This window comes from Bradyrhizobium sp. SPXBL-02, from assembly GCF_051853065.1.
Taxonomy (GTDB): Bacteria; Pseudomonadota; Alphaproteobacteria; order Rhizobiales; family Xanthobacteraceae; genus Bradyrhizobium.
Genome location: NZ_CP182474.1, coordinates 5,699,986 through 5,756,159, shown reverse-complemented (window position 1 = coordinate 5,756,159; position 56,174 = coordinate 5,699,986). Strand labels below are relative to the sequence as shown.

The 56,174-nt window shown below is 65.1% G+C and carries 52 protein-coding genes (1 of these 52 running past the window's edge); 26 read left to right on the top strand and 26 right to left on the bottom strand.

All coding sequences use genetic code 11. The annotated features are described in order from the left end of the window. A protein-coding gene (locus ACNJYD_RS26870; RefSeq protein ID WP_439363812.1) for an SDR family oxidoreductase crosses the window boundary here: on the bottom strand, positions 1-556 show its 5' portion. The gene continues 221 nt to the left of window position 1, outside the view; the window shows 556 of its 777 coding nt (coding positions 1-556); the start codon lies at positions 554-556; its stop codon lies off the left edge, out of view. 153 nt (positions 557-709) lie between these two features. On the opposite strand from ACNJYD_RS26870, the gene ACNJYD_RS26865 reads away from it, so the two are divergent. After that, positions 710-1,783: a tartrate dehydrogenase gene (locus tag ACNJYD_RS26865; RefSeq protein WP_172784053.1), complete on the top strand. Its 1,074-nt coding sequence runs from the start codon at positions 710-712 to the stop codon at positions 1,781-1,783. A gap of 199 nt (positions 1,784-1,982) precedes the next feature. Here the strand turns inward: ACNJYD_RS26865 and ACNJYD_RS26860 are convergent, their stop codons facing one another. The 5 genes from ACNJYD_RS26860 to ACNJYD_RS26840 all read right to left on the bottom strand — a co-directional run bounded on the left by ACNJYD_RS26860 (position 1,983) and on the right by ACNJYD_RS26840 (position 7,002). Then, a complete protein-coding gene (locus ACNJYD_RS26860) occupies positions 1,983-2,624 on the bottom strand; it encodes a suppressor of fused domain protein (RefSeq protein ID WP_439363811.1) in 642 nt (213 codons plus the stop codon). Between the two features lie 167 nt (positions 2,625-2,791). Next, entirely contained in the window at positions 2,792-3,865 is a 1,074-nt protein-coding gene (locus tag ACNJYD_RS26855) for a malate/lactate/ureidoglycolate dehydrogenase (protein WP_172784055.1), read from the bottom strand. An 11-nt stretch (positions 3,866-3,876) separates the two neighbouring features. After that, positions 3,877-4,788 carry an NAD(P)-dependent oxidoreductase gene (locus ACNJYD_RS26850; protein WP_212254868.1) on the bottom strand — a complete coding sequence of 304 codons (912 nt, stop codon included), beginning with the start codon at positions 4,786-4,788 and terminating at the stop codon, positions 3,877-3,879. Between the two features lie 12 nt (positions 4,789-4,800). Continuing rightward, on the bottom strand, positions 4,801-6,051 hold the full coding sequence (locus ACNJYD_RS26845) for a Zn-dependent hydrolase (RefSeq protein ID WP_212254869.1): 1,251 nt from the start codon (positions 6,049-6,051) through the stop codon (positions 4,801-4,803). A gap of 33 nt (positions 6,052-6,084) precedes the next feature. Next, complete coding sequence (locus tag ACNJYD_RS26840) at positions 6,085-7,002, bottom strand: LysR family transcriptional regulator (protein ID WP_172784058.1); 918 nt, start codon at positions 7,000-7,002, stop codon at positions 6,085-6,087. Between the two features lie 120 nt (positions 7,003-7,122). Here ACNJYD_RS26840 and ACNJYD_RS26835 point away from each other — a divergent pair, with 120 nt between their 5' ends. The 6 genes from ACNJYD_RS26835 to ACNJYD_RS26810 all read left to right on the top strand — a co-directional run bounded on the left by ACNJYD_RS26835 (position 7,123) and on the right by ACNJYD_RS26810 (position 12,584). Next, the gene (locus ACNJYD_RS26835) at positions 7,123-7,938 is read left to right on the top strand and encodes a putative hydro-lyase (RefSeq protein WP_212254870.1); all 816 of its coding nucleotides are present in this window, start codon (positions 7,123-7,125) and stop codon (positions 7,936-7,938) included. A gap of 94 nt (positions 7,939-8,032) precedes the next feature. After that, a complete protein-coding gene (locus ACNJYD_RS26830) occupies positions 8,033-9,277 on the top strand; it encodes an ABC transporter substrate-binding protein (RefSeq protein ID WP_212254871.1) in 1,245 nt (414 codons plus the stop codon). 77 nt (positions 9,278-9,354) lie between these two features. Next, positions 9,355-10,188, top strand: coding sequence for a branched-chain amino acid ABC transporter permease (locus tag ACNJYD_RS26825; protein WP_245266275.1), 834 nt, complete (start codon positions 9,355-9,357; stop codon positions 10,186-10,188). Next, on the top strand, positions 10,188-11,168 hold the full coding sequence (locus tag ACNJYD_RS26820) for a branched-chain amino acid ABC transporter permease (RefSeq protein ID WP_172784061.1): 981 nt from the start codon (positions 10,188-10,190) through the stop codon (positions 11,166-11,168). The genes ACNJYD_RS26825 and ACNJYD_RS26820 overlap by 1 nt, the downstream gene beginning before the upstream one ends. Then, positions 11,165-11,896, top strand: coding sequence for an ABC transporter ATP-binding protein (locus ACNJYD_RS26815; RefSeq protein ID WP_172784062.1), 732 nt, complete (start codon positions 11,165-11,167; stop codon positions 11,894-11,896). Before ACNJYD_RS26820 ends, ACNJYD_RS26815 begins: the two co-directional genes overlap by 4 nt. Next, positions 11,880-12,584, top strand: a complete 705-nt coding sequence (locus tag ACNJYD_RS26810; RefSeq protein ID WP_260382821.1) for an ABC transporter ATP-binding protein — start codon at positions 11,880-11,882, stop codon at positions 12,582-12,584. The genes ACNJYD_RS26815 and ACNJYD_RS26810 overlap by 17 nt, the downstream gene beginning before the upstream one ends. 16 nt (positions 12,585-12,600) lie before the next feature. On the opposite strand, the gene ACNJYD_RS26805 is transcribed toward ACNJYD_RS26810, so the two are convergent. Then, on the bottom strand, positions 12,601-12,999 hold the full coding sequence (locus tag ACNJYD_RS26805) for a hypothetical protein (RefSeq protein WP_172784064.1): 399 nt from the start codon (positions 12,997-12,999) through the stop codon (positions 12,601-12,603). A 265-nt stretch (positions 13,000-13,264) separates the two neighbouring features. Between ACNJYD_RS26805 and ACNJYD_RS26800 the strand changes: the two genes are divergently transcribed. Beyond that, positions 13,265-14,593 (top strand): IS1182 family transposase, encoded by a 1,329-nt coding sequence (locus ACNJYD_RS26800; RefSeq protein WP_212257604.1) that lies wholly within the window; start codon positions 13,265-13,267, stop codon positions 14,591-14,593. Between the two features lie 193 nt (positions 14,594-14,786). Here ACNJYD_RS26800 and otnC read toward each other — a convergent pair whose 3' ends face one another. Beyond that, entirely contained in the window at positions 14,787-15,473 is a 687-nt protein-coding gene (gene otnC / locus ACNJYD_RS26795; RefSeq protein WP_212259801.1) for a 3-oxo-tetronate 4-phosphate decarboxylase, read from the bottom strand. 107 nt (positions 15,474-15,580) lie between these two features. Here otnC and ltnD point away from each other — a divergent pair, with 107 nt between their 5' ends. The 4 genes from ltnD to ACNJYD_RS26775 all read left to right on the top strand — a co-directional run bounded on the left by ltnD (position 15,581) and on the right by ACNJYD_RS26775 (position 20,430). After that, positions 15,581-16,498: an L-threonate dehydrogenase gene (ltnD, locus tag ACNJYD_RS26790; RefSeq protein WP_212259799.1), complete on the top strand. Its 918-nt coding sequence runs from the start codon at positions 15,581-15,583 to the stop codon at positions 16,496-16,498. A gap of 11 nt (positions 16,499-16,509) precedes the next feature. After that, a complete protein-coding gene (otnI, locus tag ACNJYD_RS26785; protein WP_212259797.1) occupies positions 16,510-17,292 on the top strand; it encodes a 2-oxo-tetronate isomerase in 783 nt (260 codons plus the stop codon). Further along, complete coding sequence (otnK, locus tag ACNJYD_RS26780; protein WP_212259795.1) at positions 17,289-18,566, top strand: 3-oxo-tetronate kinase; 1,278 nt, start codon at positions 17,289-17,291, stop codon at positions 18,564-18,566. Before otnI ends, otnK begins: the two co-directional genes overlap by 4 nt. A 172-nt stretch (positions 18,567-18,738) precedes the next feature. Further along, positions 18,739-20,430, top strand: coding sequence for a methyl-accepting chemotaxis protein (locus tag ACNJYD_RS26775; protein WP_439363810.1), 1,692 nt, complete (start codon positions 18,739-18,741; stop codon positions 20,428-20,430). Between the two features lie 128 nt (positions 20,431-20,558). On the opposite strand, the gene ACNJYD_RS26770 is transcribed toward ACNJYD_RS26775, so the two are convergent. Together ACNJYD_RS26770 and ACNJYD_RS26765 are read right to left on the bottom strand one after the other, a co-directional pair. After that, positions 20,559-22,076, bottom strand: coding sequence for an acetyl-CoA acetyltransferase (locus ACNJYD_RS26770; RefSeq protein WP_439363809.1), 1,518 nt, complete (start codon positions 22,074-22,076; stop codon positions 20,559-20,561). Between the two features lie 115 nt (positions 22,077-22,191). Beyond that, on the bottom strand, positions 22,192-23,325 hold the full coding sequence (locus ACNJYD_RS26765; RefSeq protein ID WP_260382826.1) for a nitronate monooxygenase: 1,134 nt from the start codon (positions 23,323-23,325) through the stop codon (positions 22,192-22,194). 327 nt (positions 23,326-23,652) lie between these two features. Here ACNJYD_RS26765 and yghU point away from each other — a divergent pair, with 327 nt between their 5' ends. After that, positions 23,653-24,525: a glutathione-dependent disulfide-bond oxidoreductase gene (gene yghU / locus ACNJYD_RS26760; RefSeq protein WP_439363808.1), complete on the top strand. Its 873-nt coding sequence runs from the start codon at positions 23,653-23,655 to the stop codon at positions 24,523-24,525. Positions 24,526-24,691: 166 nt separating this feature from the next. Here yghU and ACNJYD_RS26755 read toward each other — a convergent pair whose 3' ends face one another. The 3 genes from ACNJYD_RS26755 to ACNJYD_RS26745 form a co-directional block, all read right to left on the bottom strand. Then, positions 24,692-25,969, bottom strand: coding sequence for an acyl-CoA dehydrogenase family protein (locus ACNJYD_RS26755; RefSeq protein ID WP_172784073.1), 1,278 nt, complete (start codon positions 25,967-25,969; stop codon positions 24,692-24,694). 297 nt (positions 25,970-26,266) lie between these two features. After that, entirely contained in the window at positions 26,267-26,647 is a 381-nt protein-coding gene (locus ACNJYD_RS26750) for a VOC family protein (RefSeq protein WP_172784074.1), read from the bottom strand. A gap of 132 nt (positions 26,648-26,779) precedes the next feature. Further along, the gene (locus ACNJYD_RS26745) at positions 26,780-27,559 is read right to left on the bottom strand and encodes an SDR family NAD(P)-dependent oxidoreductase (RefSeq protein ID WP_172784075.1); all 780 of its coding nucleotides are present in this window, start codon (positions 27,557-27,559) and stop codon (positions 26,780-26,782) included. Between ACNJYD_RS26745 and ACNJYD_RS26740 the strand changes: the two genes are divergently transcribed. Genes ACNJYD_RS26740 through ACNJYD_RS26725 form a run of 4 tightly spaced genes read left to right on the top strand, consistent with a single transcriptional unit; the run spans position 27,558 to position 29,879 of the window. Next, positions 27,558-27,716 carry a hypothetical protein gene (locus ACNJYD_RS26740; RefSeq protein WP_439363807.1) on the top strand — a complete coding sequence of 53 codons (159 nt, stop codon included), beginning with the start codon at positions 27,558-27,560 and terminating at the stop codon, positions 27,714-27,716. The genes ACNJYD_RS26745 and ACNJYD_RS26740 overlap by 2 nt on opposite strands. Positions 27,717-27,726: 10 nt before the next feature. Further along, entirely contained in the window at positions 27,727-28,515 is a 789-nt protein-coding gene (locus ACNJYD_RS26735; RefSeq protein WP_260382829.1) for an enoyl-CoA hydratase/isomerase, read from the top strand. Next, complete coding sequence (locus ACNJYD_RS26730; RefSeq protein WP_439363806.1) at positions 28,512-29,498, top strand: phosphotransferase family protein; 987 nt, start codon at positions 28,512-28,514, stop codon at positions 29,496-29,498. The genes ACNJYD_RS26735 and ACNJYD_RS26730 overlap by 4 nt, the downstream gene beginning before the upstream one ends. Positions 29,499-29,501: 3 nt before the next feature. Continuing rightward, positions 29,502-29,879, top strand: a complete 378-nt coding sequence (locus ACNJYD_RS26725; protein ID WP_439363805.1) for a DUF6285 domain-containing protein — start codon at positions 29,502-29,504, stop codon at positions 29,877-29,879. A 167-nt stretch (positions 29,880-30,046) separates the two neighbouring features. On the opposite strand, the gene ACNJYD_RS26720 is transcribed toward ACNJYD_RS26725, so the two are convergent. Next, positions 30,047-30,826 (bottom strand): enoyl-CoA hydratase-related protein, encoded by a 780-nt coding sequence (locus ACNJYD_RS26720; protein ID WP_439363804.1) that lies wholly within the window; start codon positions 30,824-30,826, stop codon positions 30,047-30,049. Between the two features lie 213 nt (positions 30,827-31,039). Between ACNJYD_RS26720 and ACNJYD_RS26715 the strand changes: the two genes are divergently transcribed. Continuing rightward, positions 31,040-32,314: an acyl-CoA dehydrogenase family protein gene (locus tag ACNJYD_RS26715; protein ID WP_439363803.1), complete on the top strand. Its 1,275-nt coding sequence runs from the start codon at positions 31,040-31,042 to the stop codon at positions 32,312-32,314. A gap of 179 nt (positions 32,315-32,493) precedes the next feature. Here the strand turns inward: ACNJYD_RS26715 and ACNJYD_RS26710 are convergent, their stop codons facing one another. Continuing rightward, positions 32,494-34,071: a fatty acid--CoA ligase gene (locus ACNJYD_RS26710; protein WP_439363802.1), complete on the bottom strand. Its 1,578-nt coding sequence runs from the start codon at positions 34,069-34,071 to the stop codon at positions 32,494-32,496. Positions 34,072-34,293: 222 nt separating this feature from the next. Beyond that, a complete protein-coding gene (locus tag ACNJYD_RS26705; RefSeq protein WP_439363801.1) occupies positions 34,294-35,166 on the bottom strand; it encodes an SDR family oxidoreductase in 873 nt (290 codons plus the stop codon). Between the two features lie 105 nt (positions 35,167-35,271). On the opposite strand from ACNJYD_RS26705, the gene ACNJYD_RS26700 reads away from it, so the two are divergent. The 4 genes from ACNJYD_RS26700 (at position 35,272) to ppc (ending at position 41,627) form a co-directional block, all read left to right on the top strand. Beyond that, positions 35,272-36,081 carry a crotonase/enoyl-CoA hydratase family protein gene (locus ACNJYD_RS26700; RefSeq protein ID WP_439363800.1) on the top strand — a complete coding sequence of 270 codons (810 nt, stop codon included), beginning with the start codon at positions 35,272-35,274 and terminating at the stop codon, positions 36,079-36,081. A 183-nt stretch (positions 36,082-36,264) separates the two neighbouring features. Beyond that, the gene (locus ACNJYD_RS26695) at positions 36,265-37,809 is read left to right on the top strand and encodes an acyl-CoA synthetase (RefSeq protein WP_439363799.1); all 1,545 of its coding nucleotides are present in this window, start codon (positions 36,265-36,267) and stop codon (positions 37,807-37,809) included. A 200-nt stretch (positions 37,810-38,009) separates the two neighbouring features. Then, on the top strand, positions 38,010-38,414 hold the full coding sequence (locus ACNJYD_RS26690; protein WP_172784086.1) for a YccF domain-containing protein: 405 nt from the start codon (positions 38,010-38,012) through the stop codon (positions 38,412-38,414). A 414-nt stretch (positions 38,415-38,828) separates the two neighbouring features. Continuing rightward, positions 38,829-41,627, top strand: coding sequence for a phosphoenolpyruvate carboxylase (ppc, locus tag ACNJYD_RS26685; protein ID WP_439363798.1), 2,799 nt, complete (start codon positions 38,829-38,831; stop codon positions 41,625-41,627). Positions 41,628-41,684: 57 nt separating this feature from the next. Here the strand turns inward: ppc and ACNJYD_RS26680 are convergent, their stop codons facing one another. The 4 genes from ACNJYD_RS26680 to ACNJYD_RS26665 all read right to left on the bottom strand — a co-directional run bounded on the left by ACNJYD_RS26680 (position 41,685) and on the right by ACNJYD_RS26665 (position 45,619). Next, entirely contained in the window at positions 41,685-42,863 is a 1,179-nt protein-coding gene (locus tag ACNJYD_RS26680; RefSeq protein ID WP_172784088.1) for an SMP-30/gluconolactonase/LRE family protein, read from the bottom strand. 118 nt (positions 42,864-42,981) lie between these two features. Continuing rightward, positions 42,982-43,896, bottom strand: a complete 915-nt coding sequence (locus ACNJYD_RS26675) for an SDR family NAD(P)-dependent oxidoreductase (RefSeq protein ID WP_109144458.1) — start codon at positions 43,894-43,896, stop codon at positions 42,982-42,984. A gap of 166 nt (positions 43,897-44,062) precedes the next feature. Continuing rightward, positions 44,063-45,202, bottom strand: a complete 1,140-nt coding sequence (locus ACNJYD_RS26670; protein ID WP_439363797.1) for a thiolase C-terminal domain-containing protein — start codon at positions 45,200-45,202, stop codon at positions 44,063-44,065. Between the two features lie 3 nt (positions 45,203-45,205). After that, a complete protein-coding gene (locus tag ACNJYD_RS26665; RefSeq protein WP_027558650.1) occupies positions 45,206-45,619 on the bottom strand; it encodes a Zn-ribbon domain-containing OB-fold protein in 414 nt (137 codons plus the stop codon). 187 nt (positions 45,620-45,806) lie between these two features. On the opposite strand from ACNJYD_RS26665, the gene ACNJYD_RS26660 reads away from it, so the two are divergent. From ACNJYD_RS26660 to alkB, 4 genes are all read left to right on the top strand, one after another. Next, entirely contained in the window at positions 45,807-47,156 is a 1,350-nt protein-coding gene (locus ACNJYD_RS26660) for an amidase (protein WP_439363796.1), read from the top strand. Further along, positions 47,149-47,835 carry a DUF2848 domain-containing protein gene (locus tag ACNJYD_RS26655; protein ID WP_172784091.1) on the top strand — a complete coding sequence of 229 codons (687 nt, stop codon included), beginning with the start codon at positions 47,149-47,151 and terminating at the stop codon, positions 47,833-47,835. Before ACNJYD_RS26660 ends, ACNJYD_RS26655 begins: the two co-directional genes overlap by 8 nt. Positions 47,836-48,117: 282 nt before the next feature. After that, complete coding sequence (locus ACNJYD_RS26650; RefSeq protein ID WP_439363795.1) at positions 48,118-48,864, top strand: 2OG-Fe(II) oxygenase; 747 nt, start codon at positions 48,118-48,120, stop codon at positions 48,862-48,864. Positions 48,865-48,873: 9 nt separating this feature from the next. Then, positions 48,874-49,527 (top strand): DNA oxidative demethylase AlkB, encoded by a 654-nt coding sequence (gene alkB / locus ACNJYD_RS26645; protein WP_439363794.1) that lies wholly within the window; start codon positions 48,874-48,876, stop codon positions 49,525-49,527. Between the two features lie 171 nt (positions 49,528-49,698). Here the strand turns inward: alkB and ACNJYD_RS26640 are convergent, their stop codons facing one another. The 6 genes from ACNJYD_RS26640 to hpaH form a co-directional block, all read right to left on the bottom strand. After that, the gene (locus ACNJYD_RS26640; RefSeq protein WP_439363793.1) at positions 49,699-51,327 is read right to left on the bottom strand and encodes a thiamine pyrophosphate-dependent enzyme; all 1,629 of its coding nucleotides are present in this window, start codon (positions 51,325-51,327) and stop codon (positions 49,699-49,701) included. Positions 51,328-51,353: 26 nt separating this feature from the next. After that, positions 51,354-52,223 carry a fumarylacetoacetate hydrolase family protein gene (locus tag ACNJYD_RS26635; RefSeq protein WP_439363792.1) on the bottom strand — a complete coding sequence of 290 codons (870 nt, stop codon included), beginning with the start codon at positions 52,221-52,223 and terminating at the stop codon, positions 51,354-51,356. After that, on the bottom strand, positions 52,223-53,206 hold the full coding sequence (gene hpaD, locus ACNJYD_RS26630; RefSeq protein ID WP_439363791.1) for a 3,4-dihydroxyphenylacetate 2,3-dioxygenase: 984 nt from the start codon (positions 53,204-53,206) through the stop codon (positions 52,223-52,225). Before hpaD ends, ACNJYD_RS26635 begins: the two co-directional genes overlap by 1 nt. A 125-nt stretch (positions 53,207-53,331) precedes the next feature. After that, complete coding sequence (hpaE, locus tag ACNJYD_RS26625; protein ID WP_439363790.1) at positions 53,332-54,870, bottom strand: 5-carboxymethyl-2-hydroxymuconate semialdehyde dehydrogenase; 1,539 nt, start codon at positions 54,868-54,870, stop codon at positions 53,332-53,334. Further along, positions 54,863-55,261: a 5-carboxymethyl-2-hydroxymuconate Delta-isomerase gene (locus tag ACNJYD_RS26620; RefSeq protein ID WP_439363789.1), complete on the bottom strand. Its 399-nt coding sequence runs from the start codon at positions 55,259-55,261 to the stop codon at positions 54,863-54,865. Before ACNJYD_RS26620 ends, hpaE begins: the two co-directional genes overlap by 8 nt. 28 nt (positions 55,262-55,289) lie before the next feature. After that, a complete protein-coding gene (gene hpaH, locus ACNJYD_RS26615; RefSeq protein WP_439363788.1) occupies positions 55,290-56,096 on the bottom strand; it encodes a 2-oxo-hept-4-ene-1,7-dioate hydratase in 807 nt (268 codons plus the stop codon). Positions 56,097-56,174: the final 78 nt, after the last annotated feature.

Genomic DNA, 56,174 nt, shown 5'->3' with positions numbered 1-56,174 from the left:
CGGGGCCGGGATTGATGCCGACGACGCGGATGTTGTCGGCGAGGCTCTTGCCGCCGAGCGCCCGCGTGAACGCCATCAGCGCCGCATTGCCGGCGCTGCCGCAGATGTAGTTGGCATCGAACTTTTCGCCGGCCGCGCCGATGTCGTTGACGATGACGCCGCCGCCCCTGGCTTTCATCTGCGCGTAGATGTGGCGCGTCAGGTTGATATAGCCGAACACCTTCAATTCCCAGGCGTGCCGCCAGGCCGCCTCGTCGATCTTGTCGATCGAGCCGCCGGGGATGTCGCCGGCATTGTTGACGAGCACGTCGATGTCGGCGGCTTCTTTCGCCAGCCGGGCCACGTCGTCCTCCTTGCGCAGATCGACGATGCTCGTTGCGGTGTCGATCTGGTGCGCGGCGCGCAAGCGGTCGGCCAGCGCCTTGAGCTGATCGCCGCTGCGCGCCGCGAGGAGGAGATGCGCGCCTTCCTCGGCGAAGGCCTCGGCAGCGGCTGCGCCAATGCCCTTGGACGCGCCGGTGATCAGGACGCGCTTGCCGCGCAGATGCAGATCCATGGGTGTACTCGTTCGTGGGAACAGGATCAAATCAGTAGGCGCTCGCCCGCGCCATGGTCAACATTGCAGTGCAGCGTTGCACTGCCGCCGCGTTTGGTCCATTGCAGTGCAGTCAGAAGGCGGCGACTGCCGGACCAACCAAGGACGTTCTCGATGAGCAAGAAACAATACCGGATCGCGGTCATTCCCGGCGACGGCATCGGCAAGGAGGTGATGCCGGAGGGCCTGCGCGTTTTGGAGGCGGCGGCGAAGAAGCACAACGTCTCGCTGCATTTCGACCATTTCGACTTCTCGTCCTGGGACTATTACGAAAAGCACGGCCAGATGATGCCGGATGACTGGAAGGAGAAGATCGGCAAGCACGATGCGATCTATTTCGGCGCGGTCGGTTGGCCGGCCAAGATCCCGGACCACGTCTCGCTGTGGGGCTCGCTGATCAAGTTCCGCCGCGAGTTCGACCAGTACGTCAACCTCCGCCCGGTGCGGCTGATGCCCGGCGTGCCGTCGCCGCTGGCGGGGCGCAAGCCCGGCGACATCGATTTCTGGGTGGTGCGCGAGAACACCGAGGGCGAATATTCCTCGGTCGGCGGCCGCATGTTCCCGGACACCGACCGCGAGTTCGTGACTCAGCAGACGGTGATGACCCGCACCGGCGTCGACCGCATCCTGAAATTCGCCTTCGAACTCGCGCAGTCGCGGCCCAAGAAGCACCTGACCTCGGCGACCAAGTCCAACGGCATCTCCATCACCATGCCCTATTGGGACGAGCGTGTGGAGGCGATGGCCAAGAAGTTTCCGGGCGTGAAGTGGGACAAGTACCACATCGACATCTTGACGGCGAACTTCGTGCTGCATCCGGACTGGTTCGACGTCGTGGTCGGCTCGAATTTGTTCGGTGACATCCTCTCCGATCTCGGCCCGGCCTGCACCGGCACGATCGGCATCGCGCCGTCCGGCAACATCAATCCCGAAGGCGATTTTCCCTCGGTGTTCGAGCCGGTGCACGGCTCGGCACCCGACATCGCAGGTCAGGGCATCGCCAACCCGATCGGCGCGATCTGGTCCGGCGCGATGATGTTCGAGCATCTCGGCGAGAAGGAAGCCGGCAAGTCGATCGTCGAGGCGATCGAGCGGACGCTCGCCGAACGCACGCTGCGCACCAAGGATCTCGGCGGCAATGCCGACACGACGGCGTGCGGCAAGGCGGTCGCCGAGATGGTGGACTGAGGCGGTCGATCTTTCCCTCTCCCCTTGTGGGAGAGGTTGGCTCGCCGCGCAGCGGCGAGACGGGTGAGGGGTCTGTCTCCGCGGAGACAGATCTATCATTCGCAGAATTGCTCGCCGAGAGAACCCCTCATCCGGCGCTTCGCGCCACCTTCTCCCGCAAGGGGGGAAGGGAAGGGCAGCAGTGCTTTTGGCTTAGGCCTCAAACATACGATTTCCGCGCCGGATCGAAGATCGGCGGGTAGTCGTTGTCATCGAGCAGGTCGAGAAACGGATCGAGTCCCCTGGCCTTGATCAGCGCGAGCTCCTGCTGCGAGATCAGGTTCACGGTCAAGATCTCCACGGGATCGCCCGCGATCTCCAGCGCCTCGGCGATCTCCTTGTCGGGGCCGATGATCGGTGTGAGAAGCAGGAACGTCTGGAAGTCTGTTCCTGCAACCGGCGGCCACGGAAGCGCGACGCGATGGCCGAAGCCGAACCAGGTCGTGTCGATGAACGGCAGATTGGCCAGCCAGCGCAGATTGGCCCAGACCTCCTCGGTCGGCTCGCGGACGTACCACATCAGCTCGGCTCGTGGCTTCGCGTCCCCTGGGACACCGTGCATCCGTTGCTCGCTCATGCCGTTGGTGAGAAGGACATAGCCTTCGTCGGAGCCCTCCCGGCAGACCGGGACGAAATCGCGGCCGAAGGCGTGGATGTCGATCCGGCGCTCTGCGCTGTCCGCGAACGTGTGCTCGGGCTCGCCAAGCTCGCTCTCATAGATGGCGAGCCGTTGCCGGTAGAGATAGGATCCGGGCGACGGCCGGTTTGAGCCGGACACGAATTTTGCGAGACGGGAGAGCATGTGAACCTCGAAAGCGGATATGAGCCGGGATATCCGCGTTGTCGCGAGGCAACGCGGGCCGGTTCAAATTCGCCCCGCGGGCGAGCCGATGCTTCGCCGTCGTCCACACTCCCGTGCGCAATCATCCATGAGGTCGTAACGACGCCGAGGATGCGCTGCGGTCGCAACTAGCCTGCGATCTTCTCGATCGCAGCCTGATCCAGCCCGAACTTCTTCCCGGCCTCCAGAATCTCCTGCCACGTCGTTGGATCGACCGGAATGCCTTCGGCAAGGCGCTTCTTCCTGGTCTCGCGTTCCGGGTCGCCGGCGATCAGCACCTTGTCGACCCCGGGCGCGGGCGGTGAGCCGGTGTGCCAGGCGACGAAACTTTCGACCTCGCGCGCGAGGTTTTCGCCGGTGCCGAGCTTGTCCGGGTCGATGACGATCGACAGCATGCCGTTGAGGACGTTGTACTTGCCGTCGGACGGGCCCTTGACAACCTGTCCGCCGGAGAGCGCACCGCCGAGGATCTCGCACACGAGCGCGAGTCCCGAACCCTTGTGCTCGCCGAAGGGGAGGATGGCGCCGTACGGCGGAATCACGGTGTAGCGCGGGTTGGTCGTCTGCTTGCCTTCATTGTCGATGATGGTGCCGGGCTCCAGCGCGACGCCCTTGTTGTGGGCGACGCGGGTCTTGCCCTGCGCGATCCTGCTGGTGGCGAAGTCGAGCACGATGGGATCCTTGCCGGCGCGCGGGATTCCGACGCAGAACGGATTGGTACCGTGACGCGCATCGCTGCCGCCCCAGGGCGCCACGATCGGCCGCGAGATCACGTTGACGAAGTGGATCGAGACCAGCCCGTGGTCGATGCACTGCTCGGCCCAGTGGCCGATGCGGCCGATATGGTGCGAGTTGGAGAGGCCGACGAGACACACGCCGTTGCGCTTGGCGCGCTCAGCCGCCAACTCCATCGCCTCATGACCGATCACCTGGCCATAGCCGGTGAGGCCGTCGAGCGTGAGGAGCGGACCGGTGTCGAGCACGATCTTGACGTGCTGGTTCACGGCAAGGCCGCCATTGGTGACGCTCTGGACATAGCGCGGGATCATGCCGACGCCGTGGGAGTCATGTCCCCTCAGATTGGCCTCGACCAGATTGGTCGATACGAGCTCGGCCTCGCGCTCCGAGGAGCCGCCGGCCTTGACGATGGCGCGGACCACATTGGTGAGCGGCTCAGCCTTGATGATGCGATAGTCGGCCATTGTTGTTGCTCTTATCCCTTCACGATTCGGCGGCAGTGAACCAGCGCCGCCTCAATCAGGTTCTCGCTCGCCTCCGGCGTGCGGAAGGCCGAATGCGCCGACAGCGTCACGTTCGGCAGCTTCGTCAGCGGATGATCGCCGGGCAGGGGCTCGATGTTGAAGACGTCGAGGCCGGCGTGGCGGATATGGCCCGACTTCAGCGCGTCGATCATGGCGGCCTCGTCGACCACGGCGGCGCGGGCGGTGTTGATGAGGATGACGCCGCGTTTCATGGCGAAGATCTTCTCGCGCGTGATCATGCCGCGCGTCTCGTCGTTGAGCAGCAGGTGCAACGACACGACGTCGCTTCTGGCCAGCACGCTGTCGAGGTCGGTGAATTCGACGCTCGCGTGGCTCTTCGGCGAGCGGTTCCAGGCGATCACCTTCATGCCGCTACCGGACGCAATGCGCGCGACCTCCGCGGCGATGCCGCCGAAGCCGATCAGGCCGAGCGTCTTGCCGGTGAGCTGCATGCCGTCCTCGCGCAGCCAGTTCCCGGCGCGCATCTCGCGGTCCATCATCGCGATGACGCGGGCCGACGCCCACATCAGCGCGATCGCGGATTCCGCAACCGCCGTGTCGCCGTAGCCCTTGATCAGATGCACGGAGATGCCGAGCTCGGCGAGCTCTTCCGGATTCATGTAGCTGCGCGCGCCGGTGCCGAGGAACACGACGTGCTTCAGCCCGGGACATTTCTTCGCGACCTCCGTCGGCAGTGCGGTGTGGTCGACGATCGCGATCTCGGCGCCGTCGAGAACTTCCGGATATTGCTCGGGTGTGATGTCGGGGTTCCTGTTGATCCGCACCTTGGGATCACCGGGCTTCTCCAGCCGCTCCATGATCACCGCCAGCGATTCATTGGCGTCGACGAAAACTCCGCGCATAATTCTCTCCGGTCAGGACGCGACGCCGGCGATCGCCAGCACGGTATGCATGAGGACGTTGGTGCCCGCGGCGCAGTCGCCTTGCGTCGCATCCTCCAGCTCGTTGTGGCTGATGCCGTCCTTGCAGGGCACGAACACCATCGCGGCCGGCATGACCGTGTTGAGGTTGCAGGCGTCGTGGCCGGCGCCGGAGGTGATGCGGCGCGAGGAATAGCCGAGCGTCGTCGCGGCATTCTCGACGGCAGCAATCAGCTTCGGATCGAAATGCGTCGGCGGCTTGCGCCAGACGAGATCGATCTTGACCTCGACCTTGCGGCGCGCGCCGATCTCGGCGATTGCCGCACGCAGATCGCGATCGAGCGCATCCATGATGGCGCCGTCGGCACTGCGGCAATCCATGGTGAAGGCGATCTCCCCCGGAATGACGTTGCGCGAGGGATTGGCGATCACGGCCTCGCCGATGGTGCCGACCGCGTTCGGTCCGTGCTTCTTCGCAATCGACTCCATCGCCAGCACGATTTCGGACAAGGTCGCCAGCGCATCGCGCCGCAGCGGCATCGGCGTCGAGCCCGCATGACTCTCGAAGCCGGAGATCTTGCCGTCGTACCAGAGCACGCCCTGGCCGGAATCGACCACGCCGATGGTCTTGCCTTCCGCCTCCAGAATTGGACCCTGCTCGATGTGCAGCTCGACGAAGCAGCCGAGCTTCTGAAAGCCGACCGGCTTGTCGCCGCGATAGCCGATGCTGTCGAGCGCCTGGCCGACGGTCGTGCCATCGATATCCTTGCGCGACAAAATGTCGTCGGTGGTGAAGTCGCCGACATAGGCGGCGGAGGCCATCATCGCAGGTGCGAAGCGCGAGCCTTCCTCGTTGGTCCAGTTGACGACGCAGATCGGCGCCTCGGTCTCGATGCCGGCATCGTTCAGCGTGCGGATCACCTCCAGCGCGCCGAGCGTTCCCAGGATGCCGTCATACTTGCCGCCGGTCGGCTGGGTGTCGAGGTGCGAGCCGATGCCGACGGGCAGCTTCGACATGTCGCGGCCCTTGCGCAGGCCGAACTGTGATCCGAGCGCATCGACGTGGACTTCCAGTCCGGCATCCTCGCAGGCCTTGCGGAACCAATCGCGCACCTGCTTGTCTTCGCTGCTCAGCGTCAGCCGCCGCACGCCGCCTTTGGCCGTCGCGCCGAATTGCGCGGTCTCGTGGATGGAGCCCCACAGGCGGGCGGAATCGATTTGCAGGTTGGTGGCGGCTCGGCTCATGCGGTCGTTCTCTCTTTTTGTCCGGCGCCTTTTTCAATGACGCGCCTGTGCGGGCGCGTCAACCGCGAGGCTGCTCTGCGCAATTTGCCGTGCAAGCTCGGCGACGCGCTCCACGGCGACGACGTCGGGAGAGGCGAGCCAGCTCGCGGTGAACGTCAGCGGTGCGATGGCGAGGTCGGTGTCGAGCAGCTGCAGGCGCCCGTCGGCGAGCTCGTTCTCGACGATGGCGTCGGGAATCACGGCGATGCCGAGTCCCTCGACCGCCATGTGGATGACGGTCGCCAGCGAGGCGGACGCGTGCAGGCGGATCGGCGGCAGCTCGGGCCGGTCGAACACCTCCCGCACGACCTCGTAAGGCTTGGTCTTGCGCGGGAAGGTGATGATCGGAAACCGCGCGAGCTCCGCCGGCGTCAGCGGGCCCTTGCCGAGCCCGAGCGAGGGACTTGCGAGAAAGCCGATCGGATAATCGGCGAGCACGCGGTTGTGCACGCCGGAGGCGGACAGCGGTCCGACGACGAAAGCGAGCTCGATCTCCTGCGCGAGCAGGCGCGCGGTGAGATTCGGCGTGATGTCGACCTCGATCTCCAGCGACAGGTTCGGATAGATTTCGTTCACGCTCTTGACCAGCCGCGGCAGCCAGGTGTGCACGATGGTTTCGGCGACGCCGAGCCGCATCACGCCGCGCATCGCCGAGCGGTCGCCGATCTCCGCCATCATCGCAGCGCGCAGGCCGATCAGCTTCTCCGCGTAGACCATCATCTGCCGGCCGCTCGGTGTCGGTGACGCCACGCGATGATCGCGGTTCAGCAGCTTCACGCCCATCTCGCGCTCGAGCTGGGCGATGCGCTGGGAGATCGCCGGCTGGGTGGTGTTGAGTCGTTGCGCGGCGCCGCGGAAGCTGCCGAGCTTCACAACCCACAGGAACGTCTCGATCGACCTGAAGTCCAGCATTGGAAGGATTTTCCCGATCGATAAATCATATTTATCGAGATTGATTAGAAACGACGATTAGACTTTATAGCACGCTTGGTGTTGGTTTGTCTTTGTCGAGTTTATAGGCAGGTCGATCACATGACTGTTTTGGTGGCAGCGCAGCAAACTGAAACACCCGACACCCTCCCGAGCCGCAAGGCCCGGCTCGCCTACCGCGAGGGGCTGGTTGCCTCCACCGCCGGCGTCGCCCCCGGATGTGTCCAGGGCAACCTGGCGATCCTGCCGGCGGAATATGCCGGCGCCTTTCACCGCTTCTGCCAGCTCAATCCCAAGCCGTGCCCGATCATCGGCATGTCCGACGTCGGCAGCCCTTACATCCCTTCGCTCGGCACCGACCTCGACATCCGCACCGACGTGCCACGCTACCGTGTCTGGCGCGACGGCGAGGTCCTGGACGAGCCGACCGACGTGAAGAGCTACTGGCGCGACGACCTCGTTACCTTCGTGCTCGGCTGCTCGTTCTCATTCGAGGAGGCGCTGCTCGAGGAGGGCATGCCGATCCGCCACATCGAGAAGAACGTGCGCGTGCCGATGTACCGCACCAACATCGCCTGCGGCGTATCAGGTCCGTTCGCCGGCCCCATGGTGGTGTCGATGCGCCCGTTCAAGCCGGCCGATGCGATCCGCGCGGTGCAGATCACCTCGCGCTATCCCGCCGTGCACGGTGCGCCCGTGCATCTCGGCCATCCGCATCTGATCGGCATCAAGGATATTGCCAAGCCCGACTACGGCGATCCCGTACCTGTTGCCGAAGACGAGATTCCGGTATTCTGGGCCTGCGGCGTGACGCCGCAATCGGTTATCAACGCCGCGAAGCTGCCGTTCGCGATCACGCATTCGCCCGGCCTGATGCTGGTGACGGATCTGAAGAACAAGACCATGGCCGTGATTTAGTAGGCAGCGTTTGCTGTTTCTTCGGGCTTTACGCTCTTTGCCAATCGCTTCATTCGATACGCGCAAAAATTCGGATAACAGGGGACTTTAGCCAATGACGATGACTCGCCGCGATGTACTGCTCGGAGCCACCGCCGCCGCTGCGCTGCTGCCATTAGCTGCGCGCGCGCAAACGTCTGAAGTGGTGATTGGCGCAACCTATCCCCTGTCGGGCTCCGGCGCGCAGGTGGGTGTCGATGCGCAGCGTGCTTTCGAGACCGCGATCGACATCATCAATAACGACCAGGATTTCGATCTTCCGCTGGCAAAGGGCGTAGGTTTGCCCGGTCTCGGCGGTGCCAAGATCCGTATTGTCTATGCCGACACCCAGGGCGATCCGCAGAAGGGGCGCGCCGAAGCCGAGCGGCTGATCACGCAGGAAAAGGTCTGCGCCATCCTCGGTTCCTATCAAAGCGCGGTTGCGGTGACGATCAGCCAGATCTGCGAACGCTACCAGACCCCGTTCATCTCAGCGGACAACTCCTCGCCTAGCCTGCATCGCCGTGGCCTGAAGTATTATTTCCGCGCCTCGCCGCATGACGAGATGTTCTCGGCCGGGATGTTCGACTTCCTCGATGCGATGAAGAAGAAGGGCGCCAAGGCCAACACGCTGGCGCTGTTCCACGAAGATACCATCTTCGGCACCGACTCCGCCAACGCGCAGACCAAGCTCGCGACCGAGCGCGGCTACAAGATCGTCGCCGACATCAAGTACCGCGCCAACTCGCCGTCGCTGTCGGCCGAGGTGCAGCAGCTCAAGGCCGCCAATGCCGACGTGCTGATGCCTTCCAGCTACACCACCGACGGCATCCTCTTGGTCAAGACCATGGCCGAACTCGGCTACAAGCCGAACGCCATCGTGGCGCAGGCCGCCGGCTTCTCCGAGAAGGCGCTGTACGACGCAGTCGGCGACAAGCTCGAGGGTGCGATCACCCGCGGCAGCTTCTCGCTCGATCTCGCCGCCAAGCGGCCGATGGTCGGCAAGATCAACGATCTGTTCAAGGCGAAGTCGGGCAAGGATCTCAACGACAATACGTCGCGCCAGTTCATGGCCATGATCATCATGGCTGACGCCATCAACCGCGCCAAATCCACCGAGGGCGAGAAGATCCGTGACGCGCTGGCCGCGACCGAGATGCCGGGCGAGCAGACCATCATGCCCTGGAAGCGCGTCAAGTTCGACGAATCGGGCCAGAACAACGATGCCGATCCGGTCCTGCTGCAATATGTCGGCGGCAAGTTCGTCACCATCTTCCCGTCGCAGGCGGCGGTGGCCGATGCAGTCTGGCCGATGAAGTAAGCGATCAGGTTGCGGGCGGGGGACGAAGCGACGTGACAGCAGAAACGATTATCCAGAGTCTTGCGAGCGGCCTGCTGATGGGGCTGCTTTACGGACTGATCGCCGTCGGCCTGGCGTTGATCTTTGGCCTGATGGACGTCGTCAACTTCGCCCATGGCGAATTCCTGATGCTGGCGATGTACGTGACATTCTTCCTGTTCACGTTCTTCGCGATCGATCCACTGCTGTCGGCGCCGCTGGCCGCCGCCGCCCTGTTTGTCCTGGGGGCGGCGGTCTATCTCCTGATCGTGCGGTTTGCGATGCGTGCCAAGGCCAATGTCGGCATGGTGCAGATCTTCGCCACCTTCGGCCTCGCCATCGTGATGCGGGGCCTCGCGCAGCTGTTCTTCACTGCCGACTACCGCAGCGTTCCCAACTCATGGCTCGGCGGCAAGACGGTATCGGTCGCCGGGATCTACCTGCCGCAGCCGCAGCTGTTCGGCGCGCTGGTCGCGATCGCCGCGTTCGGCGGGCTCTATCTGTTCATCAACCGCACCGATTTCGGCCGCGCGCTGGAAGCGACCCGTGAAGATCCCGGCGCGGTGGCCCTCGTCGGTATCGACAAGAACCGCGTGTTCGCGCTCGGCTGGGGCCTCGGCGGTGCGCTGGTCGGGCTTGCCGGCGCCATCATGGCAACCTTCTTCTACATCTATCCCGACGTCGGCGCGTCCTTTGCGCTGATCGCCTATGTCACAGTCGCGCTCGGCGGCTTTGGCAGCGTGTTCGGCGCCTTCGCCGGCGGCATCGTCGTCGGCCTGGTCGAAGCCACCACCGCGTTGATCCTGCCGCCATCGCTGAAGTCGGTCGGCATTTACGCGGTCTATCTGCTCGTCGTGTTCATTCGGCCGCGTGGCCTGTTCGGGTCGATGTGATGGACAAGCAATTCGTCGCGCGGCGCCGCCGCGACCTCATTACCGCCGCCGGACTTGCGGCCGTCGCCGCGATCGTGCCGCTGTTCGTCAAGGACGTCTACGTCCAGAACATCATGGTGCTGACGCTGATGTACGCGGCGTTATCGCAGAGCTGGAACATCCTGTCCGGCTATTGCGGGCAGATATCGCTCGGACACGCGCTGTATTTCGGGCTCGGTGCCTACACCACCGCGCTGCTGTTCACCAAGTTCGGCGTGCTGCCCTGGTTCGGCATGATCGCCGGCGGGTTGATCTCCGCCGCAATCGCGATGGCGCTGGGCTATCCTTGCTTCCGCCTCGGCGGCCACTACTTTGCGATCGCCACCATCGTGATCGCCGAGATCGGATTGCTGCTGATCCAGAACTGGGACTGGGCCGGTGCGGCCCTCGGCATCGACATTCCTGTGCGCGGCGACAGCTGGCTGAAATTCCAGTTCACGCGCTCGAAACTGCCATACTTCTACTTCGCGCTGGTGCTCGCCTGCGTCGCCTGGTTCGTCACCTGGTGGCTGGAAGATTCCAAATGGGGCTATTGGTGGCGCGCGGTGAAAGACAACCCGCAGGCGGCCGAGAGCCTCGGCGTCGTCGTGTTCAATTCGAAGATGGGCGCGGCGGCGGTCTCCGCCTTCCTGGTCGCGGTCGGCGGCAGCTTCTATGCGCAGTTCGTTTCCTACATCGATCCCGGAAGCGTCATGGGCTTCCAGTTCTCGCTCTTGATGGCGCTGCCGGCAGTGCTTGGCGGCATCGGCACGCTGTGGGGGCCGCTGCTTGGCGCCGTCATCCTGATCCCGATCACCGAGTTGACGCGCTCCTATATCGGCGGCTCCGGCCGCGGCGTCGACCTCATCGTCTACGGCGCGCTGATCATCCTGATCGCGCTCGCGCGGCCGGAAGGGCTGGTCGGCCTGTTCTCGCGCCGGCGCAAGGAGGCCACGCGATGACCGCGCTGCTCGAAACCCGCGGCGTCTGGCAGCGCTTCGGCGGTCTGATCGCCAACAGCGACGTCTCGATCTCGGTCGGCCGCGGCGAGATCGTCGGCCTGATCGGCCCGAACGGCGCCGGCAAGTCGACGTTGTTCAATCTGATCGCCGGCGTGTTGCCGCCAACCCAGGGCTCGATCATCTTCGACGGCGAGGACGTCACGACTCTGCCGGCGGCCGCGCGCTGCCAGCGCGGGATCGGGCGCACCTTTCAGGTGGTCAAAAGCTTCGAGACGATGACGGTCATCGACAACGTCATCGTCGGCGCTCTCGTGCGCAACACCGTGATGCGCGAGGCGCGCCGTAAGGCGCATGAGGTGCTGGAATTCACCGGGCTCGCCGCGCGCGCCGACGTGCTCGCGAGCGACCTGGTGCCGGCCGAAAAGCGCCGCCTCGAAGTCGCACGGGCGCTTGCGACCGAACCGAAGCTGCTGCTGCTCGACGAGTGCCTCACTGGCCTCACGCCGACCGAGGCGCAGACCGGCGTTGCCCTGGTGCGCAAGGTGCGCGATGCCGGTATCACCGTGCTGATGGTCGAGCACGTCATGGAGATCGTGATGCCGCTGGTCGACCGCGCCATTGTGCTCGACCTCGGCAAGGTGCTGGTCGAGGGCAAGCCCGCCGACGTCGTGCGCGATCCCAAGGTGATCAAGGCATATCTGGGAGATCGTCATGCTGTCGGTGCGTGAAGTCACCACCGCCTATCAGGGCCTGGTCGCGATCTCCGCGGTCTCGATCGAGGTGGAGAAGGGCGAGATCGTCTGCGTCGCCGGCGCCAACGGCGCGGGCAAGTCGACGTTGCTCAAATCCATCGCCGGTGCCGAACGCCCGCGTTCGGGCACCGTGACGTTCGACGGCAAACGCCTCGACGGCATGGCGCAGCATCACATCACGGCCACCGGCATCGCCTATGTGCCGGAAAACCGCCGCCTGTTTCCGCGCCTGTCGGTCCGCGACAATCTGCGTCTCGGCAGCTATCTCTACCGCGGCGAGGCGGACCGCGAAGGGCCGCTCGATCTCGTCTTCAACCTGTTTCCGCGCCTTCAGGAGCGTTTGGAGCAGCGCGCCGAGACGCTCTCTGGCGGCGAGCAGCAGATGCTCGCCATCGGCCGCGCCCTGATGACGCGACCGCGGCTGTTGATGCTGGACGAGCCCTCGCAAGGAATCATGCCGAAACTGGTGGACGAGATCTTCCAGGCGGTGAAGCGCATCCGCGACGCCGGAATGACGGTGCTGATCGTCGAGCAGCGCATGGCCGAGTGCCTGGAGATCGCCGACCGCGCCTACATCCTGCAGACCGGCCGCGTGCTGATGCAGGGCCGGTCCGCGGAGATCAAGGGCAATCCCGACGTGAGGAAGGCGTATCTCGGATTGTAGCCGCTCGCTACGATCCCTATCCCGATTGCTTCTTGTTCCGATTCTTGCTTGCGCCGCGCAGCGTTGACGCGGGTGCCGAGGGTTGCCCGAAGCCATACATCTGAATGCAGGAGAGCAGATCGACATAGCTTTCGATGCCACCGGCGGAGGCCTCGGTGGTGCATTGGGTGCGAATTGTCTCCGGCGTTGTCGGCCAGATGGGCCCGAGCTGTTGCTGTGCGGTTTGCTCGTCGCTCATGCAGGCCTCGTAGGACTGCGGTTCGGTCAGCGACTTGTCGATCTCCTGAGTTGCCTTGCAGTTGGCCTCGACCTTGAGATCGGGGACGCCGCGCGTAGACGTCTGCGCGCTTGCGGAAAGTGGCAGGGCAATAAAGCAGGCGGCAGAGAGGAGGGTGCAGGATACTTTGAAATCCATGACAATTCTCCTGGCGATCGATGAAACAACTCCTTCAGTCAATTACAGGGGGATCATGTGCTCGAGATCCCGGTTATGCAAATCAATTCCGGCAGTGTCAGACGGTGTCGTAGCCGATGAGCAAAGCGATATCCGGGGCCGCTGGTCCCGCATATCGCTCCGCTCATGCGGGCTTCTCCGTCGCCACATCCTACGAGACTGTGAATCTTTTGTACCGCGCGTCAGACGAATGTGATTCTCTGGGCAGACTGATCTGCTGGAGAGGATGATGGCTGACGACGGACTTTTTGGTGAATTGCCGGAGCAGTCGGCACGAACCGAAGCGGTGCCGCAAGGCGCACCTCGGCTGCGCGAGCCTGTGCGCAATCAGGTCGAATTGCGAGCGGTCGATATCGACAGCCTGATCGGGCAGGATCATCCAGCGCGGGTGATCTGGGCTTATGTCGAAGGGCTGGACCTGAGCGAGCTGGAAGATCGCGTCAAGGCACGGGAAAACAGGCCGGGCCATCCGGCGCCATCGCCACGGTTGTTGCTGGCGCTTTGGCTGTACGCCGCGAGCGATGCCGTTGGCAGCGCGCGGGCGCTGGACCGGCTCTGCGACAGCCACGACGTCTACCGCTGGCTCTGCGGTGGCGTGTCGTTGAACCATCACGGGCTGTCGGACTTCCGGGTCGGCTGTGCCGACTTGCTCGACCGTTTGCTGGTTGAACATCTGGTGGCCCTGAACGAGGCAGGGCTGGTCGATCTGGAGAAGCTGACCCAGGACGGGGTGCGGATACGAGCGAATGCCGGGACCGGATCTTTCCGGCGGGAGGCGACGCTGGATCGGCAGATGGCGCAGGCCGAGGCCATTGTGGAAGAGCTCAAGCGCGAGGTCGATGCGGACCCGGAAGCCAGCAATCGGCGGATCCGGGCCGCCAAAGAGCGGGCGGCGCGCGAACGCAGCGAGCGGGTGCAAGCCGCGCAGGCCGCGCTGGCCGAGATCAAGCGCAAGCGAAAACAGCTCGACGACAAGGGCGGCAATGGCAAGAAGCCGAAGGAGCCTCGGGCCTCCACCACCGACCCGCAGGCCAGGGTGATGAAGATGGCCGATGCCGGCTTCCGTCCGGCCTATAATGTGCAGGTGGCTAGCGCGGCTGGCGAACTGATCGTGGTCGCGATCGATGTCGACAACAGCGGCTCAGATCGTGGCTTGATGCGCCCGATGCTGGAGCGAACGCGCGCTCGGCTGAAGCGCTTGCCACGCCGCTACCTCGCCGATGGCGGGTTCTGCACTGGCGACGACATCGAATGGGCGCATGGCGAGGGCATCGAGGTTTACTGTCCACCGCCCCAATCCAGGAGCGGTGTCGATCCCTTCTTACCCCGGAGCAGCGACGGTCCTGGCATAGCGGCCTGGCGTGCTCGCATGGCCAGCGAAGCCGGCAAGGCACAGTACCAGGCCCGTACCATCTGCGAATGCATCCATGCCCGCTGGCGCAACTGGGACCTCAGGCAACTGACCGTGCGCGGCATCGAGAAGGTCCGTGCCGTCGTGCTCTGGTACGCCCTCACCAACAACATCCTGCAAGGGCATCGTCTCGCAAAAGCATAGATAACCAACAGCCTGACGCCGCCGGCTTCCCCCATCAAGGGGCGATACCACCCCTTGATGCCGAAGCCGAAACAAAACGAATTGGCTCACAGGCTCTACGTCATTGCGAGCGTAGCGAAGCAATCCAGAGTCTTTCCGCGGAGGGATTCTGGATTGCTTCGCTGCGCTCGCAGTGACGAGGTTGGAGCGAGGCTCAATCGTCGTGCCCATGCTCCGGCAGCGTCACCCCGAACACCTTCACCAGATCCTTCACCTGGTCCGGCGACAGATACCGCGGGTTCATCCCGCGCAGCAGCAGATACAGCTTCGCCGTCTCCTCCAGCTCCTCCGTGGCGAACACGGCGGCTTCCAGCGTGTCGCCGGCAACGACCGGACCGTGATTGGCGAGCAGCACGGATGAATATTTCCCCGCCAGCCCCTTGATCGCATCCGCGACCGCGGGATCGCCGGGGCGGTAATAGGGCACGAGTGCGGTGGCGCCGCATTTCATCAGGTAATAGGCCGTCATCGGCGGCAGCGCGGCGCGCGGGTCGATCTCGGGGAGCATCGACAGCGCGACCGAATGCGTGGAGTGCAGATGCACGATGGCCCGCGCGCTTCCGCGCGTATCGTAGAGGGCCGTGTGCAGCGGAACTTCCTTGGTCGGCGCATCGCCCGAGACCAGCCGGCTCCCGCTATCCAGCCGTGACAGTTTTGCGGGATCGAGGAAACCGAGCGAGGCGTTGGTCGGCGTCACCAGCCAGCCTCCGTCGTCCAGCTTGACGCTGATATTGCCGGAGGAGCCTGGCGTCAGCCCGCGCTCGAACAGGGATCGTCCGAAGCGGCAAATCTCCTCGCGCAGCCTTGTTTCGTTGCTCGTTTCGGTTCTCATGGCCGTCATGCCTGCTTGTCTCACGCTTTGGCAGCGCGGCCAAGCCGTGTTATTCGGTTGCCAAGCTGCCGCAAAAGGGCGGCCATCCGGGAAACGTTCGCAAGGGTCAGTTGCATATGTCCGCCTCCACGTCACAAAGTCAGCGTATCGCCGTCGTCGGGCTCGGTTCGATGGGATTTGGCATGGCGACCTCGCTCAAGCGCGTCGGCCACGCCGTGACCGGCTGCGACGTCTCGGCGGATGCCGTCGCGCGCTTCGTGAAGGACGGCGGCGCGGGAGCCAAGACGCCGGCCGAAGCGGCCAAGGACGCCGATATCGTCGTCAGCGTCGTCGTCAATGCCGCGCAGACCGAGGCGATCCTGTTCGGCAAGGATGGCGCCGCCGAGACCATGCCGAAGGACAGCGTGTTCGTCTCCTCGGCGACCATGGACCCGGATGTGGCGCGGCGCCTGGCTAAGCAGCTGGAGGCGACCGGCCGGCATTATCTGGATGCGCCGATCTCCGGCGGAGCACAGCGCGCCGCGCAAGGCGAATTGACGATTCTTGCCTCCGGCAGCCCGGCCGCCTTTGCCAAAGCGCGGCCGGCGCTCGATGCCATGGCTGCCAAGCTCTACGAGCTCGGCGATGCCGCCGGGCAGGGCGCTGCGTTCAAGATGATCAATCAGCTGCTCGCCGGCGTTCACATCGCCGCCGCCAGCGAAGCGATTGCGTTCGCGGCCAAGCAGGGCCTCGACATCCGCAAGGTCTACGAGGTGATCACGGCCTCGGCCGGCAATTCCTGGATGTTCGAGAACCGCATGCCGCACGTGCTCGACGGCGACTACACGCCGCGCAGCGCGGTGGAGATCTTCGTCAAGGATCTCGGCATCATCCAGGACATGGCGCGCAGCGCCCGATTCCCGGTGCCGGTCTCCGCCGCCGCGCTCCAGATGTTCCTGATGACGTCGGCCGCCGGCATGGGCCGCGACGATGACGCATCGGTGGCGCGGATGTATGCGCAGGTCACCGGCGTCAAGCTGCCCGGCGACAAGTAAGAGGATCTCCAATGCCCCGTTTCGCCGCCAATCTCTCGATGATGTTCACCGAGGTGCCGTTCCTCGACCGCTTCGACGCCGCTGCGCAAGCGGGCTTCACCGCGGTCGAGTTCCTGTTTCCCTACGAGCATCCCGCCGAGGCCGTCGGCGAGCGGCTCAAGCGCAACGGCCTGACCCAGGCGCTGTTCAACATGCCGCCGGGCGACTGGAACGCCGGCGAGAAGGGCTTTGCCGCGCTGCCATCACGCTTCTCCGATCTCAAGGCGAGCCTGGAGACGGCACTGCCTTATGCCAAGGCGACCGGCGTCAAGCGCTTGCACCTGATGGCCGGCATCGCCAACCGCAGCGAGCGCGCCGCGATCGAGGCCTTCTACAAATCGGTGGCCTGGGCTGCGGAATTCTTCGCGCCGCACGGCATCGACGTCGTTATCGAACCGATCAATGCGCGCAACGTGCCCGGCTACTTCCTCAACGATTTCGGCTTCGCGCGGGATCTGATCCAGGAACTGAGGCTTCCGAACCTGAAACTCCAGTTCGACATCTATCACTGCCAGATCATCCACGGCGACGTCACCATGCGGCTGCGCGAGATGATGCCGATCATCGGCCACATCCAGATCGCCAGCATTCCCTCGCGCAACGAGCCCGACGGCGAGGAGCTGAACTATCCGTTCCTGTTCGATGAGCTCGACCGGCTCGGCTATGCCGGCTTCGTCGGCTGCGAATACAATCCACGCGGCAAGACCACCGATGGCCTCGCCTGGTTCAAGCCCTATGCGGGAGTGAAGCCGTGACACTTGCATTGGGTTGCATCGCCGACGATTACACCGGCGCCTCCGACCTCGCCAACACGCTGACGCGCGCGGGCCTGCGCACCGTCCAGACCATCGGCATACCTGCCGACGATCTGGCGCTGCCCGAGGTCGATGCCGTCGTGGTGTCCTTGAAGAGCCGCTCGATCGAGGCCGGCCTTGCCGTGTCGCGCTCGCGCGCGGCGGACAAATGGCTGCGCGGCCGCGGCGCGGGCCACGTGCTGTTCAAGATCTGCTCGACCTTCGATTCCACCGACGCCGGCAATATCGGCCCCGTCATGGACGCGCTGCGTGCCGATTGCGGAGAGGGAGCCGTGCTGGTGACGCCGGCTTTTCCGGAGACCGGGCGCACCGTCTATCAGGGCAATTTGTTCGTCGGCGCCGTGCCGCTCAACGAGAGCCCGCTCAAGGACCATCCCCTCAACCCCATGCATGATTCCAACCTGGTGCGCGTGCTGGCGCGCCAGAGCAGGACGCAGATCGGCCTCGTCGATCTCGCCACCGTCACGCGCGGCGCGGAGGCCGTGCGGGCACGTTTGGCCGAGCTCGCCGCCAAGGGCATCGGTGCCGCGATTATCGACGCCGTGTTCGACCGCGACCTCGAGACCATCGGTCTCGTCGCCGCCGAACACCTTCTGTCGGTTGGCGCGTCCGGCATGGGCCTCGGGCTTGCGCGCGCGCTGGTGTCGACGGGCAAGGTGAAGTCGGCGCCGCCGAGCAGCGAAACCGGCGCTGCGGTCGGCGGACCGGCCGCATGTCTTGCCGGCAGCTGCTCGCAGGCGACGCTTCAGCAGATTGCCGTCGCCGAACGCATCATGCCGGTGCTCCATCTCGATCCCGAGCAGATCGTCGCGGGCGCCGGCGAAGCGCAGCGCGCGCTGGACTGGGCAAGGCCGCGGCTTGCGGAAGGTCCGGTGCTGATCGCTTCGAGCGCGACGCCGGAAGCCGTTGCCGCCGTACAGGCACGCCACGGCCGGGATGCCGCCGGCCACGCCATCGAGCAGGCCATGGCCGATATCGCCGAGGGCTTGGTTCAGGCCGGCGTCCGGCGCCTGGTCGTCGCCGGTGGCGAGACATCCGGCGCCGTGGTCGATCGGTTGAGGATTCCCGGATTTCTCGTAGGAGTGGAAATCGCTGCGGGAGTTCCGGTGCTGCGCGCGGTCGGCTCGGAAGCTGGCGACATGTTGCTAGCCCTGAAGTCCGGAAATTTCGGCGGCGCGGAGTTCTTCACGGATGCGCTTAGGCTCATGCGCTGAGCGCAGGGCGTTCTTAGCCGCCTGTTCACTTGTTTCGGGCTCCGTAACTCGCACGGAGTCGTCGCTGACACCTGCACGGGTGCTCTGCTGTCGGATGTCGGTGCTGCTCCCTTTGGTTGATTCGTAGAACTTCCGGGCGCGGCACCGCCGCCAGCACAATGAGACTCCTATTATGCTCGCCACCATTTCCATCCGCGCCAAGATCATCAGTGTCGTGGCGTTCCTGCTGGTCGCGATGGCCGGCATGGGCCTGCTCGCCGTCATGAAGATGCGGTCGATGAACGCCAACACGGTCGACATCACGACGAGCTGGATGCCGAGCGTGCGGGTGCTGGGCGAGATCCGGGCCGCCGTCATCACCTACCGCAACGTGGTCCGCGAGCACATGCTGTCCGAGACGCTGGATGACAAGCTGGCGGCAGAGCAGACTGCGGCGACCGTCACGGAGATGCTGGCCAAGGCTCGAAAGAACTACGAGCCGATGATCACCTCGCCGGAAGAGCGGGCGCTCTATGGCGAATGGTCGAAGTTGTGGGCTGAGTACCAGAAGGGCGCCCAGGACGTCATGGAACTGTCGCGCATGGAGGCGGGCAAAGTTCCGCATGCGTCCCATGAGCTCAATACCAAGACCGTCAACAAGATCGGCCTGAAGTCCGACGAGGTCCTGCAGAAGGACATTGATCTCAACACCAAGGGCGGCAATCAGGCCGCCAGCGACGCCGCCGAGAGCTACTATCATGCGTTCATGCTGGTTTCGATCATTCTCGGCGCTGCCGTCGTCAGCGGCGTCGGCGTCGGCTTCTATCTCGTCCGTGACGTCTCCAGCGGCATCAACTCGATCACCCTGCCAATGCAGGCGCTGGGCCGGGGCGACCTCTCCGCCGAAGTCCCGCATCGCGGCGAGAGGACCGAGATCGGCGCTATGGCCGACGTGCTCCAGATCTTCAAGGAGGCGTTGATCGCCAAGAAGGCGGCCGACGAGGCCGCCGCAGCCGATGCCGAAGCCAAGATCGAGCGCGGCCGCCGCGTCGACAACATCACCCGCGAATTCGAAACGATGATCGGCGAGATCGTGCAGACGGTGTCGTCGGCCTCGAGCCAGTTAGAGGCCTCCGCCTCGACCCTGACCGCGACCGCCGACCGCTCGCAGCGGCTGGCGACCACGGTGGCCGGCGCTTCGGAGGAAGCCTCGACAAACGTGCAATCGGTGGCCTCAGCCACGGAGGAGATGGCCTCGTCGGTCGGCGAGATCAGCCGCCAGGTGCAGGAATCGGCGCGGATGGCGGGCGATGCCGTCGGTCAGGCCCGTGCCACCACCGAGCGCGTCAGCGAATTGTCCAAAGCCGCCGCGCGCATCGGCGACGTCGTCGAGCTGATCAACACCATCGCCGGTCAGACCAACCTGCTGGCATTGAATGCCACCATCGAGGCGGCGCGCGCGGGCGAAGCCGGCCGCGGCTTTGCCGTCGTCGCCTCCGAGGTGAAGGCGCTCGCCGAGCAGACCGCGAAGGCGACCGGCGAGATCGGCCAGCAGATTTCCGGCATCCAGGCGGCGACCAATGATTCGGTCGGCGCCATCAAGGAGATCTCCTCGACCATCGAGCGCCTGTCGGAGATCTCGTCCGCCATCGCCGCTGCGGTGGAAGAGCAGGGCGCCGCGACGCAGGAGATTGCGCGCAACGTGCAGCAGGCGGCGCAGGGAACCCAGCAGGTTTCGTCCAACATCACCGACGTGCAGCGCGGCGCGACCGAGACCGGCACGGCCTCATCGCAGGTGCTGTCCGCGGCGCAGATGCTGTCGAACGATTCGAGCCGGCTTAAGACCGAGGTCGGCAGGTTCCTGAGCTCGGTCCGCGCTGCCTGAGTCTCGACCGTGTCGGAAAAACAGGCGGATCTCGTAGGGTGGGCAAAGGCGCTCTTGCGCCGTGCCCACCATTCTTTCCGGATCACACGAAGGTCGTGGGCACGCTTCGCTTTGCCCACCCTACGAGATCACGCCGCCCGCCACTCCGGCACGCCATCGGCTGCCATAGCGATCTCGCCGAGCGAGCCGACCGGGGTGCGGTCCATGTCGAGCAGATGCGCCAGCGTCGCGCCATCGCTCGGCGGAATCCGCGCCAGCGTGCGGCGATCGTCCTCTGTCCGCAGCATCACGACGCCGTGCTCGACGTCGCCGCCGCGGCCGTAGAGCACGGTAAAGCTCTCGACCTTGCCCTTGCCCGAAGCCTCGTTAACGAACTCCGGCACCGCGCGCTTGTTGCGGTCGGCCTCGTCCTGCACGCTCGTCTCCTGCGCCAGCGTCTCGCGCGGCGGCGTCTTCGACACCACCAGCGCGTGGTGCTTGGTGACGAAGCCGCCCTGGCCGTAGAGCAAGCCGAGCCTGGCGCCGTCGCGCACACGCCGCACCATCGAGCAGGCCGCATGCGTCATGTAGGTGTTGAGCGGCGCGCCGAAGAACGTGAGGCCGCCGGTCACGGTCGGCTGCACGTCGGGTCCCAAGCCCAGCGTCCGCCGCGCCATCTTGGGCACGCAGGGGAAGCAGCTGTAGAGCTCGATCGCGTCGAACTTGTTGCCGTCGCCGCCCGCGAGGTCCATCACGCTCTTGAGCACGGCGTTCTGCGGGTGGCTCTCGTAAAACTGGTCGCGCAGCAGATAGTCGCGCGGCTCTTCCGCCGAAGCACCGCCGAGCGGGTAGACCAGTTTGTCCTCGGCGACCCCGGCCGCCTGCGCCTTGGCAAGACTGGTGAGCAGCAGCGCGCCGCCCATGTTGACGCTGGGGTTGGCCACCATCAGCTTGTTGTAGGGCCAGGCGATCAGGCGGTTGTCCGCGGTCGGTGTCGTGATCTCCTCAGGCGCGTAACGCCGCTTCAGCCAGGCATTGGGGTTTTGCACGGCGGCTTCCGAATAGCGCGACCACAGCGTGCCTGATTCCGCCATCGCCTCGCGCGGCGTCTGGCCCCAATGCGCCGAGGAGGCCGCTTCGTAGAATGGATACACCGTGACGGGCCGAAACACGCCGAGCTTCACTGCCAAGGGCTTCTGGAAGGCCGCGCCGCGCTTGGGCTCCTCGACGTCATGGGCGAACGGCGTCCACGGCAGCTTGATGCCGGCGCGCTCCGCCTTGGTCGCGGTCGATTGCGCCTCCGCGCCGCACACCGCCGCAACGCTGCACTCGCCGCGCGCGATGCGCTTGGCCGCCTCGTGGATGTAGCGGATCGGGCTCTCGCCGCCGACCGGGCCGTAATAGCAATGCGCAGGCGAGATGCCGAGGCGCTGCGCCAAGAGCTGCTCCGGATCGCGATAGCGCCAGCTCAGGAAATTGACGACGTCGAGCGATTGCACCTCGCCGAGCAGTTTTGCACCGGCGTCCGCCTCCGCGCGCCGCAGCGCCTGTTCGAGCAGGTCGAGCGGCTCGAGGCCTTCCGTGATCTCCTTGGGGCGATCGACGATTTCGCCGATGCCGACGATGACGGGGATGCGGTCTTCGGGATTCTTGTTCTTATCTGTCATGCTTCAATTCACGATGTCATTTGTTTCGTCATTGCGAGCGCAGCGAAGCAATCCAGGATCTTTCCGCGGAGGCAGTCCGGATTGCTTCGCTGCGCTCGCAATGACGAGGTCGTGACTAGTCCGCCACCAGCGCATTCATGTGCTCGACGGCTTCGGCGAAATCTTGCTTGAACTCCTGTACCACGGCACCCGCCGATTTCACGCTGTCGATCAGGCCGACGCCCTGGCCGACGAAATAGCTGACGAGATCGCGCGCCCTCGCGTTGCCGCTTGCGGCGGCCCGGTCGATCGAATGGAAGGCGTCGCGGCTGATGATGCTTTGCAGCGGCATCGGCAGCGCGCCCGGGCTGTCCGGCGCGCGGTCCCAGGCATCGGTCCAGACCGAGCGGAGCTGCCGCGCCGGCTTGCCGGTGCGGCCCTTCGAGCGCACCGCATCGCGCGAGGAGGCCGCGATCATCTTCTCGCGAAAGATCTCCGTGGTCTCGGCCTCCACGGTCGCAAGCCACACCGAGCCGGTCCAGGCGCCGGCCGCGCCCATCGCCATGCAGGCCGCCATCTGCCGTCCCGTCATGATGCCGCCGGCCGCCAGCACCGGCACGTCGCGGATGGGCTTGATCGCCTTGATCACCTCCGGCACCAGCACCATGGTCGAGACCTCGCCGCAATGGCCGCCAGCCTCGGTGCCCTGCACCACGAGGATGTCGACCCCGGCGGCGACCTGGCGCAGCGCGTGCTCCTTGGCGCCGACGAGCGCTGCGACCGGCACGCCATGCTTCTTGCCCATCTCGATCATCGCCTTCGGCGGCACGCCCAGCGCGTTGGCGATCAGGCGGATCGGATGATCGAAGGAGACCTCGAGCAGCTGAAGCGCGGTCTTGCCGTCGAACGGCTGCGGCTGGTTGTCCGCGACCTCGCTGCTGGTCAGCTCGATGTCGTACTTCTTCAGCAGATCGCGCGTGTAGTTGCGGTGCTCCTGCGGCACCCGCGCTTCCAGGCTCTTCCAGGTGACGTCCTTCTCGCCCGCGGTCGAGATGTTTTCCGGGATCAGCACGTCGATGCCGTAGGGCTTGCCGTCGACGTGATCGTCGATCCACTTCAGCTCACGCTCGAGCGTATCCGGCGTATGCACCGTCGCCCCCAATACACCAAACCCGCCGGCGCGGCTGACGGCGGCAACGACGTCGCGGCAATGGCTGAAGGCGAGCAGCGGGAAATCGATCCCCAGCATGTCGCAGATCGGCGATTTCATGGCTCTCTCCCGGCGGCAGGCTTCGCATTCTCGTTGCTTTCGCTGGCAAAGCAAAGTGACGCGAGCCGATCGATGACATGCCGGATTCGACGAGGCATCTTGTGTGTAGACGTCGCGCTCGATCCGGGGGCCGCAGGCCGCGGCGTCCTGAGTGGCGTCGTCATTCCGGGGCTCGGCAAGCGAGAACCCGGCCCCGGAATGACGGCGGGGAGGGGCTGCCATGACAAAACGCAGAGTTGTCCCGTCCGGCAATGCATTTCGGCGCCCTTGTCATCGGCCGTTTGCGGGCTAATTAATGCAGGCGCATCTTTTTGCCGGAGCCCCCGCATGACCGACGCCCCCTACGTGCCGCCTAAAGTCTGGACCTGGAACAAGGAGAACGGCGGTCAGTTCGCCAACATCAACCGGCCCATTGCCGGCCCCACTCACGACAAGGAGCTGCCGGTCGGCACGCATCCGCTTCAGCTCTACTCGCTGGCGACGCCGAACGGGGTGAAGGTCACCGTGATGCTGGAGGAGCTCCTCGCGCTCGGCCACAAGGGCGCCGAATACGACGCCTGGCTGATCAGGATCGGCAACGGTGACCAGTTCGGCAGCGGCTTCGTCGACATCAATCCGAATTCCAAGATCCCGGCGTTGATGGACCGCTCCGGCCCGGAGCCGATCCGGGTGTTCGAGTCAGGCTCGATCCTGTTCTACCTCGCCGAGAAGTTCGGCGCCTTCCTGCCGAAGGACATCAAGACCCGCACCGAGGCGATGTCCTGGCTGTTCTGGCAAATGGGCAGCGCGCCCTATCTCGGCGGCGGCTTCGGCCATTTCTACGCCTATGCCCCGACCAAGATCGAATACGCCATCGACCGTTTCGCGATGGAGACCAAGCGCCAGCTCGATGTGCTCGACCGGCGCCTTGCCGACAACGAATATCTCGCGGGCAAGGACTACACGATTGCCGACATCGCGGTGTGGCCCTGGTACGGCGCGCTCGCCAGGGGGCTGGTCTATGGCGCCGGCGAATTCTTGTCGGTGCAGGACTACAAGAACGTGCAGCGCTGGACCGACCAGATCGCCAAGCGTCCGGCCGTGAAGCGCGGCCGCATGGTCAACCGCGTCTCCGGCGATCCCGCCAGCCAGCTCCACGAGCGCCACGACGCGTCCGATTTCGAGACCAAGACGCAGGACAAGCTCGTGCCCGCGACGTAGGCGCTTTCTTCTTCACCTCTCCCCGCTTGCGGTGAGAGGTCGAATTCGATCGAAGATCGAATTCGGGTGAGGGGGTACAGGTCCCTCGATCACCTCGCGTGTGGAGAGAGGCCCCGCACCCCGACCCTCTCCCCGTAAGAACGGGGAGAGGGGGAGGAGAGAGTCTTCACGCCATGCTCAGCTCGTGGCGGCCCACCACCATCCAGTGCACCTCATCCGGACCGTCGGCGAAGCGCAGGTGCCGCACATCCTGGTACATCTCGGCGAGCGGGGTCCAGTGCGAGATGCCGGTCGCGCCGTGCATCTGGATGGCCTGGTCGATGATCCTGCAGGCGCGCTCGGGTACCATGGCCTTGACCATGGAGACCCAGACGCGGGCCTCCTTGTTGCCGAGCACGTCCATCGCCTTGGCTGCCTTCAGCACCATCAGCCGCATCGCCTCGATCTCGCAGCGCGCCTGCGCGATGATCTGCATGTTGCCGCCGAGATGGGCGATCTTCTTGCCGAAGGCCTCGCGGGTCAGGCCCCGCTGCACCATCAGGTCGAGCGCCTTCTCGGCCTTGCCGATGGTGCGCATGCAGTGATGGATGCGCCCCGGTCCGAGCCGCAGCTGCGAGATCTCGAAGCCGCGGCCTTCGCCGAGCAGGATGTTCTCCTTCGGCACCCGCACATTGTTGAAGCGCATATGCATGTGGCCGCGAGGGGCGTGGTCCTGGCCGAACACGTACATGGGACCGAGGACCTCGACACCGGGCGTGTCGCGCGGCACCAGGATCTGCGACTGCTGCTTGCTCGGTGCCGCGTCCGGATTGGTCTTCACCATCACGATGAGGATCTTGCAGCGGGGATCGCCGAGGCCGGAGATGTAATACTTCTCGCCGTTGATCACCCATTCGTCGCCGACGAGCTTTGCGGTGGTCGAGATGTTCTTGGCGTCGGAGGAGGCGACGTTCGGCTCGGTCATGACATAGGCGGAGCGGATCTCGCCGTTGAGCAGCGGCTTCAGCCACGTCTCCTTCTGCTCCTTGGTGCCGACGCGCTCCAGCACCTCCATGTTGCCGGTGTCGGGCGCCGAGCAGTTCATGGTCTCGGAGGCCAGCGGGCTCTTGCCGAGCTCGGCGGCGATGTAGGCGTAGTCGAGATTCTTCAGGCCCTGGCCGGTCTCGTCATCGGGCAGGAAGAAGTTCCAGAGGCCTTCCTGCTTGGCCTTGTTCTTGGCCTTCTCCAGCACTTCGAGCTGCTTCGGCGTAAAACTCCAGCGATCTTCCTTGCTTTCGCCCGCCTTGGCGAACTCGATCGACATCGGCTCGACGGTGTCGCGGATGAACTTCTTGACGTGATCGTAGAGCGGCCGGACCTGGTCCGACATCCGCAGATCGTTGAGCTCGTCGCCGGGATTGAGCGTGTAGTTGGTGGTGCGGGGAATGTAGGTGTGTTTTGTCATTGGTCCTCCCGGGATCGCTAGAATTGTGTTGAGCGCAAGAATAGTCGCAGCGCCGGCAAAGTGCGAGCGCGCATTTTCACGCGCGAGGCCATGCCATGCGATGGAATATCGCGAGGTCGTTTGAAATGTTGTTTGAATGGGGTGTGGAAGGCGGCAGGCTCGCGCCTCACTCTCCGCTGTCATCGCCCGACTTGATCGGGCGATCCAGTATTCCGAGACGTCGGTCGTTTATCGAGAGGCCGCGGCGTACTGGATTCCCCGCTTTCGCGGGGAATGACAGCTGTGGGTGGGTCTACGTCAATTAGGCACCCGATGCATCGCGCAGATCTTGTTGCCGTCGAGGTCGCGCAGATAAGCGAGATAGAGCTTAACCCCGGAGCCCTCGCGGATGCCCGGCGGATCCTCGATCGGCTTGCCGCCGGCCGCGACGCCCGCCGCGTGCCACGCATCGACCTGTTCCGGCGAATTGGCGGCAAAGCCGATCGTGCCGCCATTCGCGCATGTCGCCGGCTCGCCGTTGATCGGCTTCGACACCGAGAACACGCCGGTCTTGGTGATGTAGAAGATGCGATGGCCGTCGACCCTGGCCGGCCGCACCTCGAGCGTGCCGAGCAGCTTGTCGTAGAACGTCTTGGCTTTGTCGAGATCGTTGGTGCCGATCATCACGTGCGAGAACATTTGCCCATTCCCTTCTGCGCTGACAAAACGAGAAGCCGTAGGGTGGGCAAAGCGCAGCGTGCCCACCACGACATTCGAAAAATGCTTACGGTGGGCACGGCGCAAGAGCGCCTTTGCCCACCCTACGAAATCTCAAAACGCGGTATAGCCGCCGTCGATCACGAACGTGTCCGCGGTGTGATACGACGACGCCTTGCTCATCAGATACACCGCGATGCCGCCGAAATCTGACGCCTCGCCGAATCGCCGCATCGGAATCCGCGGCATCACGTTGGCGACGAACTTGTCGTTGGCCATGAGCCCTGCGGTCATGTCGCTCTTGATCCAGCCGGGCAGGATCGCATTCGCGGTGACACCGTAACGCGCCAGTTCGACGCCGAGGGCGCGCACCAGCGCGTTGATGGCGGCCTTGGTCGCGGCATAATGCTCGTTGCGCGCGGTGCCGAAGATCGAGGCGAGGCTCGAGGTCGCAACCAACCGGCCGAAGGGATCGCCGGCATTCGCGCGATCCGTCATGTGCTTCGCCGCGGCCTGGAAGGCGTGGAACACGCCGTCGAGATTGGTCGCGAACATCGTGCGCCATTCCTCCTCGGTGCGCTCGATGAAGGCGCGCCGGCCGCCGCCGCCGATGCCGGCATTGGCGAAGCAGCCATCGACCCGGCCGAAGGTGTCGAGCGTGGCCTTCATCGCTGAAGCGACCGAGGCCGGGTCGCTGACGTCGCAGACGCGGCTGTCGACCTTGCCGGAGAGGCCCGCCATGCTCGCGGCAGCGGCCTTGTTCTTGTCAGCATTGCGGCCCCAGATCGAGACGTTGCAGCCCTGGCCCGCGAGCGCCTGCGCGATGCCGAGGCCGATGCCGCCATTGCCACCGGTGATCACGGCCACGCGGCCGGAGAGGTCGAAGAGGTTCATGGCGCGTTTCCTGTTTTTTGTCTGCGGCCCATCAGCCGCTGCGCACAAGATTGCTTGCTATGCTCCGATCACCATGGACAAGACCGCGCCAAAAATCAAATATGCGCCCCGGCAAAACCAAATTCCGGTCTGCGAAACTGACGCGGGCCGCAAGTGACGAGGAAACCATGCAGTTCAAACACGTCACGCTCGACTTCGATGGCTCGGTCGCGATCCTCAAGCTCGACCATCAGGAGGTGATGAACGCGGTCTCCGTGGACATGCTGGGGGGCCTTGCCGAAGCGCTCGACACGATCGAGGAGAAGAAGGGCGAGGTGCGCTGCGTCGTGCTGACCGGCGCGGGGCGCGCGTTCTGCACCGGCGCTAATCTGCAGGGCCGCAACAACCAGTCGAAGAAGACCAAGGCCGGCCTGACGCTGGAGACCGGCTTTCATCCCTTCCTGCGCCGCATCCGCAACCTGCATTGCCCGATCATCACCGCAGTCAACGGTCCCGCCGCCGGCGCCGGCATGAGCTTCGCGCTGCTCGGCGACATGATTTTGTGCGCGCGCTCGTCCTATTTCCTGCAGGCCTTCCGCCGCATCGGGCTCGTGCCGGATTGCGGCTCGACCTGGCTCTTGCCGCGGCTCGTCGGGCGCGCGCGCTCGATCGAATTGTCGCTGATGGGCGAGCGGCTGCCGGCCGAGAAGGCGCTGGAATGGGGCCTCGTCAACCGCGTCTACGATGACGGCGTGCTGATGGAGGAGGCGATGAAGCTGGCGCGCGATCTCGCCAGCGGCCCGACCGTCGCACTGTCCCTGATCCGCAAGCTCTATTGGGATAGCCCGGAAAACTCCTTCGAAGATCAGCTCAATCTGGAATTCCAGTGCCAGCTCCGCGCCGGCGACACCGAGGATTTCCGCGAGGGCGTCGGTGCGTTCCTCGAGAAGCGGCCCGCGCAGTTCAAGGGCAAATGATCGAGGCGGCGCTTTCACGCAGCGTCCAGCGCTGGTGCGAAGGGGCGACCGGCGTCACCTCTGCGGCAAAACTGTCCGGCGGCGCCAGCCAGGAAACTTGGCGCTTCAACATCAGGCATCCCAACGGGCCGATCGGCGCCATCCTGCGCCGCTCGCCAAAAGGCTATGGCGCGGCGCCGACGCGCGCTGCGGGCCTCGCGGCTGAAGCGCAGCTGATGCAGCTTGCTTATGAAGCCGGCGTGCCGTCGCCGCGCGTGATGCATGTGCTCACGCCCGAGGACGATCTCGGCACCGGCTTCATCATGCAAAGGGTCGAGGGCGAGACCATCGCGCGCAAGATTCTTCGCGATGAGGAGTACGCGGCGGCGCGCCCCATTCTGGCGCGGCAGATCGGCGGAATTCTCGCAGGTCTCCATCGGCTGCCGCACGACAAATTGCCTCAGCTGCGCAGCAGGGGCGCGACCCAGGAGATCGCCGAGTTCGAGCGCGACTATCGCAGCCTGAACTGGCCAAAACCCGTGTTCGAGCTGGCGCTGCGCTGGCTGCGCGACCACGATCCCGGTCGGTCGGTGGAGACCACGCTGGTGCACGGCGATTTCCGCAACGGCAATCTCATCATCGGCGCGGATGGCGTTCGCGCGGTGCTGGACTGGGAGCTCGCCCATCTCGGCGACCCCATGGAGGATCTCGGCTGGGTCTGCGTCAACTCCTGGCGCTTCGGCGAGATCGACAAGCCCGTCGGCGGTTTTGGCACACGCGAGGAACTGTTCGCCGGTTACGAGGAGGCGGGCCGCAAGGTCGACCCCGAACGAGTGAAATTCTGGGAAGTGATGGGCACGCTGCGCTGGGGCATCATGTGCGGCGGCATGATGCAGCGTTTTCGCGAGGGGCCCGACCATTCCATGGAGCGCGCCATGATCGGCCGCCGCGCCAGCGAGACCGAGATCGATCTGTTGCGCCTCTTGGCGCCGCGCGGGAGCTGACACATGCAGGACGAGCCGACCCCGATCGAGCTGACCAAGTCAGTCGCCGATTTCCTCCGCAACGACATCACGCCGCTGATCTCCGGCCACCAGGCCTTCAAGCTGCGCGTCGCCATCAACATCCTCGACCTCGTGACGCGGCAACTGACGCGGGAGGCGGGGAGCGACGCGAAGGAGGTTGCGCGCCTGCGCGCACTGCTCGGCATCGACGGCTCGGTCACCGAACTCAACCGCGTGCTCGCCGAGCGCATCGCCAAGGGCGAGGTCGATCTGGCAACGCCCGGTCTCGCCGAGCACCTCTGGGCGACCACGATGGACAAGCTCGCAGTCGATCAGCCGAACTATGCGTCCTACAAGCGGGAGTTGGGACGGGGCGGGTAAGGAGGTCTTGCTCCAAATTCGGTGTCATCGCCCGCGAAGGCGGGCGATCCAGTACTCCGAGACGGTTGTGGTTAATCGATAGGCTGCGGCGTACTGGATGCCCCGCCTTCGCGGGGCATGACAGCGATGATGTTGATGTGGGCGCGCGCCGGAATGACACCCGGACCCTACTTCCCCACCCATTTCGGCGGTCGCTTCTCGGAAAACGCCTTCGGACCCTCGATGTAATCCTGCGAGGCGACCATCGCCTGCACCGCCGGGTAGTCGCGCTGCTCCGCGATGGCCTGCTCCAGCGACACGCCGAGCCCCTTCTGGATCGCCTGCTTCGAGGCCTGGATCGACATCGGCGAATTCTTGGCGATCGTCTCCGCCCAGCGCAGCGCAGCCGTCAGCGCCTCGCCCTGCGGCACCACCTCGTTGACGAAGCCGAGCTCGAGACCTTCCTTGGCGCTGACATGGCGCGCGGTGAGGATCATGCCCATGGCGCGCTTCAGCCCGATCTGGCGCGGCAGCCGATGCAGGCCGCCGGCGAGCGCGGCAAGGCCAACGCGCGGCTCGGGCAGCGCGAAGGTTGCGTTCTCCGCGGCAATGATGAGGTCGCAGGCGAGCGCAATCTCGAAGCCGCCGCCCATGGCGACGCCGTTCACTGCGGCGATGATCGGCTTGTCGCAGTCGAAGCGTGAGGTGAGGCCGGCAAAGCCGCCCTTGTCCCAGCCGCGCTTTCCTCCCGCCGCCTGCCACTTCAAATCATTGCCGGCGCAGAACGCCTTGTCGCCGGCGCCGGTGACGACCGCGATCCACTGTTCGGGATCTCCGGAGAAATCGTCGAATACTTTTTGCAATTCGAAATGCGCGTCGGTGTGCAGCGCGTTGTAGACCTCGGGGCGCGACAGCGTCACGATCGTGATCGGCCCCTTGCGTTCCACCTTTGAGAATTTCAGCTCCATCGCGCGCTCCCGGATTTTCTTTCGAAGGAATATTGGCGCCATACTACCGTGCGGGTGCGTCTGAGCACCATCGAATTGCGCTGGTGCGCCTTGCGCCATCGTCACGTCTCGGCTTGCTTGACTTGCACGCGCTCTTCTCACCTTAATCGTGCCAAGCAAGAATGCGCCTAGCGCCTTAACGCAAAACGATAAAATCAATCCGGGAGAGAACCTGTGGATTTCTCATTGCCTGCCGATCTCGTCGCTTATCTCGGAGAGCTCGACCGTTTCATCGAGCGCGAGATCAAGCCGCTCGAACAAGCCGACGACAACATCCGCTTCTTCGACCACCGCCGCGAATGGGCGCGCACCGATTTCGAGAATGGCGGTCTGCCGCGCCACGAATGGGAGGCGATCCTGCGCAAGGCCAAGGATCTCGCCGACGCTGCCGGGCATCTGCGCTTTCCGGTGCCGAAGCAATATGGCGGCAAGGACGGCTCCAATCTCTGGATGGCCGTGATCCGCGAGCACTTCGCCGCAAAGGGTCTCGGCCTGCACAACGACCTGCAGAACGAGCATTCCATCGTCGGCAACTTTCCCGTCGTCACCATGCTCGACCGCTACGGCCGCGACGACCAGAAGGCGATGATCGACGGCTCGATCAGGGGCAAGTACCGCATCACCTTCGGCCTGACCGAGCCGCATCACGGCTCGGACGCAACCCACATGGAGACGCGCGCGGTGCCCGCGACGCGCGACAACGTCAAGGGCTGGATCATCAACGGCGAGAAGATGTGGACCACGGGCATGCATGTCGCCACGCACTGCGCGCTGTTCGCGCGCACCAGTGGCAATGACGGCGACGCCCGCGGCATCACTTGCTTTCTGGTGCCGGCCAAAAGTCCCGGCGTCAAGGTCGAGGAGTACATGTGGACCTTCAACATGCCGACCGACCATCCCCGCGTCAGCTTCACCGACGTCTTCGTGCCGGAGGATGCCTTGTTCGGCGAGGTCGGCCGCGGACTCTCATTGGCGCAATGCTTCGTGCACCAGAACCGCATCCGTCAGGCCGCGAGCTCGCTCGGCGCCGCGGTCTACTGCATCAACGAGAGCGTGAAGTATGCACGCGAGCGAAAGCCGTTCGGTAAGGCGCTCGCCGAGAACCAGGCGATTCAATTCCCGCTGGTCGAGCTCGCCACGCAAGCCGAGATGCTGCGCCTCTTGATCCGCAAGACCGCCTGGGAGATGGACCAGCTCAATGAGGAGCAGATCGAGCGCACGCTGTCCGACCGCGTCTCCATGTGCAATTACTGGGCAAACCGCCTCTGCTGCGAAGCCGCCGACCGTGCCATGCAGGTCCATGGCGGCATGGGATATTCACGCCACAAGCCGTTCGAGCACATCTATCGCCACCACCGCCGTTATCGGATCACCGAAGGCAGCGAGGAGATCCAGATGCGGAAAGTGGCGGGGTTCCTGTTCGGCTATATGGGGCCGGGGAAGCGTTGACTGTTATTTGCGAGCGCAGCGAAGCAATCCAGAGTCTTTCCGTGGAGACAGCCTGGATTGCTTCGTCGCAAGGGCTCCTCGCAATGACGGAGGAGAGAGATGCGCTCCTGTCTCCACACCGTCATTGCGAGCGCAGCGAAGCAATCCAGAGATGTCTCCGCGGAGAGATTATGGATTAATTAGTTCACCCGCCGATCCTTCCCCGCCCAATACGGCTCGCGCAGCTGCCGCCGCAGGATCTTGCCTGACGGATTCCGCGGCAGCGCGGGCAGGAACTCCACGCTCTTCGGCGTCTTGTAGCCGGCGATGCGCGTCCGGGTGAAGTTGATGATGTCGGTGGCGGTCGCCTGCTTGCCGGGCTTCATCACCACGACCGCCTTCACGGCTTCGCCCCATTGCTCGTCGGGCACGCCGATCACGGCGGCTTCCGCGACGTCGGGATGGTCGCATAGCGCGCTCTCGACCTCGGCCGGATAGATGTTCTCGCCGCCCGAGATGATCATGTCCTTGATGCGGTCGTGGATGTAGAGATAGCCGTCCTCGTCCATGTAGCCGGCATCGCCGGTGCGCAGCCAGCCGTCGCCGCGCAGCGTCGCGGCGGTGGCTTCCGGCAGATTCCAATAGCCCGCCATGTTGGAGCCCGAGCGCGTCGCGATCTCGCCGACCTGGCGCGGCGGCAGCGGCTTGCCGTCGGCGTCGAGAATTGCGATTTCGACCCCCGGCAGCGCCTTGCCGGCCGAGCGCATCCGCTCCAGCCCCTCGATATGGTCCTCCGGCGGCAGCGCGACGATGGTGCCTGTCGTCTCGGTCATGCCATACATCTGGACGAAGCCGCACTTGAAGACCTCGATGCATTCCTTCAGCAGTGCCGCAGGAATCGGCGAGGCGCCGTACAGCATGTATTTCAGTCGCGAGAAGTCGACCGTCCTGGCGCGGGGCTGTCGCACCACGAATTGCATCGCCGCCGGTACCATGAACAGCTTTGTGATGCCCGACTGCTCGAAGAAATCCAAAACCTTGGTCGGATCGAACTCGCGTGCGATCACGCCGCGGGCGCCGTGATAGAGACCCATCACGCCCCATCCGGAGCCGCCGATGTGGAAGATCGGCATCGCCACCAGCGAGACGTCGTCGGTCGACCACCGGTTCCATTCCGGCTTGTCCTCGGCGTTGCCGGTCTGCACCAGGTTGAGGAAGTTCGCGTGGCTCAGCATTGCGCCCTTCGGCTTGCCCGTGGTGCCCGAGGTGTAGAGCTGGATCGCGATGTCGCGGGTGTCGATCGGCACCTTGGGATCGTCGCCGCGCTGCGCATCGCGCCACGCCGTGAAATCTGGCCATTCCGGCACGCCGCCCTCGGAGGTGATGATGGTGCGCACGCCCGGTATCTGGTCCCTGATCTGGCGCACCTGTGTGATGAATTCGGGCCCGACGAACAAAACCGGCGCCTTGCAATCCGACACGATGAAGGCGACCTCGGGCCCCGCGAGCCGCCAGTTCACCGGCGCCATCACCACGCGAGCCTTCATCGCACCCATCAAGAGCTCGAAATAGATGTCGCTGTTCTTGCCGAGATAGGCGATGCGGTCGCCGTTCGTCACGCCCATTGCGAGGAGCGCGTTCGCGACCTTGTTGGTCTTGATGTCGAACTCGGCAAAGCTGGTGGTGCGGCCTTCGAACTGGTAGGCGATGGCGCTGCCGCGGCTCTTCGCACGCTCGCGCACCATGTCGGCGAGGTTCGCCAATGGCTGTGTGGACATGTTTCTCCCGTAGCTCTTGTTTTTATGCGGGGGAGTGTGGCGTCATCGGCGGATGAAGACAAGATGGCAGGAGAATGCCGCCGTCTCGTGTCCCGGACGCTGCGCAGCACGAAGTGATGCGCTGCTGAGCCGGGACCCAGCATGCTGCGACATGGGCCCCGGCTCTGCAGCGCACCACGCCGAAGGCGGCGCGCTGCGCCGCGTCCGGGGCACGAGAGAACATCACCCCCGCTTCGCGCGGTCCTTCTCGTTCTGCGCCATGATGCTCTCGCGCGCCGTTTTCCAGTCGTCGTCGCTCCAGTCACGGAGCTGGTAGAAGTTGCCGCCCATCGCGAGCGCCTGGGCGCCATCCATGGCGATGGTCTCGCCGTTGATCCAGTCGCAGCCGCCGGAGATCAGGAACACGGCGACGTTCTGCAGTTCCTCCATGGTGCCGACGCGGCCCATCGGGTTCATCGCCTTGGTGCGCGCGCCGGCCTCGTCGCCCGGCTTGATGCGCTTGCTCATGCCCTCGGTCGGGATCTCGCCCGGGGCGATGGTGTTGAGGCGGATGCCGTGTCGTCCCCATTCGGTGGCAAGCGACATCGTCATGGCGTGGATCGCCGACTTGCTCATTGCCGACGGCACCACGTAGGGCGAGCCGTTGCGCACCCAGGTCGTGGTGATCGAGACGACGTTGCCGGGCTGCTTCAAGGCGATCCAGCGCTTGCCGACCGCATGCGTCACGTAGAACGTGCCGTGCATGACGATGTTGGCGACCGCATCGAAGCCGCGCGGCGAGAGCTCCTCGGTGCGCGAGATGAAATTGCCGGCCGCATTGTTGATGAGATCGGTGAGGGGACCATCGCGGAAGATGGTCTCGATCATCTCCTCGACCGCAAGCGCGTTTCGGATGTCGACGCCGTGGCTGTTGACGCGGCCGCCGTAGCGATCCATCAGCTCGGTCGCGGTCTCGTCGCAGACGATCTTGCGCCGGCCGCAAATGTGCACCTCGGCGCCGAGCTGGAGGAATCGCGCCGCCATCGATTTGCCGAGGCCGGTGCCGCCGCCGGTCACGAGGATGCGCCGGCCGGCCAGAAGATTTTCCTTGAACATGGCTGTTTCCCCCGTAGGGATTGTCAGTTAATTGGTCGATTGACTAAATCCGGCCGCCGTCGTCCTGTAAAGCGGCACCGAACAAGAACAGGGGAGAATTGATCCATGGAAGATCGCGTCTCGATCTCGATCTCGGAAGGCGTCGCCGATGTGCGCCTGGTGCGCGCCGACAAGATGAACGCGCTGGATCAGCCCATGTTCGAGGCCCTCGTCGCCGCAACCGACCGGCTTTCGAAGGAAAAGGGCGTGCGCGCCGTCGTGCTCTCGGGCGAAGGCCGCGCCTTCTGCGCCGGGCTGGACATGGGGCGTTTTGCCGCCATGAAGGAGAAGGGCGGCAACGGAATTCCGGGTGGCGAAAATCGCGATCTCACGGTGCGCACCTATGGCAAGGCCAACTTCGCGCAACAGGCGGTGTGGGGCTGGCGCCAGCTTCCGATGCCCGTGATCGCCGCCGTGCACGGCGTCGCCTTCGGCGGCGGTTTCCAGCTCTCGCTCGGCGCCGACATGCGCTTTCTCAGCGCGGATGCGCGAATGTCGATTATGGAGATCAAATGGGGCCTGGTGCCCGACATGGCGGGCACGCCGATCCTGGCCTCGCTGGTGCGCGACGACATCCTGCGCGATCTCACCTACACGGGCCGCATCTTCTCCGCGCAGGAGGCGATGGCCTACGGCCTCGCCACGCGCATCTGCGACGATCCGCGCGCGTCGGCGCTGGAGGTCGCGCGCGAGATCGCAGGGAAAAGCCCCGATGCGATCCGCGCGGCCAAGCGGATGCTGAACAATCTTTCGGTCGATCCGGGCCCGGCACTGCTCGCCGAATCCGTCGAGCAGCAGAAGCTGATCGGCAGCCCGAACCAGACCGAGGCGGTCCGCTCGAATCTGGAAAAGCGTGCGCCGAATTTTGCAGACTAGCGGTCTGCCGTCATTCCGGGGCGATGCGAAGCATCGAGCCCGGAATCCATAACCCCGACTCGTGATTATGGATTCTCAGATGCGCCATTGCGCATCGTAGCCTGCGCCTTCGCCGCATCCCGGAATGACGAGGGTGCTCGTGGCTAAAAATCTTCAACCCGACGAAAGATCGGAACTCGACAAATGAACGAAACGTCTCACTTCCTCGGCATCGTCTCCGGCGACCGCCGCCGCACCCACACCGAAGTCGCGACCCGCGCCGACCGCATCGCCGCCGGCCTCGCCAAAATCGGCGTCCGCCAGGGCGATTGCGTCTGCATGCTGATGCGCAACGACATCGCCTTCCTCGAAGCCGCCTACGCCGCGATGCGGCTGGGCGCCTATGGCGTGCCGATCAACTGGCACTTCAAGCCTGAGGAGATCACCTACATCCTCGAAGATTCCCGCACCGCCGTCCTGATCGCTCATGCCGACATGCTGCATGGTTTGCGCGATGCGATTCCTGAGGGAGTTACCGTGCTCAGCGTGCCGACGCCGCCCGAAATCCGCTCCAACTACAAGATCGATCCGGATCATCTGACGACGCCGAGTTTTGCGACCGATTTCGAAGCCTGGCTCACGCAACATGCGCCCTATGACGGTCCGATCGTGCCGCAGCCCATGAACATGATCTATACCTCGGGCACGACTGGCCATCCCAAGGGCGTCCGCCGCAACGCGCCGACGCCGGAGCAGCAGGCCGCGGGTGAGCGCATGCGCGAGATGATCTATGGGCTCAAGCCCGGCGCCCGCGCGCTGCTGCCGGGCCCGCTCTATCATTCCGCGCCGAACTCGTTCGGTATCCGCGCCGGCAAGCTCGGCGGGGTGCTGGTGCTGATGCCACGCTTCGAGGCGGAGGAATTTCTGCAGGCGATCGAGCGCTTTGAAATCGACACCATCTTCATGGTGCCGACCATGTTCATCCGCCTGATGAAGCTGCCCGAGGAGGTGCGCAGGAGGTACGACGTCTCCTCGCTCCGCCACGTCATCCATGCCGCCGCGCCATGCCCGGCCGACGTCAAGCGCGCCATGATCGATTGGTGGGGGCCGGTGATCTACGAATTCTACGGCTCGACCGAATCCAGCGCCGTGACCTTCGCGACCTCCGAGGATGCGCTGAAGAAGCCCGGCACCGTCGGCAAGATCTCGCCCGGCGCCGAGCTGCGCTTCATCGGCGAGGACGGCCGCGTGCTCGGCGTCGGCGAAATCGGCGAGATCTATTCCCGCATGGCCGAGATGGCCGACTTCACCTATCACAACAAGCCGGAGAAGCGCGCCGAGATCGACCGCGACGGCTTCATCACCTCCGGCGACGTCGGCTATATCGACGAAGACGGCTACGTCTTCATCTGCGACCGCAAGCGCGACATGGTGATCTCGGGCGGCGTCAACATCTATCCGGCCGAGATCGAATCCGTGCTGCACGCCGTATCAGGCGTGCATGACTGCGCCGTGTTCGGCATCCCCGATGCCGAGTTCGGCGAAGCGCTGATGGCGGTGGTGGAGCCGCAACCCGGGATCACGCTCGCTGCCTCCGATGTCCGCGCCGCGCTGAAGGCGCATCTGGCCGATTACAAGGTGCCCAAGCACATCGAGATCCGCAGCGGCCTGCCGCGCGAAGATTCCGGAAAGATCTTCAAGCGCCGCCTGCGCGATCCCTATTGGGAGCAGGCTGGGCGCAAAATCTGACGATATCGTAGGGTGGGCAAAGCGGAAGCGTGCCCACCAAATTCGCTTGCGGAGACAAGATCGTGGGCACGGCGCAAGGGCGCCTTTGCCCACCCTACGGGACCACGCTCATCCGGCTACGCCTTGCGGGCCTTGAAGCGTCTTAGCAGGGACAGATTCCGAGCCTATATAGCTGGGATCATCCACCTCCGGATCATCCCATGGCGCCCGTATCCATTCTCCTCAACATCCTCTGGATCCTCATCGGCGGCGCCTGGATGGCGTTCGGCTGGTTGATCGCCGCGATCGTCATGGCGATCACCATCATCGGCCTGCCCTGGGCGCGGGCGGCGTTCAACATCGCCGTCTACACGCTGCTGCCGTTCGGCTCGAAAGCGGTCAGCCGCTACGACGTGACCGGTGTCGAGGACATCGGCACCGGCCCGCTCGGGGTGATCGGCAACATCGTCTGGTTCGTGCTCGCCGGCTGGTGGCTGGCGCTCGGCCACCTCGTGACCGCGCTCGTTCTCGCCGTCACCATCATCGGCATCCCCTTCGCCTGGGCGCATCTCAAGCTCGCCGGCATCGCGCTCTGGCCGATCGGCAAGGTGATCGTGCCGGCGTAAGGTGAACGTGTAGGATGGGTAGAGCGAAGCGAAACCCATCATCTGCTCTCGGATGATGAAACATGATCGGTTTCGCTTCGCCGGGATGTCCCGAGCACTGCGAGACCGCGAAGGCATGTTTGTTGACAAGGCCGGCCATTCTCGTGCCCCGGACGCAGCGCAGCGCTCCCCCGGCGATGCGAAGCATCGTCCGGTTCAGCGATGCGCTGCAGAGCCGGGGCCCATGTCGCGGCACATGTGCTCTGTCGCTCCTCGGTCCCGGACGCGCTGCAACGCTAAGGGGCGTGTAGCGCGTCCGGGACAAGAAATCTTCGCGCTGCCGCGCCGCCACCAACTTCATCTTGCACTGCGGCAGAAAAATATCGCACACTCCGCCGGACCGGGCCGCCAAGGGCGCGAGCAGGGGAGCGAGCCATGTCCCTCCAGACCGTACCATCCGACGCCACTGAGCTTCGCCCCAACCGCCCTGAGGATGTTCAGGCGATGGAGGCCGATGCCCGGCTGCGGGACGACATCCGCCTGCTCGGGCGCATTCTCGGCGACACCGTGCGCGACCAGGAGGGCGCCGAATTGTTCGACCTGGTCGAGCGCATCCGCCAGACCTCGATCCGGTTCCACCGCGACGAGGACCGGCTCGCCCGCCGCGAGCTCGAGCAGATCCTCGACAGCATGTCGACTTCCGAGACAGTGCGGATCGTCCGCGCCTTCAGCTATTTCTCCCACCTTGCCAACATCGCCGAGGACCAGAACAACATCCGCCAGATGCGCGCGCGCAGCGCGGCCAAGAATGGCGGCTCCGGCGTGCTGGCGGAGACACTGGCGCACGCCAAGGCGGCGGGCATTGGTCCCGACCAGCTCCGCAGCTTCTTCAAGACCGCGCTGGTCAGCCCGGTGCTGACCGCGCACCCGACCGAGGTCCGCCGCAAGAGCACCATGGACCGCGAGATGGAGATCGCAGCCCTGCTCGACCGCCGCGAGCGTGTCGCCATGACCGCGGAGGAGGCCGATGCCGGCGACGAGCAGCTGCGCCGCGAGGTGCTGACGCTGTGGCAGACCAATCTCTTGCGCCGGACCAAGCTCACCGTGTTGGACGAGGTCGCCAACGGCCTGTCGTTCTACGACTACACCTTCCTGCGCGAGGTGCCGCGGCTCGTCAACGCGCTGGAGGACCGGCTTGAGGAGGGCGGCGAGGCGGCCGCGAGCGAGCTTGCCTCGTTCCTGCGGATGGGCAGCTGGATCGGCGGCGATCGCGACGGCAACCCCTTCGTCACCGCCGACGTGATGCGCGGCACGCTGCGGCTGCAGTCGAGCCGGGTGATGCAGTTCTATCTGAACGAGCTGCACGTGCTCGGCGCCGAGCTGTCGATCGCAGCCCATCTCGCCGACGTCTCGGAGGAGCTGCGCAATTTGGCGGAGCGCTCGCCGGACACCTCGCCGCATCGGAGCGGGGAGCCCTATCGCCTCGCGGTCTCAGGCATCTATGCCCGGCTCACCGCGACGGCTGAAAAGCTCGAAGTCGAGATCACGCGCCGGCCGGTCGGCAAGGCGGCGCCTTACGAGAGCGTCAGGGAGCTGCAGGCCGATCTCGACGTGCTGCATCGCTCGCTGATCTCCAACAATGCCCGCGTCATCGCCCGCGGCCGGCTGCGGCTGCTCCGCCGCGCGGTGGACTGCTTCGGCTTTCACCTCGCCCGGCTCGACATCCGCCAGAATTCGGCGGTGCACGAGCGCACCATCGCCGAGCTGATCGACGCCGCCAACCCCGGCATGTCCTATCTCGCGCTCGGCGAGGAAGCCCGCATCTCGCTGCTGACGAACGAGCTGCGCTCGACGCGCGCGCTGGTCTCTCCCTTCGTCAAATACAGCGACGAGACCATGGGGGAGCTCAACGTGTTCCATGCTGCCGCGGAAGCGCATGCGAAGTTCGGTTCGGACGCCATTCCCCAATGCATCATCTCGATGTGCAAGGGCATGTCCGACATGCTCGAGGTCGCCGTGCTCTTGAAGGAGGTCGGCCTCGTCCATCCCTCCGGCCGCAGCGCCATCAACATCGTGCCGCTGTTCGAGACCATCGAGGATCTGCAGGCCTCGAGCAGCATCATGGATCGCATGCTGTCGCTGCACGATTACCGTCGCCTCGTCGACAGCCGCGGCAGCGTGCAGGAGGTCATGCTCGGCTATTCCGACTCGAACAAGGACGGCGGCTTCGTCACCTCGGGCTGGGAGCTCTACAAGGCCGAGATCGGCCTCGTCGAAGTCTTCGAGCGCCATCACGTGCGGTTGCGCCTGTTCCACGGCCGCGGCGGCTCTGTCGGACGCGGCGGCGGGCCGAGCTATGACGCCATCGTCGCGCAGCCCGGCGGCGCCGTGAACGGCCAGATCCGCATCACCGAGCAGGGCGAGATCATCTCGTCGAAATATTCCAACGCCGAGGTCGGCCGCAACAATCTGGAAATTCTCGCCGCCGCGACGCTGGAGGCAAGTCTCCTGCATCCGCGCCAGAGCGCGCCGCGCCGCGAATATCTGACCGCGATGGACGAACTCTCGAACCTCGCCTTCAAGGCCTATCGCGGTCTCGTCTACGAGACCGAAGGCTTCGTCGATTACTTCTGGTCGTCCACCGTCATCAACGAGATCGCCACGCTCAACATCGGCAGCCGTCCGGCCTCGCGCAAGAAGACCCGCGCGATCGAGGACCTCCGCGCCATTCCCTGGGTGTTCTCCTGGGCGCAATGCCGCCTGATGCTGCCGGGATGGTACGGCTTCGGCAGCGCGGTCGAGCAGTGGATCGCGGAGCATCCGGAGCAGGGCATGCCGTTCCTGAAAGAGCTCTACAAGGAATGGCCGTTCTTCCGCATGCTGCTGTCGAACATGGACATGGTGCTGGCCAAGAGCTCGATCGCGATCGCCTCGCGCTATGCCGAGCTCGTGCCGGACGAGGCCTTGCGCGAAAAGATTTTTGGCCGCATCCGCCGCGAATGGCATTCCTGCATCGAAACGCTGCTCGATATCATGGGCCAGGACCGATTGCTTCAGGGCAACCCGCTCTTGGAGCGCTCCGTGCGCCACCGCTTCCCCTATCTCGATCCGCTCAACCACGTGCAGGTCGAGCTCTTGAGAGAGCACCGCGCGCAGAACCCTGACGAGCAGGTGCTGCGCGGGATCCAGCTGACGATCAACGGCATCTCGGCGGGGTTGAGGAATACCGGGTAGCTGCGACGTCGTTCCGGGGCGCCCGAAGGGCGAACCCGGAAACTCGACGTCACCAACTCACGGCTTCATCGCGCCCTGCACGCTGGTGTAGACGGCATAAAGCGAGGTCGATCCGCAAATATAGAGTCTGTTGCGCTGCTGGCCGCCGAAGCACAGGTTTGCCACGGTTTCGGGAATGTGGATCTTGCCGAGCAATTCGCCCGAGGACGTATAGCAGCGCACGCCGTCTTCGTTCGGATCGCCCCAGCCAACCGAGCACCAGACCCGCCCCTCGGTGTCACAGCGAACGCCGTCGGTGATGCCGGGCTTCGGCATGTCGGCAAAGACCTTGCTGTTCGAGACCTTGCCTGCCGCGACGTCGAGGTCGAACACGCGGATATGCGAAGGATTGTCCGGCCCGTCGGTGAACCCGGTGTCGCAGACGTAGAGCTTCTTCTCGTCGGGTGAGATGGCAAGCCCGTTGGGCTCGACAAAATCGTCGACCACGACCTTGACCTCTCCGGACTTCGGATCGACGCGGTAGACGTTCTTCTTGTCCTGCTCGGGGTCGGCCTTGATCCCCTCATAGAAACCGCCGATGCCGTAAGCGGGATCGGTGAACCAGATCGCGCCATCGGCAGTCACCACCGCATCGTTCGGGGAGTTCAGCCGCTTGCCGTTGTACTTGTCGGCAATGATCGTGATCGAGCCGTCGAGCTCGGTCCGCGTCACACGCCGGCCGCTGTGCTCGCAGGTGATCAGGCGTCCCTCGCGATCGATCGTGTTGCCGTTCGAGTTCATCGACGGCTGGCGATAGACGCTGAGGTGACCGTCGTCCTCGCAGAAACGCATGATGCGGTTGTTCGGAATGTCGCTGAACAGCACGTATCGCCCGGCTGCGAAATAGACGGGCCCCTCGGCCCAGCGGAAGCCGGTTGCGACACGCTCGACCGCCATGGTGCCGGCGAAGGCCGGAAAGCCGGAAGGACCGAAAGTCGGCGGTCCCTTCTTGGCCGATTCCAGATGAGAGTCGGGGTAGCGGCTGCCCGGCAATGGTCCGAGCGGCAGCGGCGCCGTCGATCTCGTCGGTGCGCCGGTCTGGCCGAGGGGCGCGACGGAAGCCGCCAAGGCTCCGTTCAAGGCTCCGTTCATGGTGACGCCCGTCGCCGCGACTGCGGCGGCAGCGCCCTTCAACAGCGTGCGGCGCGCGAGAGAGGGCTCGCTGCTATTTGCGGGAATGGTCAGTGGTTTTGTCATGGTTGCCTCCCGATTTTTTTTTATTGGGAGCAAACCATCCGCCCGCAATCGGGCGTAAAGCGGGCGACCTCCGGCTCGACAACCGGAGATCGCGATGCAGCAAAGTGCTGGGAATCGGTTACACCGGATCCCAGGTGAAGATGTCGGCGGAGCGGTCGAGCTTGTAGAACGAGCCCTTCAGCGCCGGCATGCCGTGTTCCGCGATCGACTGCGGCGTCCAGCCTTCGCTCCGCTGCACCGAGCGGATCGGGCGGTTCTGGCTGAACAGGAAGATCTCGTTCATGCGCACGCCGAAGATCTGGCCGGTGACGTCCTTGGCGGAATCGCCGAGCAGATAGCCGCAGAGGGGGGCGATCTTCTCCGGGCCCATCTGCTTGATTTTCTCGACGCGCGCCTTCTCGGCGTCGGTCTCGGTCGGGATGGTGCCGATCATGCGCGTCCAGGCGAACGGCGAGACGCAATTGGAGCGGACGTTGAAGCGGCCCATGTCGAGCGCGATCGACTTCGACAGCCCGACGATGCCGAGCTTGGCCGCCGCGTAGTTGGCTTGGCCGAAATTGCCGATCAGGCCCGAGGTCGAGGTGAAGTGCACGAACGAGCCCGACTCCTGCTCGCGGAAGATGCGCGCCGCGGCGTGGCTGACGTAGAACGAGCCCATCAGATGCACCTTGATGACGGCCTCGAAGGCTTCCACGCTCATCTTGTGGAAGATCATGTCGCGCAAGATGCCGGCATTGTTGACGACGCCGTCGAGCCGGCCGAAATGATCGGTCGCGGTCTTCACGATCTTGCTGGCGGGAATAGCTTCCGCGACGCTTTCGAAATTGGCGACCGCCGTGCCGCCGCGCTTCTTGATCTCCTCGACCACCTCCTCGGCGGGCGCCGCGTTCGCGCCCGCGCCGTCGGCAGCTCCGCCGGGATCGTTGACGACGACCTTGGCGCCCTCGGCCGCGCACAAGAGCGCAATCTCGCGCCCGATGCCCCGCCCTGCGCCGGTGACGATGATGACCTTGTCTTGCAGTGATTTGCTCATGTGGGTTCTCCTGTTTTCTTACCTCGCCCCGCTTGCGGGGAGAGGTCGAATTCGAGCAAAGCTCGAATTCGGGTGAGGGGGACTCTCCGCGAGTCTGGTGTATGTGGATGCCCCTCACCCCAACCCTCTCCCCGTAAGAACGGGGAGAGGGAGAGGCGAGCAGCCATTACCTCTCGTTCGTGAACACGATCGTGCCACTCGCCGCGAACATGCCGCCGACGCCGTGGCACACCGAAATCTTCGCGTTCGGCACCTGCGCCGGCGCGATCCCGCGCATCTGGCGCACGCTCTCCTGCAGCGCGTACATGCCGTACATGCCCGAATGCATGTAGCTCAATCCGCCGCCGTTGGTGTTGAGCGGCAGCTTGGCTCCAGGCCGCGTGTTGCCGTCGGCGATGAATTGGCCGGTTTCTTCGTACGGCATGAAGCCGAGATCGCCGAGGCCGAACAGCGGCAGATGCGCGAATGCGTCGTAGATCATGAGATGATCGACGTCCCCGTGCGCGATGCCGGCCTCCTTGAAGGCCAGCGGCCCCGCCGTCTTGAACGCACGCGAGGAGTTGAACGTCTCCATCTGGCTGACCATCGGCGTCTCGACGCTCTCGCCGGTGCCCATGATGTAGACCGGCTTCCGCGGAAAATCCCTGGCGCGGTCGGCCGAGGTCAGGATCAGCGCGCCGCCGCCGTCGGTGACGAGGCAGCACTGCAGCAGCCGGAACGGATAGGCGATCATGCGCGAGTTGAGGACATCGGCAACCGTGATCGGATCCTTCATCATCGCCCGCGGATTCTTCGCCGCCCATTCCCGCTGCACCACCGCCACCGAAGCCAATTGCTCGTGGGTGATGCCGTAGGTCTTCATGAAGCGCAGCACGGGAATCGGGAACATGCTGGGCGGGCCATAGACGCCGAAAGGAGCCTCGAACTGGCCGTTGAGGCTGTCGGCCGGCGTCGAGCGCGGCAATTTGCCGATCATCGACTTGCCGCTCTCGGCGTGGGTGATCAGCACCGTCTTGCAGAGACCCGCCTCGATCGCCGCCGCCGCGTGCCGGACATGCAGCATGAAGGAGCAGCCGCCGACCGAGGTGCCGTCCACCCAGGTCGGCTTGATGCCGAGATAATGGCAGACTTGCTGCGGCGTTTCGACCGCGGTGGCAAAGCCGTCGATGTCGGAGAGCTTCAGCCCGGCGTCGGCGATGGCGTTGAGCGCGGCATCCGCGTGCAGCTGGAGCTGCGAAGCGTTCGGGATGACACCGAGCTCGGTGGTCTCGGCCGCGCCGACGACGGCAACCTGGTTCTTGCGCATGGTCTACCCCTTCGCCGGACGGAAGACGGGGAGGGTGATCTTGTCGTCGAGCTCCTGGAACGCGACCTCGAGCTTCATGTCGAGCTCGAGTGCCTCGGGGGTCTGCGGGCAGTCGATGATGTTGCTCATCATCCGCGGGCCTTCGTCGAGCTCGACCACCGCGATGGCGTAAGGCGGCGTGAAGCCCGGTGCCGCGGGCCGGTGGTTGATCACGTAGCTGTAGAGAAAGCCCTTGCCGCTCGCCTTGAAGATGCTGACCTTGCGCGAGGCGCAGGAGGGGCAGAACGGGCGCGGCGGGAAGTAGACATGGGCGCAGGCATCGCAGCGCTGCAGGCGCAATTCGCCGGCCTTGGTGCCGTCCCAGAAATGCTGGGTCTCCGGCGTCGGTTTCGGTCGCGCGCGCTGCGGTTCGGCCATGTTGGCGGCTCCTCCCAAGAGTCTCCCGAGCGACAGGCCTCGCGCCCGCCGGTTTCGAACTTGATGCGACAATCGACCATGGCGCGTCAACGGTCCAGCAATGCGCATGCATGCCATCATGCGCACAATGCTTGTGTCGAGCTGAGCCAGCGCTATAGATTGCGCGCGAATATTCCGTGAGACAGACATGCCCGATTTTCCGACACTGGCGCAGCTCGCCGAAGACCTCGAAAGCGGCCGCACCACCTCCCGCAAGTTGGTCGAGGCCTGCCTCGCCAGGATCGCCGACCCCGCCGGCGAGGGCCAGCGCGCCTTCATCCACGTCGACAAGGACGCCGCGCTCGCGGTGGCCGACGCGATGGATGCCTTGCGCAAGGCCAAGGCGGCGCCGTCGCGCTATGCCGGCATCCCGATCTCGATCAAGGATCTGTTCGACATCAAGGGCCAGGTGACGCGCGCCGGCTCGCGCGCGCTCGATGACTCAGCCCCGGCCGAGCACGATGCCGCGACGGTGGCGCGGCTGCGCGGCGCCGGCTTCGTCGTCATCGGCCGCACCAACATGACCGAGTTCGCCTATTCCGGCATCGGCATCAATCCGCATTATGGCACGCCGAAGGGGGTCTGGAACCGGTCCGAAGGCCACGTGCCCGGCGGCTCGTCGGCCGGCGCGGCGGTGTCCGTGCTCGACGGCATGGCGCATGGCGCGCTCGGCACCGACACCGGCGGCTCCTGCCGGATTCCGGCCGCCTTCAACGGCATCGTCGGCTACAAGCCGACGCAGCGGCGCGTGCCGCTCGACGGCTCGGTGCCGCTGTCGTTCTCGCTCGACAGCATCGGGCCGCTGGCACGATCGGTCAGTTGCTGTGCCATACTCGATGCAGTGCTCGCGGGCGAGCCGATCGTCCCGTTGAGGCCGCGGCCGATCCAGGGCATGCGTCTCGCGGTGCCCACCACGATCGCGCTCGACGATCTCGACGCAGAGGTGGCCAAGACCTTCGAGCGCGCGCTGAAGACGCTGTCCGATCACGGCGCCATCATCGAGCGGATCGAGATGGCGGAGTTCCACGACGTCGGCCCGATGAATGCCAAGGGCGGCTTCGCGGCGTCCGAGAGCTATGCCTGGCACCGCTATCTCATCACGGCCAAGGGCGACGTCTACGATCCCAGGGTCGCCGTGCGCATCATGCGCGGCGAGGCGCAGAGCGCGGCCGACTACATCGACCTGCTCAACGAACGCCGCTCGCTGATCGCGCGCGTCAACGCGCGCATCGCGCCCTATGATGCCCTGGTGCTGCCGACGACGCCCAACACACCGCCGAAGATCGCCGACCTCGCCGACGATCAGGCCTTCACCCGCGAGAACATCCGCGCCTTGCGCAATTGCAGCCTGATCAACCTGATCGACGGTTGCGCCATCTCGCTGCCCTGTCATCGCGACGGCGACGTTCCCGTCGGCCTGATGCTGGCGGGCGCAGGCGGCTCGGACCATCGCATTTTCGAACTTGCTGCCGGCATGGAGGCCGTCATTCGTGTTTGACCTGACTTTCACCATCGACGCCAAGGACGCCACCACGCCGCTGACGCTGGCGATCGATCAGCTGGTCATCGCCGGCTGGACCGGCCGCGACACGGTCGCGCGCGACAAGCACATCGCCGAGCTGGAGGAGATGGGCATCGCCCGCCCGGCCTCGACGCCGATCTACTACCGCGCCTCGGCGCGGCGACTGACCCAGGAGGACAGCATCGAATGTACCGGTGGCGATTCCTCCGGCGAGGTCGAGTTCGTGCTGATCGGCTGGCAGGGCCGCATCTTCGTCGGCTGCGGCTCCGATCACACCGACCGCAAGGTCGAGGCCTACAGCGTCACGGTCTCCAAGCAGATGTGCGACAAGCCGGTTGCCTCGACGCTCTGGGAGCTCGAGGACGTCATCGGCCATTGGGACAAGATGATCCTGCGTTCCTACGCCACCATCAAGGGCGAGCGTGTGCTCTACCAGGAGGGCACGCTGGATGCGATGTTGCCGGTCGCCGACCTCATCGCGCGCGGCTTTGACGGCGGCAAGTTCCCCGACGGCAGCGCCATGTTCGGCGGCACCTTCGCCGCCAAGGGCGGCATCCGCCCGGCGGATCGCTTCGACTTCGAGCTGGAGGATCCCGTGCTGAAGCGGACGATCCGGCACGGGTATGACGTGGTGACGCTGCCGGTGAGGGGCTGAGTCCTCTCCTCACCGTCATTGCGAGCGAAGCGAAGCAATCCAGGGTCTCTCCGCGGAACCAGTCTGGATTGCTTCGTCGCAAGGGCTCCTCGCAAGGACGGGGAGAGAGTCATCGGAAATCGGGTGGCTTGTACAGCCGATATCTGCCACACCCACATCCGTCATTCCGGGGCGCGACGTAGTCGCGAGCCCGGAATCCATAACCACGATCGGGAGTATGAATTCCGGGCTCGCGCCCAAGAGGTCGCGCCCCGGAATGACGATGTGGATAGGACATCGCCTATGGCCATTGCATCACGTGTTGCCGCACCAGACTCTGGAACCGACCTCGCCGCCCACGTCGATGCCTTCGACTGGCCCCAAATCACCGCCGAGCTCGACACCCAGGGCTGCGCCGTCCTGAAGAACCTGCTGACGCCGGACCAATGCCGCGCCATCGCCGCGCTCTACCCGGACGATGCGCACTTCCGCAGCCGCATCGTCATGAGCCGCCATGGCTTTGGTCGCGGCGAGTACAAGTACTTTTCCTATCCGCTGCCCGACCTGATCGCACAGCTCCGTCCGGCGCTCTATGCGCACCTGCAAGCCGTCGCCAATCGCTGGAACGAGGCGATGGGGATCGACATCCGCTATCCCGCCACACACGAGACGTTCCTGAAACGCTGCCACGACGCCGGGCAGGCGCGGCCGACGCCGCTGCTGCTGCAATATGAGGCCGGCGACTACAACTGCCTGCACCAGGACCTCTATGGCGAGCACGTATTCCCGCTCCAGGTTGCGATCCTGCTCTCCGAACCCGGACGCGATTTCACCGGCGGCGAGTTCGTGCTGACCGAGCAGCGCCCGCGCATGCAGTCGCGGGCCGAGGTGGTGCCGCTGATGCAGGGCGATGCGGTCGCCTTCGCTGTGCATCATCGCCCGGTGCAGGGGACACGCGGCACCTACCGCGTTAATCTCCGCCACGGCGTCAGCCGGATCAGGTCCGGCCAGCGCCACACGCTGGGTGTGATTTTCCACGATGCCAAATGAGCGCTGCGATTGACGGGTGATTTGTTCGACAGCGTCGCCGAGGCGCAGCCGCAGCGCGAGGCGATCGCCGACGGCGCCGTGCTGCTACGCGGCTTCGTCAAGCCGATCGAGAGCGGGCTGATCGACACCGTGCGCGCCATCGTGGCGCAATCGCCGTTCCGGCGGATGACGACGCCCGGCGGCCATCAGATGTCGGTGGCGATGACCAATTGCGGCGAGCGCGGCTGGATCACCGATCACACCGGTTACCGCTACGACCCCATCGATCCGCGCACCGCTGCGCCATGGCCGGCGATGCCGCCGCTGTTTTGCGATCTCGCCCGCCGCGCCGCGGAGCAGGGCGGCTTTGAAGGCTTTGCCCCCGATGCCTGCCTCGTCAATTGCTACGAGCCGGGCACGCGGCTGTCGCTGCATCAGGACAAGGACGAGCTGGACTATTCCGCGCCGATCGTCTCGGTCTCGCTCGGCCTGCCCGCGATCTTCCTGTTCGGCGGCCTCGCGCGCAGCGACAAGCCGCGCCGCTTCCGCCTCGTCCATGGCGACGTGGTGGTCTGGGGCGGGGCCAGCAGGCTCGCCTATCACGGCGTCGCGCCGCTCGCCGACGGCGAGCATCCGCTGCTCGGCCGGAAGCGGATCAATCTGACCTTCCGCAGGACGCGGTGACGCGTTTCCTTCTCCCCTTGTGGGAGAAGGTGCCTTCCCGAAGGGAAGGCGGATGAGGGGTCTCGATCCGCGGAGACAGACCCCTCATCCGTCTCGCTGCCGCTTCGCGTCAGCGATCCACCTTCTCCCACAAGGGGAGAAGGAAAGAGTCCCGGAACGACGACGCTTCGTTTAAGGCTTCGGCGGGTGAATGAAAGCCCACGGGCTGACTTCGGAATCCCTGGGCACCTCGACGGAAATCAGCACCGGCCCGCCGTGGCCGAGCGCCTTCTCCATTGCCGCCCTGAACTGCTCCGGCGCGGTGACGCGCGCAGCAGTCACGCCAAAGGACTCCGCGAGCTTGACGAAATCCGGATTGACGAGATCGGAGGCCACGACGCGGCCGTCGAACCGTTCGCGCTGGTCGCGGCGGACATTGCCGTAGGCGTTGTTGTTGAACACCAGCGTCACCACGCCGATGTTGAACTGCACGGCGGTGGCAAGCTCCTGCACGCCGAACATGAAGCCGCCGTCGCCGGTGATGGCCACCACCGGCTTGTCGGGATTGGCGACCTTGGCGCCGAGCGCAGTCGGAAAGCCCGAGCCGAGCGTGCCCTGATAGCCCGAGGTGATGAAGGTGCGCGGCTGGTAGATCGGAAAGCCGTACCAGGAGGCGAAGCCGACTTGCGACAGTTCGTCGGTGACGATCGCGTCCGCCGGCAGCACCTCGCGCAGGATGTTGAGATAGGCCATCTGCGGCTGGATGCGCTGGATCTCGGCTTGCGCTGCTGCGGTGGCCTCGCGAATGTCTTCGCGTCGGCTGCGGCTCTTGGCGTAGCCGGCCTTCTTCACGGCCGCGACGAGATCGGCCGTACCGGCCTTGGCATCGGCGACAATTGCAACATCGGCGGCGAGCCGGCGCATCTCGGCCGGATCGATGTCGATGCGAATGGATTTCAGGCCGCTCGGTTGATAGGGCCAGCGGAAGCCGGAGGCCGGCAGCTCAGCGCGCGTGCCGATCGCGATCATCAGATCGGTCTTCGGCCACAGCCTGTACGCCGCGGCCATGGTGAGCCCGAGCTCGTGCGCATTGGAGACGATGCCGCGGCCACTGCGGAAGGCGACCACGGGCGCATCGATCATCTCGGCGAGCTCGAGGATCTCCTCACCCGCTTCGATCGCGCCGCTGCCGACGAAGATCATCGGCGCCTTGCTCGCCTTGATCAGCGCTGCCGCCTGCTTGATCATATCGGGATCTGGCTGCGGCGCCGACAGCGGCTCCAGCACCTGCGCAGGCACTGTTGCCGCGCGCTGCGTGAAGACGTCCCAGGGCATCTCGACCGAGGCGGGACCGCGCCGCCCCGACATCATCTCCTGGAACGCGCGCGACACGATTGTCGGCGCGTTGCTGGGATGTTCGATCCGCTCGGCCCATTTCACATAGGTGCGCAAGGTCGCGAGCTGGTCCGGCATCTCGTGCAGATGGCCGCGGCCCTTGCCGAGAAATTGCGTCGGCACCTGGCCAGTCACGCAGAGCACCGGCTCGTTGCAGCCGAAGGCGGTGAGCAGCGCCGCGCTGGCGTTGAGCACGCCCGGGCCGGGCACCACGCTGAACACGCCGGGCCTGCCGCTGGCGCGCGCATAGCCGAACGCCATGTAGCCGCAGGCCTGCTCGTGTCGTGCGCCGATCACCTTGAGCTGCGCCTGGTGGAAGGCGTCGAACAGGCCGTAGACCTGCGCGCCGGGCAGGCCGAACACGGTGTCGACGCCGTGGGCGACAAGCCCGCTTACGATCGCTTCGCCGCCGGTGAGGGTGGTCATTCTGGCACTTCCATTTCGGTTGTTGGTCAGGCCTCGTCGACGACGCCGTTGCGCAAAGAGCCGATGCCCTCGGCCGCAACTTCGATCACGTCGCCCGGCTTCAGATAGCGCGGCGGATCGAACCGCGCGCCGGCGCCGGTCGGCGTCCCCGTGACGATCACGTCGCCGGGAACGAGCGTTGCGAAGGTCGAGATATAGCTGATGAGGTAGCGGAACGAAAACATCAGCCGGCTGGTGCGATCGTCCTGCCTGAGCTCACCGTTGACATGCGTGGTGAGGCGGATGTCGGCGATCTCCGATTCCTTCGTGTAGGGCACCAGCCACGGACCGAGGCTGCCGCTGGAATCGAAGTTCTTGCCCTGCGTCACGTTGAACTTGGCGTGGCGCAGCCAGTCGCGCACCGAGCCTTCGTTGCAGAGCGTGAGCGCCGCGATATGGTCGAGCGCGCTGCTCTCCGGAATGTGCCTGCCTTGCTTGCCGATCACCAGCACGATCTCGCCCTCATAGTCGAGCTGCGCGGAGGCACGCGGGCGCACCAGCGGCGTGTCGTGGCCGACGAAGGAGCGGGGCGAGCGCATGAACATGCTCGGATATTTCGGCGCCTCCTGCCCGTCCTTGTACTCGGCATTGCGATCGGGATAGTTGACGCCGATGCAGATGATCTTTTCCGGCGCGGGGATCGGCGGCAGCCAGCTGATCTCGGTGAGCGCGTGGTCCGGCGTGCGGCTGGCGGCCTCTTCGGCAAAGCTGATGAGCTTGCCCGCAGCGATCACCTCGCGCAGCGTCGGATAGGTCTTGGCATAGCGGGCGGAGAGATCGACGATGCCGCCCTCCAGGACGGCGCCATAGCCGACATCACCCTTGACGGAATAGGTGGCGAGACGAGGCAGCTTCATCAGTCCGCCACCAGCACATCGGCCACGAATTTCGGCTCGCGCACGGCCTGGCCCGTGAACGGCGAGCCCTGCTCGAACCAGGAACGCGGGGCAGGGGCGCCCCACAGCGTCTGACGGCGCGGATCGCGCAGCGACCAGCGCAGCGGCTCGTGGTCATGATCGCCCGTGAAATAGTCGCTGGTATAGAGCTCGAGGCGGTGCCCGTCGGGATCGCGCACATAGAGGAAGAACGCGTTCGAGATGCCGTGGCGCCCCGGGCCGCGCTCGATGTTCTTCACAAAGCCTTGCGAGGCCATGACGTCGCAGAGATGGATGATGTTCATCGCCGTCGGCGTCCAGTAGGCGAAATGGTGCAGCCGCGGGCCCTTGCCGTTGGTGATCGCAAAATCGTGGACGTTGCCCTTGCGGTGCATCCAGGCCGCGGCAATGCGCCCGTTCGGCCCGTCCTCCTCGGCATATTCGGTGAGGCGGAAGCCGAGCCGGGCGTAGAATTCCATCGTGTCCTGCACTTCGGCGGCGAAGACGTTGAAATGATCCAGCCGCTGCGGGTGGCAGCCCCGGTAGAGGTCGTAGCGGCGCAGGAGATGCGGCCGCCGCTCCATCGCCGCATAGAGCTCGATCTGGAAGCCGAAGGGATCGGTGAACTGCAGGGTACGGCCTTGGAAGGCCTGGTCGGCGAAGGCGTAGGCGAGGCCGTTCTCGGAGAGGAACGCGGCAGCCTTGTCGAGGTCTTTGTCGTTGCCGACCTTGAAGCCGAGCCGGGCGCAAGCCGGCACGGCTGCCTTGCGCAGCACCAGCGAGTGATGCTGGTGCTCCTCGGCCGCGCGCAGGTACACGGCGTTATCGTCGACGTCCTCGACGTGGAGGCCGACAATGGTTTCGTAGAACTCGCGGCTCAGCTTCAAATCGGTGACGTCGAGCACGACGTGGCTGGAGCGGATGATGTTGAACGGCGGCTCGAAGATGTGTTGCGGTACCGGCATGTGCGTTTCCCCTCGGTTCTGTCATTCCGGGGCGGCTCGCAGAGCCGAGCCCGGAATCCATCGCGCAGCAGAGTTGGTGGATGAATGGATTCCGGGCTCGCGCTCCGCGCGCCCCGGAATGACAATCAAATCCCCAGCTTCTGAATCTTGTGCGTGCCCCGCGCCAGCGAGACGTGCTTGGTTTCCATGTAGAAGTCGAACGAGTAATCGCCGCCGTCGCGGCCGATGCCTGAGGCCTTCATGCCGCCGAACGGCGTCGGCAGGTGGCGGACATTCTCCGAGTTCAGCCAGATCATGCCGGCCTCCAGCGCATCGGCAACGCGCAGTGCGCGGCCAACGTCGTTGGTCCAGACATAGCCTGTCAGGCCATAGCGGATGTCGTTGGCGATCTCCACGGCGTCCTTCTCGTCCTTGAACGGCAGCACGGTGAGGAACGGGCCGAACACCTCCTCCTGCGCCACGCGCATCTTGCCGTGCGCGCCGGTGACCAAGGTGGGCTCGACATAATGTCCGCCGCCCGGCCCGTCATAGGCCTTGCCGCCGACCGCGATCGTGGCGCCGTCCTGGCGCGCGACGTCGAAATAGGAACACACCTTGGCCAGATGCCGCTCGTGGATCAGCGGCCCGATCTCGGTGGCGGGATCGAGGGGATGGCCGACCCTCAGCGCCTTCACCCGTGCGGTCAGCTTCTCCACGAACTTGTCCGCGATGCTCTGCTGGATCAGCAGCCGGCTCGATGAGGTGCAGCGCTCGCCGTTGAGCGAGTAGATCATGAACACGACGGCGTCGAGCGCGCGGTCGAGATCGGCGTCGTCGAACACGATCACCGGGTTCTTGCCGCCGAGCTCGAAATGCACGCGCTTCAGCGTCGGCGCGCCCTGCATCATGATGGCCGAGCCCGTCGCGCTCTCGCCGACGAAGCCGATCGCCTTGATGGCGGGATGCTCGGTCAGCGCCTTGCCCGCTTCCTCGCCAAAGCCGTGCACGGTGTTGAGCACGCCGTCGGGAACGCCGGCGTCCTTGACGAGCTTCGCCAGGATAGAGGCCGTCACCGGCGACCATTCGGCCGGCTTGTGCACGACGGTGCAGCCGGCGGCCAGCGCCGGGGCGATCTTCCAGGTCGAGAGCATGAACGGCGTGTTCCACGGCGTGATCACGCCGACGGGACCGATCGGCACGCGCGTTGAGACGTTCCAGTGCTCGTCGCTCGGCGTGTTGAGGCCGTCGCGTGCCTCCGCGCATTTGTCGGCGAAGAAGCGGAAATTCTCCGCGGCGCGGATCGCGGCCTTGGCCATGAAGCGATAGGCCTGGCCGGTGTCGATGCATTCGAGCACCGCGATGTCGTCGGCATTGTCCTCGATCGCGTCGGCCACCCGATGCAGCAGCTTCTTCCGCATCGCCGGCCCGATGTCGCGCCAGGACTTGAACGCGAGCGCCGCCGCGGTCGCCGCCGCGTCGATATCCTCCGCATTGCCCCGCGCCACGCTGGCGAGCACGGCACCATCGACCGGCGATCTGGTCTCGAAGGTCTCGCCTGAGATCGAGGCGACGGTCTTGCCGTCGATCATGTGGCCGATGCCGTCCGCGCGCAGAGTCTTCAGCAGCGGCGCGACGCGGTCGCGGTTGGCCTGGAATAGATCGGCTTTCGGCGTGGGCTTATCCATGAGCGGCCTCCGCTTTCAGGGCGTCGTGAATATTGTTGCGCTTCCAGCTGGTGTCCTTGTCGTTGATCTGCATGTCGAACGACAGAGCGAACTTGCTGGCGGCGAAGACGGGGTCGAGATGTTTCGAGAGCGCCTGAAAAACATGCTCGCCGGCTTTCTGGCGGGTGGGAAGGTCGCGGCCCTCGCCGATGCGCAGCACCATGTCCAGGAACCCGTAGTCCTGCCGCGCATCCGCGATCGCATAATGCTCGCACCTGACAGCCCGAACGCGGATGCCGCCGAGCGGGAAGATGCCGGTCTCGCTGGCTGCCTTGCGCACGACCTCGCACACCCCAGCGATGTCGAGGCGGCCGTCGAGATTGGCCGAATATTCGATGGTGAAATGCGGCATCGCGGTTTCACTCCCTGTCGTCTTTCGTTTACGCGAAGTAGCAGCTCACCGAGCCGTAGGCGCCATAATCGGCCTGGATTGTGTCGCCCTTGCGGGTCTCGATCGGGCGGATGAACGAGCCGGCGAGCACGACCTGGCCCGGCTCCAGCGCCAGCCCAAGCGGGGCGATCTTGTTGGCGAGCCAGGCGACTGCGGTCGCGGGATGGTTGAGCACGCCGGCGGCAAGGCCGGTCTCTTCCAGCTGGCCGTTCTTGAAGCACAGCGCACCGATCCAGCGCAGGTCAGCATCGAGCGGGCGGATCGGCCGCCCGCCGAGCACGATGCCGGCATTCGCCGCATTGTCGGCGATGGTGTCGAAGATCTTGCGCGTCGCCTTGGTCTTGGGATCGACGCGCTCGATCCGCGTATCCAGGATCTCCAGCGCCGGCACCACGAAGTCGGTGGCGTTGAGCACGTCGAATAGCGTGCATTCGGGCCCCGAAAGGCGCTTGCTCATGACGAAGGCGAGCTCGGCTTCGACGCGCGTCGCGATGAAGCGCTCGGTCGGCACCAATCCGCCATCGGCGAAGAACATGTCGTCGAGCAGCACGCCGGAATCCGGCTCGTCAATGCCAAGCGCGCTCTGCATCGCCTTCGAGGTCAGGCCGATCTTGTGGCCTTTGACCACCCGACCCTCGGCGATCTTGACGTCGACCCAGGCCTTCTGAATCGCGTAGGCGTCCGCGATGGTGATGTCGGGGAAGTCTTGCGAGAGCTGCCGGATCTGCGTGCGGGTTTTCTCCGCCTGGTGCAGACGCCTCGCGCAAGCCTGGATATCGTCGTTGGAAAGCGCCATCCGTGATCTTACAAATCGTGGTGCCGCGAGATACTTAACATGTTAAGTGAATGCGTCAAACACAAATTCGACTTGCTG

Coding starts and splice junctions, on each gene's coding strand:
- ACNJYD_RS26670 (WP_439363797.1), bottom strand. CDS start 45,202: ATGCGCAAGAACCAGGTTGCCGTCGTCGGCGCGGCCGAGACCACCGAG.
- ACNJYD_RS26800 (WP_212257604.1), top strand. CDS start 13,265: ATGATGGCTGACGACGGACTTTTTGGTGAATTGCCGGAGCAGTCGGCA.
- ACNJYD_RS26835 (WP_212254870.1), top strand. CDS start 7,123: ATGACTGTTTTGGTGGCAGCGCAGCAAACTGAAACACCCGACACCCTC.
- ACNJYD_RS26650 (WP_439363795.1), top strand. CDS start 48,118: ATGGCCATTGCATCACGTGTTGCCGCACCAGACTCTGGAACCGACCTC.
- hpaD (WP_439363791.1), bottom strand. CDS start 53,206: ATGCCGGTACCGCAACACATCTTCGAGCCGCCGTTCAACATCATCCGC.
- otnC (WP_212259801.1), bottom strand. CDS start 15,473: ATGACGGCCATGAGAACCGAAACGAGCAACGAAACAAGGCTGCGCGAG.
- ACNJYD_RS26765 (WP_260382826.1), bottom strand. CDS start 23,325: ATGAAATCGCCGATCTGCGACATGCTGGGGATCGATTTCCCGCTGCTC.
- ACNJYD_RS26635 (WP_439363792.1), bottom strand. CDS start 52,223: ATGAAGCTGCCTCGTCTCGCCACCTATTCCGTCAAGGGTGATGTCGGC.
- ACNJYD_RS26705 (WP_439363801.1), bottom strand. CDS start 35,166: ATGTTCAAGGAAAATCTTCTGGCCGGCCGGCGCATCCTCGTGACCGGC.
- ACNJYD_RS26665 (WP_027558650.1), bottom strand. CDS start 45,619: ATGGCCGAACCGCAGCGCGCGCGACCGAAACCGACGCCGGAGACCCAG.
- ACNJYD_RS26860 (WP_439363811.1), bottom strand. CDS start 2,624: ATGCTCTCCCGTCTCGCAAAATTCGTGTCCGGCTCAAACCGGCCGTCG.
- ACNJYD_RS26735 (WP_260382829.1), top strand. CDS start 27,727: ATGCAGTTCAAACACGTCACGCTCGACTTCGATGGCTCGGTCGCGATC.
- ACNJYD_RS26775 (WP_439363810.1), top strand. CDS start 18,739: ATGCTCGCCACCATTTCCATCCGCGCCAAGATCATCAGTGTCGTGGCG.
- ACNJYD_RS26745 (WP_172784075.1), bottom strand. CDS start 27,559: ATGAACCTCTTCGACCTCTCCGGCCGCGTGGCCGTGATCACCGGTGGC.
- yghU (WP_439363808.1), top strand. CDS start 23,653: ATGACCGACGCCCCCTACGTGCCGCCTAAAGTCTGGACCTGGAACAAG.
- ltnD (WP_212259799.1), top strand. CDS start 15,581: ATGTCCGCCTCCACGTCACAAAGTCAGCGTATCGCCGTCGTCGGGCTC.
- ACNJYD_RS26720 (WP_439363804.1), bottom strand. CDS start 30,826: ATGGAGCTGAAATTCTCAAAGGTGGAACGCAAGGGGCCGATCACGATC.
- ACNJYD_RS26845 (WP_212254869.1), bottom strand. CDS start 6,051: ATGAGCCGAGCCGCCACCAACCTGCAAATCGATTCCGCCCGCCTGTGG.
- hpaH (WP_439363788.1), bottom strand. CDS start 56,096: ATGGCGCTTTCCAACGACGATATCCAGGCTTGCGCGAGGCGTCTGCAC.
- ACNJYD_RS26810 (WP_260382821.1), top strand. CDS start 11,880: ATGCTGTCGGTGCGTGAAGTCACCACCGCCTATCAGGGCCTGGTCGCG.
- ACNJYD_RS26730 (WP_439363806.1), top strand. CDS start 28,512: ATGATCGAGGCGGCGCTTTCACGCAGCGTCCAGCGCTGGTGCGAAGGG.
- ACNJYD_RS26725 (WP_439363805.1), top strand. CDS start 29,502: ATGCAGGACGAGCCGACCCCGATCGAGCTGACCAAGTCAGTCGCCGAT.
- ACNJYD_RS26755 (WP_172784073.1), bottom strand. CDS start 25,969: ATGACAAAACACACCTACATTCCCCGCACCACCAACTACACGCTCAAT.
- ACNJYD_RS26850 (WP_212254868.1), bottom strand. CDS start 4,788: ATGCGCGGAGTTTTCGTCGACGCCAATGAATCGCTGGCGGTGATCATG.
- ACNJYD_RS26740 (WP_439363807.1), top strand. CDS start 27,558: ATGGCGCGTTTCCTGTTTTTTGTCTGCGGCCCATCAGCCGCTGCGCAC.
- ACNJYD_RS26865 (WP_172784053.1), top strand. CDS start 710: ATGAGCAAGAAACAATACCGGATCGCGGTCATTCCCGGCGACGGCATC.
- ACNJYD_RS26770 (WP_439363809.1), bottom strand. CDS start 22,076: ATGACAGATAAGAACAAGAATCCCGAAGACCGCATCCCCGTCATCGTC.
- hpaE (WP_439363790.1), bottom strand. CDS start 54,870: ATGGATAAGCCCACGCCGAAAGCCGATCTATTCCAGGCCAACCGCGAC.
- ACNJYD_RS26815 (WP_172784062.1), top strand. CDS start 11,165: ATGACCGCGCTGCTCGAAACCCGCGGCGTCTGGCAGCGCTTCGGCGGT.
- ACNJYD_RS26750 (WP_172784074.1), bottom strand. CDS start 26,647: ATGTTCTCGCACGTGATGATCGGCACCAACGATCTCGACAAAGCCAAG.
- ACNJYD_RS26710 (WP_439363802.1), bottom strand. CDS start 34,071: ATGTCCACACAGCCATTGGCGAACCTCGCCGACATGGTGCGCGAGCGT.
- ACNJYD_RS26680 (WP_172784088.1), bottom strand. CDS start 42,863: ATGACAAAACCACTGACCATTCCCGCAAATAGCAGCGAGCCCTCTCTC.
- ACNJYD_RS26640 (WP_439363793.1), bottom strand. CDS start 51,327: ATGACCACCCTCACCGGCGGCGAAGCGATCGTAAGCGGGCTTGTCGCC.
- ACNJYD_RS26820 (WP_172784061.1), top strand. CDS start 10,188: ATGGACAAGCAATTCGTCGCGCGGCGCCGCCGCGACCTCATTACCGCC.
- ACNJYD_RS26690 (WP_172784086.1), top strand. CDS start 38,010: ATGGCGCCCGTATCCATTCTCCTCAACATCCTCTGGATCCTCATCGGC.
- ACNJYD_RS26840 (WP_172784058.1), bottom strand. CDS start 7,002: ATGCTGGACTTCAGGTCGATCGAGACGTTCCTGTGGGTTGTGAAGCTC.
- ACNJYD_RS26805 (WP_172784064.1), bottom strand. CDS start 12,999: ATGGATTTCAAAGTATCCTGCACCCTCCTCTCTGCCGCCTGCTTTATT.
- ppc (WP_439363798.1), top strand. CDS start 38,829: ATGTCCCTCCAGACCGTACCATCCGACGCCACTGAGCTTCGCCCCAAC.
- otnI (WP_212259797.1), top strand. CDS start 16,510: ATGCCCCGTTTCGCCGCCAATCTCTCGATGATGTTCACCGAGGTGCCG.
- ACNJYD_RS26855 (WP_172784055.1), bottom strand. CDS start 3,865: ATGGCCGACTATCGCATCATCAAGGCTGAGCCGCTCACCAATGTGGTC.
- ACNJYD_RS26825 (WP_245266275.1), top strand. CDS start 9,355: ATGGGGCTGCTTTACGGACTGATCGCCGTCGGCCTGGCGTTGATCTTT.
- ACNJYD_RS26700 (WP_439363800.1), top strand. CDS start 35,272: ATGGAAGATCGCGTCTCGATCTCGATCTCGGAAGGCGTCGCCGATGTG.
- ACNJYD_RS26660 (WP_439363796.1), top strand. CDS start 45,807: ATGCCCGATTTTCCGACACTGGCGCAGCTCGCCGAAGACCTCGAAAGC.
- ACNJYD_RS26695 (WP_439363799.1), top strand. CDS start 36,265: ATGAACGAAACGTCTCACTTCCTCGGCATCGTCTCCGGCGACCGCCGC.
- ACNJYD_RS26675 (WP_109144458.1), bottom strand. CDS start 43,896: ATGAGCAAATCACTGCAAGACAAGGTCATCATCGTCACCGGCGCAGGG.
- ACNJYD_RS26620 (WP_439363789.1), bottom strand. CDS start 55,261: ATGCCGCATTTCACCATCGAATATTCGGCCAATCTCGACGGCCGCCTC.
- ACNJYD_RS26830 (WP_212254871.1), top strand. CDS start 8,033: ATGACGATGACTCGCCGCGATGTACTGCTCGGAGCCACCGCCGCCGCT.